The organism is Syntrophomonas wolfei subsp. methylbutyratica (assembly GCF_001570625.1).
GTDB classification, from domain to species: Bacteria; Bacillota; Syntrophomonadia; order Syntrophomonadales; family Syntrophomonadaceae; genus Syntrophomonas; species Syntrophomonas methylbutyratica.
On sequence record NZ_BBQT01000019.1, the window covers coordinates 1 to 57,671 of the forward strand.

At 43.1% G+C, this 57,671-nt stretch carries 57 protein-coding genes and 1 pseudogene; 36 read left to right on the forward strand and 22 right to left on the reverse strand.

The window, feature by feature from the left end:
- The first annotated feature begins 690 nt into the window (after positions 1-690).
- A complete protein-coding gene (locus tag AWB54_RS15970) occupies positions 691-1,353 on the forward strand; it encodes a hypothetical protein (RefSeq protein ID WP_061214844.1) in 663 nt (220 codons plus the stop codon).
- Positions 1,354-1,402: 49 nt separating this feature from the next.
- On the opposite strand, the gene AWB54_RS12025 is transcribed toward AWB54_RS15970, so the two are convergent.
- The 5 genes from AWB54_RS12025 to nuoF all read right to left on the reverse strand — a co-directional run bounded on the left by AWB54_RS12025 (position 1,403) and on the right by nuoF (position 9,539).
- On the reverse strand, positions 1,403-2,641 hold the full coding sequence (locus AWB54_RS12025) for an ABC transporter permease (protein WP_082736198.1): 1,239 nt from the start codon (positions 2,639-2,641) through the stop codon (positions 1,403-1,405).
- A complete protein-coding gene (locus AWB54_RS12030; protein ID WP_061214846.1) occupies positions 2,638-3,345 on the reverse strand; it encodes an ABC transporter ATP-binding protein in 708 nt (235 codons plus the stop codon). The genes AWB54_RS12025 and AWB54_RS12030 overlap by 4 nt, the downstream gene beginning before the upstream one ends.
- Before the next feature lie 123 nt (positions 3,346-3,468).
- On the reverse strand, positions 3,469-5,262 hold the full coding sequence (locus AWB54_RS12035; protein ID WP_061214847.1) for a MutS family DNA mismatch repair protein: 1,794 nt from the start codon (positions 5,260-5,262) through the stop codon (positions 3,469-3,471).
- Between the two features lie 332 nt (positions 5,263-5,594).
- Complete coding sequence (gene fdhF, locus AWB54_RS15440) at positions 5,595-8,300, reverse strand: formate dehydrogenase subunit alpha (RefSeq protein WP_235811182.1); 2,706 nt, start codon at positions 8,298-8,300, stop codon at positions 5,595-5,597.
- A gap of 18 nt (positions 8,301-8,318) precedes the next feature.
- Complete coding sequence (gene nuoF, locus AWB54_RS12050) at positions 8,319-9,539, reverse strand: NADH-quinone oxidoreductase subunit NuoF (RefSeq protein ID WP_061214850.1); 1,221 nt, start codon at positions 9,537-9,539, stop codon at positions 8,319-8,321.
- Positions 9,540-10,169: 630 nt separating this feature from the next.
- Between nuoF and AWB54_RS12060 the strand changes: the two genes are divergently transcribed.
- Complete coding sequence (locus tag AWB54_RS12060; protein ID WP_061214852.1) at positions 10,170-11,327, forward strand: glycoside hydrolase family 130 protein; 1,158 nt, start codon at positions 10,170-10,172, stop codon at positions 11,325-11,327.
- Positions 11,328-11,616: 289 nt separating this feature from the next.
- Here AWB54_RS12060 and AWB54_RS12065 read toward each other — a convergent pair whose 3' ends face one another.
- The 8 genes from AWB54_RS12065 to AWB54_RS12100 form a co-directional block, all read right to left on the reverse strand.
- Positions 11,617-12,603 (reverse strand): type II TA system antitoxin MqsA family protein, encoded by a 987-nt coding sequence (locus AWB54_RS12065; protein ID WP_061214853.1) that lies wholly within the window; start codon positions 12,601-12,603, stop codon positions 11,617-11,619.
- Between the two features lie 170 nt (positions 12,604-12,773).
- Positions 12,774-12,974 carry a hypothetical protein gene (locus tag AWB54_RS12070; RefSeq protein ID WP_061214854.1) on the reverse strand — a complete coding sequence of 67 codons (201 nt, stop codon included), beginning with the start codon at positions 12,972-12,974 and terminating at the stop codon, positions 12,774-12,776.
- Positions 12,975-13,207: 233 nt separating this feature from the next.
- Positions 13,208-13,390, reverse strand: coding sequence for a hypothetical protein (locus AWB54_RS12075; RefSeq protein ID WP_153014724.1), 183 nt, complete (start codon positions 13,388-13,390; stop codon positions 13,208-13,210).
- Between the two features lies 1 nt (position 13,391).
- Positions 13,392-13,676 carry a hypothetical protein gene (locus AWB54_RS12080; protein ID WP_061214856.1) on the reverse strand — a complete coding sequence of 95 codons (285 nt, stop codon included), beginning with the start codon at positions 13,674-13,676 and terminating at the stop codon, positions 13,392-13,394.
- A gap of 65 nt (positions 13,677-13,741) precedes the next feature.
- Positions 13,742-14,488, reverse strand: coding sequence for an amino acid ABC transporter ATP-binding protein (locus tag AWB54_RS12085; RefSeq protein ID WP_201785627.1), 747 nt, complete (start codon positions 14,486-14,488; stop codon positions 13,742-13,744).
- Positions 14,476-15,138, reverse strand: a complete 663-nt coding sequence (locus AWB54_RS12090; protein ID WP_061214857.1) for an amino acid ABC transporter permease — start codon at positions 15,136-15,138, stop codon at positions 14,476-14,478. The genes AWB54_RS12085 and AWB54_RS12090 overlap by 13 nt, the downstream gene beginning before the upstream one ends.
- Before the next feature lie 4 nt (positions 15,139-15,142).
- Positions 15,143-15,973: an ABC transporter substrate-binding protein gene (locus AWB54_RS12095; RefSeq protein WP_235811178.1), complete on the reverse strand. Its 831-nt coding sequence runs from the start codon at positions 15,971-15,973 to the stop codon at positions 15,143-15,145.
- Positions 15,974-16,537 (reverse strand): CD3072 family TudS-related putative desulfidase, encoded by a 564-nt coding sequence (locus AWB54_RS12100; RefSeq protein WP_061214858.1) that lies wholly within the window; start codon positions 16,535-16,537, stop codon positions 15,974-15,976. It abuts the gene before it with no gap.
- Between the two features lie 504 nt (positions 16,538-17,041).
- Between AWB54_RS12100 and AWB54_RS12105 the strand changes: the two genes are divergently transcribed.
- Complete coding sequence (locus tag AWB54_RS12105) at positions 17,042-17,263, forward strand: acyl-CoA dehydratase activase-related protein (protein WP_082736200.1); 222 nt, start codon at positions 17,042-17,044, stop codon at positions 17,261-17,263.
- Between the two features lie 9 nt (positions 17,264-17,272).
- Positions 17,273-17,479: a hypothetical protein gene (locus tag AWB54_RS12110; RefSeq protein ID WP_061214860.1), complete on the forward strand. Its 207-nt coding sequence runs from the start codon at positions 17,273-17,275 to the stop codon at positions 17,477-17,479.
- A 361-nt stretch (positions 17,480-17,840) separates the two neighbouring features.
- Here AWB54_RS12110 and AWB54_RS12115 read toward each other — a convergent pair whose 3' ends face one another.
- The 5 genes from AWB54_RS12115 to AWB54_RS12135 all read right to left on the reverse strand — a co-directional run bounded on the left by AWB54_RS12115 (position 17,841) and on the right by AWB54_RS12135 (position 22,376).
- Positions 17,841-19,085, reverse strand: a complete 1,245-nt coding sequence (locus AWB54_RS12115) for an ABC transporter permease subunit (RefSeq protein WP_061214861.1) — start codon at positions 19,083-19,085, stop codon at positions 17,841-17,843.
- Between the two features lie 3 nt (positions 19,086-19,088).
- Positions 19,089-19,976 carry an ABC transporter ATP-binding protein gene (locus AWB54_RS12120; protein ID WP_061214862.1) on the reverse strand — a complete coding sequence of 296 codons (888 nt, stop codon included), beginning with the start codon at positions 19,974-19,976 and terminating at the stop codon, positions 19,089-19,091.
- A gap of 136 nt (positions 19,977-20,112) precedes the next feature.
- A complete protein-coding gene (locus AWB54_RS12125; protein ID WP_368664473.1) occupies positions 20,113-21,285 on the reverse strand; it encodes a sensor histidine kinase in 1,173 nt (390 codons plus the stop codon).
- 49 nt (positions 21,286-21,334) lie between these two features.
- Positions 21,335-22,030, reverse strand: a complete 696-nt coding sequence (gene vanR, locus AWB54_RS12130) for a VanR-ABDEGLN family response regulator transcription factor (protein WP_061214863.1) — start codon at positions 22,028-22,030, stop codon at positions 21,335-21,337.
- A gap of 73 nt (positions 22,031-22,103) precedes the next feature.
- Positions 22,104-22,376 carry a hypothetical protein gene (locus AWB54_RS12135; RefSeq protein ID WP_153014725.1) on the reverse strand — a complete coding sequence of 91 codons (273 nt, stop codon included), beginning with the start codon at positions 22,374-22,376 and terminating at the stop codon, positions 22,104-22,106.
- 95 nt (positions 22,377-22,471) lie between these two features.
- Here AWB54_RS12135 and AWB54_RS12140 point away from each other — a divergent pair, with 95 nt between their 5' ends.
- The 8 genes and pseudogenes from AWB54_RS12140 (at position 22,472) to AWB54_RS12170 (ending at position 26,815) form a co-directional block, all read left to right on the forward strand.
- Positions 22,472-22,948 carry an RNA polymerase sigma factor gene (locus AWB54_RS12140; RefSeq protein ID WP_061214901.1) on the forward strand — a complete coding sequence of 159 codons (477 nt, stop codon included), beginning with the start codon at positions 22,472-22,474 and terminating at the stop codon, positions 22,946-22,948.
- Positions 22,945-23,277: a zf-HC2 domain-containing protein gene (locus tag AWB54_RS12145; RefSeq protein ID WP_061214865.1), complete on the forward strand. Its 333-nt coding sequence runs from the start codon at positions 22,945-22,947 to the stop codon at positions 23,275-23,277. Before AWB54_RS12140 ends, AWB54_RS12145 begins: the two co-directional genes overlap by 4 nt.
- Positions 23,278-23,744: 467 nt before the next feature.
- A complete protein-coding gene (locus AWB54_RS12150) occupies positions 23,745-23,945 on the forward strand; it encodes a helix-turn-helix transcriptional regulator (protein WP_061214866.1) in 201 nt (66 codons plus the stop codon).
- 2 nt (positions 23,946-23,947) lie between these two features.
- Positions 23,948-24,391 (forward strand): hypothetical protein, encoded by a 444-nt coding sequence (locus AWB54_RS12155; RefSeq protein ID WP_061214867.1) that lies wholly within the window; start codon positions 23,948-23,950, stop codon positions 24,389-24,391.
- A 130-nt stretch (positions 24,392-24,521) separates the two neighbouring features.
- A pseudogene (locus AWB54_RS16395) lies at positions 24,522-24,629 on the forward strand (GNAT family N-acetyltransferase); the annotation flags it as partial.
- Positions 24,630-24,652: 23 nt separating this feature from the next.
- On the forward strand, positions 24,653-25,186 hold the full coding sequence (locus tag AWB54_RS12160) for a GNAT family N-acetyltransferase (protein WP_061214868.1): 534 nt from the start codon (positions 24,653-24,655) through the stop codon (positions 25,184-25,186).
- 160 nt (positions 25,187-25,346) lie between these two features.
- Positions 25,347-26,312: a hypothetical protein gene (locus AWB54_RS12165; protein ID WP_061214869.1), complete on the forward strand. Its 966-nt coding sequence runs from the start codon at positions 25,347-25,349 to the stop codon at positions 26,310-26,312.
- Positions 26,313-26,446: 134 nt separating this feature from the next.
- Complete coding sequence (locus AWB54_RS12170; RefSeq protein ID WP_153014726.1) at positions 26,447-26,815, forward strand: hypothetical protein; 369 nt, start codon at positions 26,447-26,449, stop codon at positions 26,813-26,815.
- 724 nt (positions 26,816-27,539) lie between these two features.
- Here AWB54_RS12170 and AWB54_RS12175 read toward each other — a convergent pair.
- Complete coding sequence (locus AWB54_RS12175; RefSeq protein WP_061214871.1) at positions 27,540-28,901, reverse strand: acetyl-CoA hydrolase/transferase family protein; 1,362 nt, start codon at positions 28,899-28,901, stop codon at positions 27,540-27,542.
- A gap of 230 nt (positions 28,902-29,131) precedes the next feature.
- Here AWB54_RS12175 and AWB54_RS12180 point away from each other — a divergent pair, with 230 nt between their 5' ends.
- The 6 genes from AWB54_RS12180 (at position 29,132) to AWB54_RS12205 (ending at position 38,019) form a co-directional block, all read left to right on the forward strand.
- Positions 29,132-31,255, forward strand: coding sequence for a sigma 54-interacting transcriptional regulator (locus tag AWB54_RS12180; RefSeq protein ID WP_082736201.1), 2,124 nt, complete (start codon positions 29,132-29,134; stop codon positions 31,253-31,255).
- Between the two features lie 540 nt (positions 31,256-31,795).
- Positions 31,796-32,638, forward strand: coding sequence for a 3-hydroxyacyl-CoA dehydrogenase family protein (locus AWB54_RS12185; protein ID WP_061214903.1), 843 nt, complete (start codon positions 31,796-31,798; stop codon positions 32,636-32,638).
- 45 nt (positions 32,639-32,683) lie between these two features.
- Positions 32,684-33,466 carry an enoyl-CoA hydratase-related protein gene (locus AWB54_RS12190; protein WP_061214872.1) on the forward strand — a complete coding sequence of 261 codons (783 nt, stop codon included), beginning with the start codon at positions 32,684-32,686 and terminating at the stop codon, positions 33,464-33,466.
- 72 nt (positions 33,467-33,538) lie between these two features.
- Complete coding sequence (locus AWB54_RS12195) at positions 33,539-34,762, forward strand: thiolase family protein (RefSeq protein ID WP_061214873.1); 1,224 nt, start codon at positions 33,539-33,541, stop codon at positions 34,760-34,762.
- A gap of 158 nt (positions 34,763-34,920) precedes the next feature.
- Positions 34,921-36,759 (forward strand): acyl-CoA dehydrogenase, encoded by a 1,839-nt coding sequence (locus AWB54_RS12200; protein WP_061214874.1) that lies wholly within the window; start codon positions 34,921-34,923, stop codon positions 36,757-36,759.
- 102 nt (positions 36,760-36,861) lie between these two features.
- Positions 36,862-38,019, forward strand: coding sequence for a methyl-accepting chemotaxis protein (locus AWB54_RS12205; RefSeq protein WP_235811179.1), 1,158 nt, complete (start codon positions 36,862-36,864; stop codon positions 38,017-38,019).
- Positions 38,020-38,221: 202 nt separating this feature from the next.
- On the opposite strand, the gene AWB54_RS12210 is transcribed toward AWB54_RS12205, so the two are convergent.
- On the reverse strand, positions 38,222-39,175 hold the full coding sequence (locus tag AWB54_RS12210) for a helix-turn-helix transcriptional regulator (protein ID WP_061214875.1): 954 nt from the start codon (positions 39,173-39,175) through the stop codon (positions 38,222-38,224).
- Between the two features lie 235 nt (positions 39,176-39,410).
- On the opposite strand from AWB54_RS12210, the gene AWB54_RS12215 reads away from it, so the two are divergent.
- Entirely contained in the window at positions 39,411-40,064 is a 654-nt protein-coding gene (locus AWB54_RS12215; protein WP_061214876.1) for a RibD family protein, read from the forward strand.
- 905 nt (positions 40,065-40,969) lie between these two features.
- Here the strand turns inward: AWB54_RS12215 and AWB54_RS16550 are convergent.
- Complete coding sequence (locus tag AWB54_RS16550; protein WP_268873650.1) at positions 40,970-41,092, reverse strand: hypothetical protein; 123 nt, start codon at positions 41,090-41,092, stop codon at positions 40,970-40,972.
- A 218-nt stretch (positions 41,093-41,310) separates the two neighbouring features.
- Between AWB54_RS16550 and AWB54_RS12220 the strand changes: the two genes are divergently transcribed.
- The 17 genes from AWB54_RS12220 (at position 41,311) to AWB54_RS12290 (ending at position 56,714) form a co-directional block, all read left to right on the forward strand.
- Positions 41,311-41,601, forward strand: a complete 291-nt coding sequence (locus AWB54_RS12220; RefSeq protein ID WP_061214877.1) for a type II toxin-antitoxin system Phd/YefM family antitoxin — start codon at positions 41,311-41,313, stop codon at positions 41,599-41,601.
- Positions 41,579-41,896, forward strand: a complete 318-nt coding sequence (locus AWB54_RS12225) for a type II toxin-antitoxin system RelE/ParE family toxin (protein WP_061214878.1) — start codon at positions 41,579-41,581, stop codon at positions 41,894-41,896. The genes AWB54_RS12220 and AWB54_RS12225 overlap by 23 nt, the downstream gene beginning before the upstream one ends.
- Before the next feature lie 65 nt (positions 41,897-41,961).
- Positions 41,962-42,090 carry a hypothetical protein gene (locus tag AWB54_RS16555; protein WP_268873651.1) on the forward strand — a complete coding sequence of 43 codons (129 nt, stop codon included), beginning with the start codon at positions 41,962-41,964 and terminating at the stop codon, positions 42,088-42,090.
- A gap of 11 nt (positions 42,091-42,101) precedes the next feature.
- Entirely contained in the window at positions 42,102-42,659 is a 558-nt protein-coding gene (locus AWB54_RS16400) for a hypothetical protein (protein WP_235811180.1), read from the forward strand.
- The gene (locus AWB54_RS16560; protein WP_268873652.1) at positions 42,595-43,173 is read left to right on the forward strand and encodes an efflux RND transporter permease subunit; all 579 of its coding nucleotides are present in this window, start codon (positions 42,595-42,597) and stop codon (positions 43,171-43,173) included. The genes AWB54_RS16400 and AWB54_RS16560 overlap by 65 nt, the downstream gene beginning before the upstream one ends.
- Positions 43,170-43,604: an efflux RND transporter permease subunit gene (locus AWB54_RS16565; protein ID WP_061214880.1), complete on the forward strand. Its 435-nt coding sequence runs from the start codon at positions 43,170-43,172 to the stop codon at positions 43,602-43,604. The genes AWB54_RS16560 and AWB54_RS16565 overlap by 4 nt, the downstream gene beginning before the upstream one ends.
- Before the next feature lie 640 nt (positions 43,605-44,244).
- Positions 44,245-44,706: an RNA polymerase sigma factor gene (locus AWB54_RS12240; RefSeq protein WP_061214881.1), complete on the forward strand. Its 462-nt coding sequence runs from the start codon at positions 44,245-44,247 to the stop codon at positions 44,704-44,706.
- Positions 44,681-44,923, forward strand: coding sequence for a helix-turn-helix domain-containing protein (locus AWB54_RS12245; RefSeq protein WP_061214882.1), 243 nt, complete (start codon positions 44,681-44,683; stop codon positions 44,921-44,923). Before AWB54_RS12240 ends, AWB54_RS12245 begins: the two co-directional genes overlap by 26 nt.
- Before the next feature lie 522 nt (positions 44,924-45,445).
- Positions 45,446-45,652 (forward strand): hypothetical protein, encoded by a 207-nt coding sequence (locus tag AWB54_RS12250; protein ID WP_153014729.1) that lies wholly within the window; start codon positions 45,446-45,448, stop codon positions 45,650-45,652.
- Between the two features lie 820 nt (positions 45,653-46,472).
- Positions 46,473-47,927, forward strand: coding sequence for an ATP-binding protein (locus AWB54_RS12255; protein ID WP_061214884.1), 1,455 nt, complete (start codon positions 46,473-46,475; stop codon positions 47,925-47,927).
- A 15-nt stretch (positions 47,928-47,942) separates the two neighbouring features.
- Positions 47,943-50,801, forward strand: a complete 2,859-nt coding sequence (locus AWB54_RS12260) for a Z1 domain-containing protein (RefSeq protein ID WP_061214885.1) — start codon at positions 47,943-47,945, stop codon at positions 50,799-50,801.
- Positions 50,798-51,841: a PD-(D/E)XK motif protein gene (locus AWB54_RS12265; protein WP_061214886.1), complete on the forward strand. Its 1,044-nt coding sequence runs from the start codon at positions 50,798-50,800 to the stop codon at positions 51,839-51,841. Before AWB54_RS12260 ends, AWB54_RS12265 begins: the two co-directional genes overlap by 4 nt.
- Complete coding sequence (locus AWB54_RS12270) at positions 51,838-53,607, forward strand: AIPR family protein (RefSeq protein WP_061214887.1); 1,770 nt, start codon at positions 51,838-51,840, stop codon at positions 53,605-53,607. Before AWB54_RS12265 ends, AWB54_RS12270 begins: the two co-directional genes overlap by 4 nt.
- Positions 53,594-55,291, forward strand: a complete 1,698-nt coding sequence (locus AWB54_RS12275; RefSeq protein WP_061214888.1) for a DNA cytosine methyltransferase — start codon at positions 53,594-53,596, stop codon at positions 55,289-55,291. Before AWB54_RS12270 ends, AWB54_RS12275 begins: the two co-directional genes overlap by 14 nt.
- Positions 55,254-55,712 carry a very short patch repair endonuclease gene (locus AWB54_RS12280; protein ID WP_235811181.1) on the forward strand — a complete coding sequence of 153 codons (459 nt, stop codon included), beginning with the start codon at positions 55,254-55,256 and terminating at the stop codon, positions 55,710-55,712. The genes AWB54_RS12275 and AWB54_RS12280 overlap by 38 nt, the downstream gene beginning before the upstream one ends.
- 124 nt (positions 55,713-55,836) lie before the next feature.
- Positions 55,837-56,316, forward strand: coding sequence for a DUF5677 domain-containing protein (locus AWB54_RS12285; RefSeq protein WP_061214889.1), 480 nt, complete (start codon positions 55,837-55,839; stop codon positions 56,314-56,316).
- A gap of 41 nt (positions 56,317-56,357) precedes the next feature.
- Entirely contained in the window at positions 56,358-56,714 is a 357-nt protein-coding gene (locus AWB54_RS12290) for a hypothetical protein (RefSeq protein WP_061214890.1), read from the forward strand.
- Positions 56,715-56,730: 16 nt separating this feature from the next.
- Here AWB54_RS12290 and AWB54_RS12295 read toward each other — a convergent pair whose 3' ends face one another.
- Positions 56,731-57,516, reverse strand: coding sequence for a hypothetical protein (locus AWB54_RS12295; RefSeq protein ID WP_061214891.1), 786 nt, complete (start codon positions 57,514-57,516; stop codon positions 56,731-56,733).
- Positions 57,517-57,671: the final 155 nt, after the last annotated feature.

The window sequence follows — 57,671 nt, forward strand, 5'->3', positions numbered from 1 at the left end:
GGATAAGTACAGCTTAGGCAACAATTTAATTTTCAAAGAGCTTTTTTCACGCTCAATCATTTGCTTGAGTCTAGTATTTCTTTGGCTTTTTTAACCTTCAATGTTATATAGTTTTCAGGATAGACATAACCCCGCCTGTTCTACTCAGTAAACTTATAATTCCATAATTAATGGCTGATGTTACTGCAAAGCATCTATTTTCTAACTGTAGAAGGGAATTTACCTATAGGGCACAGCATCCCTGACGGGCTGGAAAACACCGATACATTAAAATATGGAAGTCTTGTTAAGCATTACAGGCTTGAATTTGGACATTGGCTATGCCTATCCAGCAATTTAATCTAACTTATATGGAAATTATATCATATTCCTCATATTTCCACATACCAGCTAGCATTTTTTGAAGTAGAATATCGGAATGTTCAAAAACACGGGCTCTATCGAAGAGAGAGGGGAAAATTGGGGATCTAAGAGGGGGCTCTTGTCATCCTTGTTCTCGCCACTCGAATATGGCAACATTAGGTAGGCTAAAAAAACCAGTTGATAAATAGTTGATAAAAGTACTGTATCCTTTAAGGGTACAGGAGGTATTATGTGAAATGAAAAATTGAATTTTAATTGTCGATGATGAGAGTGACATCGTTAATTTATTGAAAGATCATTTTGAATATAGCGGCTATGAAGTGCTTATTGCTGAATGCGGAGAAGAAGCGATTAAAAAATCTGAGCAGCAGCGGATATGTGGAATATCTTTTTGTTCCAGCTCCGGAGGCCGAATTAAGGTCCGCCACAATGCATTACCTCCAAGAAAATATCGCCAATGGCAACATCCCTGCGGAGGACGCCAAAGACTTTCAGTGGACGATAAAATTACTGGGAAATAACAGCTTTGACAATGTTCATACTGCAGTGCAGGAAGATAAACATGTCACCCTCTGGCTTCGGGCCTGCGAAAGTCAGTTCGGACAGAAGATCGGCAGCATAGAGCAAATCAATCACAACTTGCGCGCCGCGTTAGGAACAACGGGATACAGCCAGCTTCTATATGAAAAATACGTTACCTATATGCAAATAAGCGCGACCTTTTTGATATTCCCCATCTTCCTGCTTTTATTCACCAGGGATTCACGGTGCAATATGACTGAAATGTTATATGCACAGCCCATTTCATCAACAGAATATATTTTGTGCCGGTATTTGGGCGCGCTGATCCCCGTGTTACTGTTTTGCTATGGTTTCAGTATTCTGTTAAATATAATAAGCATGGCCAGGTTTATCCAAGCCGGGTGGGATATTGAGTACACATTCTTTTTCAAATCGAAAGCCGTTCAACAAGGAATGACCTACGGCTAGCATTTACACCCATAAGGAAATCTAAATAGCGGTTGCAATATAGGAATTGTCACCAATACCCAGTAATATGAACTAAGAATCGCGAAAGAGCATAAGCGAAGATAGCCAGAAGCACTATTCCCCCGACTACTTCTATCCAACCTGTATTGCCTGCCAGTCCTGCCAGTAGAGGTAAAATAGAGATTGTTGGCAGTATACTATTATAGAGCATTAGTTCTCCTTTCTTATAACTGCCCGCTGGAAATGTACCGAGAAAAGCCTTAAGCTTTTCTTCATTTTCATAGATTATTCTCCTGAGTAAAAATCCCAACATTAAAATAATAGCTATCAGGAAACCTAATCTTACCCCATCAGGTAAGGGAAACAGCACCACCAAAGCTCCCATCGCAAAAAACTGTAAGTAGAGTATTTGTAAACTTCCATTACGCATAAGATATTTGACATAAAAATATATGTGCGTATAAGCCGTTTTAAACGGTATTCCCAATCGCCTCGGTGACCAAAAGGAATACCCGTTTCTTTTGCGCGCGGGTTGTCCCGCGTACCCAAGCAAGCTTCCCATTAAAGTACTATCATAGAATGCCTCTGAATTGACCACCTCTTCCCAATCCTTAACCGGGAATAAGTATTTCAGTACAACCACCAGGACTAACATCAATAATAGAATCTTGATCATTATAATTAAGTATAATCCCTGAGCTGTATAGATATAGGGCCTCACGAGCATCTGCCATGCGGCAATATAGGCGATTAAAAACAGTGGATCAAAAAACCATTTAATATACTTGGGGAATCTTTGCTGGATAAAAAACTTTGTTCCCAGAACCAACATTCTTAATAAGAGCGCCCACAGCCCGATGTAAAACCACAGGTTCCAGGATACACCTGCCAGGTGCAGGTATATGGGATAGAATGCGAACACAACTACTACTACCCGTATACTGTTAAGGATAAAACTGCTTATAACTCCCCAACCGGCCAGGAGATTAAATTTTTTGGGATGGTAAAAAAGGTGAGCTAAATCTGCCTGAACAAGATAAGTGCGGAGATTTCCTTTAATGGTTACCCAGGCCAGTAGAACTAACAAAAGCAGTTCATACTCCGGCATAAACCAGTAGGGTAGAGCAATAAGACACTCCCGGTATGTGCAAAATACAAGTACGGATAAAGGAATGATAATATACAAGGCAACCCAGAAGTCAACGATTAATTTCAAGGCATCACGTACTCGTCTTAAACGGGCCGACATACGTTTTTGCCATAAAAAAAGACTTAGATTTCGTCTCATCCGTTTTTACCTCTGGTTAATTGGAGAAAAATCGCAAACAAGTCTTCCTCTGCACAGCGGGCTATATTTTGCAATTCCAATAGCGTACCGGCAATAATTATCTCACCCTTATCAAGAATAATAAACCGGTCACAGATGCGCTGGGCCGTTTCTAAAACATGGGTACTGAGGAGCATCGAAGCACCACGTTGCTTTTCCTGCTCTAGCAATTCCAGGAGCTCTTTTATAGACAGGGCATCCAGACCATTAAAAGGTTCATCAATCAAGTATAATGGTGGCCGGGCCAGTATGGCACAGATAATCATAATCTTCTGCCGCATGCCTTTGGAAAAACCTCCGGGGAAATGGTGTTTAACCTGCTCCATTTGAAATTGTTTTAAGAGTTTATCAGCCTTTCTTACAAACTCTCTTCGGTCTAACCCTCTGGACATAGCTACGAGCTCCATGTGCTCCCACATCGTCAGTTCTTCATATAAAGCGGGCGCTTCCGGTATGTACGCATATTGCTCGGGCAACACAACCTGGCCTTGCGTCCCGATTACTAACCCCTGCAGGGCTTTTATCAGCGTTGATTTGCCGGCGCCATTGGCGCCGATTAATCCCAGCAGTTCCCCTTCACCGACTGTAAAGCTAATATCCTTAATGACGGCTGTCGTCTTCGTATAACCTGCTGTTAGGTTTTCCACATTTAGAATTGGTCGCATATACGACCCCCTTTTCCAAAACTGCCCCTACAAAGATCATAGTCTCTTTTTCCCAAAAGCGCCAATATAAAGGGTTATTGTAAGAAAAAATGTTACCGTCCGGCTTTAAAAATGTAAACAGGTTCATTTTGGAACATGAATCCCCACCATATTCATCAAATATCGGGCATTGGAAGTGGTACAGCGGCCGGAACGAAGCTTATAATCGAATTCGATTCTCCCTTGTACATATTGTTCTTCAAAATGGTAATTCCTAAAGTTTAATTCCGGGTCTTTTTCCAGGCCGCAAAGCTCGAAATCATGGGTAGAAATCAAACCGATAACGTTCTTCTTGCTCAATTCTCTTAAAACAACCTGGGCACCGGCAATACGGTCCAAGGAGTTTGTCCCTCGAAATACCTCATCAATTAAATAAAGCATCGATTGCCCTTTATCTGCCTGCTTTAATATCATATTTATTCTGGTCAATTCGGCGTAAAAGGTAGAAATACCATTAATCAAATCGTCTCTTATCACCATAGATGTATATACGTCCATAATAGAACACCTGAATTTCCGGGCGCAAACGGCTGCCCCTGCATAGGTCAGAACCAGGTTCATGCCAATAGCCCTCAGGAAGGTGCTTTTCCCGGACATGTTGGAACCGGTAATAATACAAGAATACTTATCAATATCTATATCATTTCGAACGCATTTTTCCGACTGGATTAAGGGATGACCGAAGTCTTGCGCGTGAATCTTCATACTATGAGCCTGGAGTTCGGGGAAACCCCATTCCGGGTGTATATGGGATATGACGGAAAGGCTGGTTAAAGCCTCAAAGGCTCCAATTGTTTCAAACCAGGTTCTAATTTTCTTAGCGTTTTGAATTTTCCAGCGCTCTAAATAAACCGCACAATGGAAATCCCAAAATAAAAAGAGATTAAAAATAAAATAGAAAATAAGATTATAGCGAAAGTTAATGGCATCTGATATTCGTTCCAGACGTTTCATACAAATAGAAGCGGGCTCTGCCTGGTTATATAACTCAGATTTCAGAGTAGATAAGTAATCATCTTTAAATTGTTCAGATTCAATTAATAAAAACATGTTTCTAAAGGCAGCTAAACTTTTTTGAAATGAATATACCTTGCTTAAATCTGATGAAATTTTTTGATATCCGGCAAAATATAATAGCAACTGCAGGGCAAGAAGTACTATGGGAACCTCAAGGGGTAGGCCCCAAGCTGAAATAGACATTACCAAGGCCAGAATGGTAACCAGGGGGAAAAAACGTATGATGTGTATAGCTTTGGGGAGCGATCCGGATTCTTCAGCATAGCTGATTAATCCCCCGGTATCCCGTGATGCTTCATTTATCAGCAAGCCATGACACTCTAGATTTTGGCAGAATTCAAGTTTTGAAGCCAGTTCCCTGACTGCGTTCTGGCGCATTTTTATGCTATCCAGGTTTTTTGATGGATTGGCCAGGAGTGTTTTTAAATGGTATCTACCTAAAACCGTTTTAGCCAAAGATATCCATTGAAACAACGATTTAGGCCCGAAAATATCCAGATCATAGGTGTAGGGGTGATTAGCATCAACGAATTCCAGGCCACCATCATCAAATGAAACCCAGGTCCCGTTAATTCTGCTCAAATATCTGCGCTGTATTTCCAGCATGGCGCGAACCGTATGCAAGTCCTGCTCCACTTTAGAGTGTTTATAGACAAGGGCAAGAAATATTACCAGGAAGAAAAGTAAAACAGATACGGCTTGTGTCGAGGTTCCCAAGAACGAGCAAAGTATAGTAAATACTGCTCCGGCCAGAAATATAAAAAAACGCAGATTGCTTATCCTATCAAAGCTCTTTGTATAGCGTTTTTCAAGATTTTGATAGCTATTGTAACGAGTAAGAAATAATTTTTCAGCAGACATCGAAGCCTCCTACAAGCCAACAAGGGGACGTTCTTTTTGCTTCCCTATAAATCACAGGATTGGACTTAAAATTCAATGAGCGGAAAAGCAATCTATTTCTGACCGTGGCAGCAATATTATGGAGCCTGCTTGCCGACCTAAAGCCGGGCCGGTCGGTTGACCGGTCCGGCACAGGCTTCAGTTATAATTCCCGCTGGATTGGGTTATGGTTGTATCACAGCTGTAGTTGATCAGCCACCAGGCTCGGGGTATTCCAACGAAGGTGGCCCGGCGATAGCTGTCTTTCTAATCCTACCGGTAGTGGGCACGCCGTTGATTACGAAATAAGTTAACTAGATGATCTTTTCCATCCGGACCGCACAGACTTTGTACTCCGGAATTCCGGCTATGGGATCGAGTGCTTCTCCTTGGGTCAGTACGTTGGCTGCGGCTTCGCCATAGTGGAAGAAGGTAAATACCAGCTTCTCATTCAGGATATCGGTGACTTGAGCTTTTAGCTCAATACTGCCGCGACGAGTAGTGAGCCGCACCTTTTCACCATTCAGGATACCCAGTTTAGCCGCAGTTTTCTGATTAACCTGAACCTGGTTTTCAGGTCGATGAGTATCGAGTGCAATCGCCCTTCTGGTCATGCTGCGGGTATGATAATGGTACAACTGGCGTCCCGTGCTGAGAATTAACGGATACTCTTCATCGGGCAGTTCAAAAGCTTCCTTGAACTCCACGGCATGGAACAGACCCAAACCACGACTGAATTTCTCGGTATGCAGGATGGGTGTGCCGGGATGTTCCTCCGTGGGACAAGGCCAGTGAAGACCCGTCTGCTCAATACGATCATATGTGATACCGGCATAAGAAGGCGTCAGACTACGGATTTCCGCGAAGATTTCTTCTGGGGAAGCGTAGCTATTGGGGTAACCCAAACGAGTGGTCATATCACTAAGGATCTGCCAGTCCTGGCGGGCATCACCGCGGGAATTAACCGCCTTGCGTACCCGTTGCACTCTTCTTTCGGTATTGGTAAAAGTACCTTCTTTTTCGGCCCAGCTAACTCCGGGGAATACTACGTCAGCCATCTGGGCCGTCTCGGTCAGGAAAATATCCTGTACTATCAGAATATCCAATTTCTTTAGTGCTGCTTCTACGTGATGGGAATCAGGGTCACTTATCATGGGATTTTCGCCCAGACAGTACAGCGCTTTTACATCACCATGGTAGGCTGCGTTAATGGCTTCGGTGAGCATCAGTCCTTTAGCGGTTGGAAGTTTTACCCCCCAGGCCTTTTCGAACTTTTCCCGGTTGGCCTCGACAGCAACTGCCTGGTAGGCTGGATAGGTTACTGGCAGAGCCCCCATGTCACAGGCTCCCTGCACGTTGTTTTGACCACGCAAGGGATTGACCCCGGTGCCTGGTCTGCCCAGATTACCGGTTAATAAAGCCAGGTTGCAGCAGCTTTTAACATTATCGGTTCCGGTAGTATGCTGGGTAATGCCCATAGCATAGCAAAGCGACCCGGCTTCAGCTGCGGCATACATACGGGCGGCTTTGACAATATCTTCAGCGGGAACCGCAGTTATGGCAGATACTATTTCCGGCGTGTATTTTTCCACCACTTGTTTCATATCTTCATAAGCTTCAGTCCGTTTTTCAATAAAGTCTTTATCCTGGAGTCCTTCGTTGATGATAACATTCATTATCCCGTTGAGCAGGGCAACGTCGGTACCCGGTCGAAACTGCAGAAAAACATCGGCCATCTCCGCCAGCTCAATGCGTCGGGGGTCGGCTACGATGAGTTTGGCTCCATTTTCCCGGACGTTCTTCTTGATCTTATAACCTATAACCGGATGATTTTCGGTGGTGTTAGTTCCAATAAGGAAGATAACGGTCGCATCTTTTTCTAATTCTTCAATGGTATTAGTCATTGCGCCGCTTCCAAATGCTGCCCCCAGACCGGCGACAGTAACGGAGTGTCAGAGTCGGGCACAATGGTCGACATTATTGGTGCCAATCGCAACACGCGCCATTTTCTGGGCCAGATAGTTCTCTTCATTGGTAACCCGGGCCGAGCTGAATAGCGCTATGGAATCAGGTCCGTGCTGCGCCTTGACGGCGTTCAGTCTATTGGCGGCATAGTCCAGGGCTTCGTCCCAGGATGCCTCGCGCAATTGCCCATTTTCCCTGATTAAAGGTGTGGTCAAGCGATCCTTGTAATGGATAAAATCCCAGCCAAAGCGTCCTTTTACACACAAAGCCCCTTTATTGACCGGACTTAATTGGGCATCCCGGTTGGAAGTTACCCCAACCACTGTATCGTCTTTGACATTGAGTTCCAACATACAACCAGTACCGCAATAGGTACAGGTGGTTAACACCTTTTCATATTCGAAAGGTCTGCCTTTACCCATGGATACTTTACTGGTCAAAGCCCCGACCGGGCAGACCATTATGCATTGTCCGCAAAATACGCAGCTTGAATCGGCCAGTTTGCCATCAAATATGGTAGATATTTTGGCATGATGTCCGCGATCCTTGACGTTTATGGCCTGGGCTCCGGTGATTCCTTCGCAGGCTCTTACACAGCGGGTACACATGATACACTTGTCATAGTCCCGTTCGATAAAGGGATTGGGATCTTCCCTGGTGAAATGGGCTGCTTCACCCGCGAAACGGGATTCTTTCACGTCATAACGATAGCAGTACTCCTGCAGCTTGCAGGCCCCAACCTTTTCGCAAACCATGCAATTCAATTTATGGCGGGCCAGCAGTAATTCCAGGATAATCTTACGGGCTTCGACGACATTGGCGCTCTCAGTGTCCACGATCATGTTGTTTTCACAGGGTGTTACACAGGATGCTTGCAGATTACGCCGGCCCTGGACTTCAACCACACACATCCGGCAGGAACCAGCCAGTTTTAAGTCAGGATCATAACAAAAAGTAGGTATATCAGCGCCGGCTTGCTGACAGGCATCCAATAACATCGTACCGCGGGGGACTTCGATTTCTTTATCATTAATCGTTAGTTTTAACATGCTTATCCCTCCTTCCCTTAAAAATTAATTTAGCTTGCAGCTATATTCATAAGCAAAGTGCTGCAGGGTTGAATCAATGGGAATCGGTGCGGCTTGGCCCAGACCGCACAGGGCTGCGTTTTTCATTACCCGAGACAGGATCATCAGATTATCGATATCTTTCTGGCCGGCTTTACCGGCATTTATTTTTTCCATTATTTCACGGCAGCGCCAGGTACCTTCTCTACAGGGATTGCACTTGCCACAGGATTCATGTTCAAAGAATTTGGAGATTCTGGTCACGATATCGACGATATCTCTGGTTTCATCCATGACAAAGACCGCTCCTGAACCCAGGGACGCCCCAATTGCCGACATGGAATCAAAATCAATAGGGGTATCCAGGTTTTGTTCGGGGATAAAAGCACCGGAAGTCCCACCAACCTGGACCGCTTTTAATTTTTTGCCGCCTTTGACGCCACCACCCAGCTTATAAATAACATCCCGCAGATTATAATCGGTGGGTACTTCAAAGTAGGTGGCATTTACAACATCTCCGGTCAGGGTTAATACCTTGGTGCCCGGATATTTTGCCGCCCCGATGCCGGCAAACCATTCGGCTCCGTTGGTCAGTATGTAGGGCAGGCAAGCAAAGGTCTCGACGTTGTTTACTACCGTAGGGTGCGCCCATAAACCGGCTACTCCGGGGAAGGGCGGTTTGAATCTGGGTTCGCCGCGATGTCCTTCAATGGATTCAATCAGAGCAGTTTCTTCGCCGCAGACATAAGCGCCGGCACCCATTCTTACTTCGATATTGAAATCACCTAGCGCGCCTGAGGCTTTGGCGCTCTGGATTCCTTCTTTTAGCGTTTCAACCACAAAGGGATACTCTCCGCGACAGTAAATATAGCCGTGGTTGGATGCGATGGCAGCACCGCAGATGGCCATTCCTTCCAAAAGCGCCTGAGCATTTTTTTCACAGATGATTCGGTCTTTGTAAGTTCCTGGTTCGCCTTCGTCAAAATTGCACACCACATATCGGTCTTCATCCAATATGGGTACAAAGCTCCATTTCATGCCGGCATTAAAACCTGCGCCTCCTCGGCCCCTAAGACCGGATTTCTTAACTTCTTCGATAAGCGCTTTGCGATCCATGGAACGAGCTTTTTCCAGACCTTTATAGCCACCCACTTTTATGTAATCCTCAGCTATTTTCGGGTCTATCTGATCAGCATATTTCAGTAAAACTCTTTGTTCCTCAGCCATTTCTACACCTCCTTCATCTTTATTTTCAGGTTTCTAAAATCTGCCCCAGCTTTCAAAGGCTGGTCGCCTTGATTCCTAAGTTTTAGACTTGGGAAGCACGGGTGAAGCACGTTCCCGTGCTTTAGGGTAATCTCCTTTTTCTTTTCGGAATTATTATTAGGTTCAGCCATAATAACGTCTATCTCGACCGGTTGCTTCTTGCTGCTTTTCAGATTCAATTCTCCAGATAAATCACTGTCTAAGTCCGGATTGTTTGGACAGCTTGGGTGCTGAAATCATCTGGCTTTCTCTAATCTTTTTCAAACGGCTGCCAAAGTTCATGAATGTAGGCACCACCTTAGTAAGATTATGCCATTACTTAAGACAATAATCTAGCAATACATTAAAGGGGAAGCACGAGGAGATGATATTCATTAATTACATCTGTCGCAAGGGGGCAAGTGAAAAACGCCTCCCTGTTATAGTTATGGTATTCTGGTAACAATCGGCGAATAATCATATCTTTCTGAAGAGGTTATACTGGCACTAACCGGTGGTAGGACCAAGATCATCATGCAGGAAATTGAAAGGTACTAAGCAAAGCAGCCGGGAGGCTACCAGAAGTCATCTAAATTAAAAAGGAGAGTCTAAATGAGTTGCACCAAAGCATATGTTGAGTGGAATGGATTCGAGGGAACGGTAACAATTAATGAACCAGTTGTACGTTACCCTGGTAATCCAATATTAACATGTCATGACGTCAATGAAATCTGGGGCAATGATGGTCGTTTATATACATACACTGTTCATAATGCAGGAATGGCAGAAGTGACTGGTGCAAATGGCAAAACTCAAACAATAATGCTCTTTCGTTCCCACATTGCTGATGGTCGTAGTGTAATAGGAAAAGCAGTCAGTGACAATGGCTTAAACGCTTGGAAGGTCGACCCCAGACCATTTTTATTACCGGCGACAGAGAGTGACCTATTTGCTAAGGGTATCGATATTGCATCTATTATCGAATCTGAAGCCGGCGGTGTGGAAGATATTCGGGTTAGTCCCGTTGGGAGCGGCTTATATGTATTGACTTACAGTGCCTATCACAGACAGATTACTGATAGAGTCAAGGTTATGATAGCTGTAACCAAGGACTTTAAGACCGTTGTTCGCTATGGTCCAATATCCGAACAAGATATGCGCAATGTTGTTATATTTCCTGAACCTGATAAAAATAAAAAATGGATAGCTTTGCTGCGTCCCAACGACAAAAACAGGGAAGTTGCCGGCTCCGGCCATATCGGCGGCTCATTTGAAGAAATATGTGCAGGTTTCGCAGCAGGTCCTACCGGACCATGGGAAGTCGGTAATGTAATTATGCGAAGCGGTCACGGGCCGAGTGCATTCCAGGCAAAGATTGGTCCAGGCGCCCCGCCTATCAGGACTCGATATGGGTGGCTAAATATCTTTCATGGTGTGCGTTCAACCATGGCGGGAAATCCTTATACCCTGGGGGTGGCATTCCATGACCTGGAAGACCCAACAAACCCAAGTAAACTTCGTATTAGTGCCAAACCATTATTAATGCCCAGTGCAAGTGATTGTTTAGTTAGGGAGACTGATTATGTTCATGTACCTAATGTAGTGTTCAGCTGCGGTGCATTACCTGGCCAGGACGATACGCTAGCTATATATTATGGCGGCAATGATACAGTTATGAATGCCGGCCTGGCAAATATAGATATTCTAAACGAGATGTGTAATGTTTTCCGCCTGGACCCATTGACAGGGAAACATCTATATTCTCTATAAAAGCTGACAGCTTGGATACTCCATCCCCTGGTCATTCTTCGTAGTGGAATCGATGCTTTTTGAGCGGACGTCTAGGCTTGCAAGATAAGGAGAAGCCATTACCCCCTTAAATATTTATTTTAATTTCAGCACAACAAAAAACTCATTCAGTGTCAAAAAGATCTGCGCTTATTCTGGAATGTATCCAGATAATCGGTAACGCCTCCACAAGGATATCATGGGTCGTCAAATGCTTTAAGTTATATAAGGGTCTAACCCTTCTAACTGCCATGGTTCACCACAAATATGATTAAGGTAACATCTGTAACGAGAAGGCATGTTCATACGAGATTATTCTATTTTTGGGCGTAAGTTTATAAGCATCTTCATTATGTGATAAATCAGATAGTTGTCTTGCCGTTTTACCCTTGAGTACTCTTGCTACTTTTTGAATAGTAGCAAGTTCAATAGAAGTAAAGTAATCTATTTGGCAAGATCTGTTTGCTTTTACTATTTCAGCTTCCATATCGTTATAATATATTGGTTCTAATTCAATCGCTTCTTCGTTAACTGCAAATTGCAAAAACAACAACCAGTTATCCAAAGCTGGACCATTTGGTAATGCTGCATATACTGCTCCGCTTATAGATACTCCATATGCCTTAAAGTGTGAAAAATCGGACAACCATAAGTGTTTCATTAATGCGGTTTTTGATAGTCCGCTCTGCGTAAAATAGACAGTCATATTAAGTAGTTTATTTATATCCAATGATTTAAACCCGTTTTGAATACACGGTGACCATTCCGGTAATGTAACTTCATAAGATTTTGTATGTTTCAAAACATCAGTATCAATTTGAAGATTCTTTTTTTCATTTTCCGTTAGTAAGTAGTTCTTATCTCTTATTAGGTTTTCAAACTCCATGGGATCGCAAAGCCGCTTTAAACATTCATTGTGTGCAGGGGTAGGTAAGTTACCTTTCTCATAACGATAGATTGTAGCCGGACTCCATTCTAAAAGTTTAGCCAAGGTTCGCTGACTAATGTTATACTTCTGTCTTAGACTCTTTATGTCCTCACTGGATAACACTTTAAATTGTTTGCGGTACACCTCATATGCTTTACTTAAGTTGGCGTTATCCAACTCAGCGTCAAAGATATCTTCCCCACACATTGCACAGGCCAACACCATAGCGTCAATGGTTACGTCCAGGCCACGTACTGAATAAGTTTCTGTTTTTTGTATAGGTTTTACTGGGACTGTTTTTTGACAAACTGGGCAGTAAGCTTTTTGCATAATTAAAAACCTCCTATTTCCACGGAAATTCCATAGAGAAATTTGCCTTGTGGAATGAAATACAAACCACTTCCTGCTCTATCATGGTTCGCACTTTAATCTTTATGTAATACTGTACCCCCTCAATATCATCCCCAAAAACCCATAGATCTTCGTCAAAATTATCGCTGTCAGTTTCTGGACCGTTTACATAATTTAACAAAGACAGTTGCATTAAATATTCTTAAAAAAAAATACTCTATTGTCCATCCAAGTTCGGTTAATGCTCCTATATTTACTTTCCGAGGAACAAAATCATATTGTTCTTTTACCAGCAATTGCTTTACTTTCATTAAATAAAGCACTACCTTTTCTTGTGTAGTAATTGCCATATATATTCTCCTCATATTATATCAATAACAGAATAGCACATAAGATACATGTAATCAATTGATTACATGTGTTTGTTGCTTAATTGTAATTCATATTTCAGTACTCTGGCTTGCCGATACCATTACGTCCGCTGCGGTAAAGTCAACGACATCAGATGTTGAAGAACTGTAGAAACCTTTTTTGGTCAATTCTGCCTGGTCAAAAAAGGCTTTATACGGGCCAATCCCGATTTTCAAGCCGGTGGTGCGGTAAATCGTCCCGGTTGCCGTATGGCGGTCTGGTAGTCAATATCCTGTATTTCATCGCAGAACAGATAGAATATTTCTCCGTAGCTGCGTGAATCCTGATTGTTACGTCGTTCCCATTCAAGCAGAATATATCTTGTAAAAACAATGGTGGCATGGGCAATAAGCATATCATAGTTTCTGGCTGGTATGGTCAAAGATGCGGGCTAAAAGCTCTGCCTTCTTGGTCCGGGATCTGGAAAGAATCGAATCACCCAGAATAAACACCCTTACTCTCTTATCTGAGGTAAGACGATCAAATGCATCTGTTACCTGCAGTGAGAGTTGCAGGAGAAATATACGCCATGCATATTTGGGATTGTTCAAAAACCGATAATAGCTGTCCTTGCTGGGTAAATCCTGACCGCGTTTACTATTGAGTAATCTATTCATCTTCTTGCCTAAGAAAGCCAGCAAAAAGATGAACTCAAAGATCTGTTGAACCTTTACGCCACTTGCTTTGCGCGGGTCGTTGCCGCTATTTAAATATTCTCCCGAAGTCTCATTAAGAAATCTTGCAAGTGAGGATGGTTACACTCGTTTAAAATGTAATCCGGATTACCCGAGCATGCTATTTTGCCGTTATCAATGAATAGAATCAGATGCGCCAGGTTCTTAATAAAGCCAATCTGATGGGTAACAATCATCATGGCCATACCATCTTCAGCTAACAGTTTAATAATATCAAAGACTTCGTAGGCAAGTTCCGGATCAAGTGCCGAGGTTGGCTCATCGAATAAAATTATCTCCGGTTCCATGGCCAGAACTCTGGCTATAGCGACTCTTTGCTTTTCTCCCCCGGACAAATTACCAGGGTACTGCGCCATTTTATCTTTTAATCTAACCTTTTCCAATAGCGATTCGCCAAGTTCTTCGGCGCTCTTTTTGCTCAATTTTCTAACCACCCGGCATGGACCGGTAATATTTTGCAATACCGTATAATGCGGAAACAGATTAAAGTTTTGAAATACCATTCCTATTTTCTTACGAACATTTACCGCCTCTCTACTGCTGTTCAGGCGCTGACCTTTAATTAGTATTTCTCCCCGCTGGGTTGCTTCCAGACCGTTGATACATCTAATCAAAGTACTTTTTCCAGAACCGCTGGCGCCAATTATACCCAGAATTTCTCCGGCAGAAACGTTCAAAGATACACCCCTTAGCACTGATAAATCACCAAATGATTTATAGATATCTTTTATTTCTATCAAATGGCTTAGAGTATCCATCTTCTTTCCTTTCTTTCTATTTGTTTAGCCAGCAGAACGATTGAAAAGGTTAATACAAAATAAAATAAACCCAAAGTCAAATAAATTTCAAATGGCCTGGCCGTACGGGAATAAATCAGATTGCCTGTTCTGGTGAGTTCGGTAATAGATATTACTGAAACCAGTGAAGTTTCTTTAAGCATAGATGAAAAACCATTCATCAGTGGCGGTATTGCCACCCTGATAGCTTGAGGCAATATGATATGCCATATTGCCTCAAGCTTATTGTAACCCAATGAATATGCAGCTTCTTCCTGTCCCTTGGAAACCGATAAAATAGAAGCCCGTACTGACTCAGACATGTAGGCTCCGCCATTTAAAGCCAGGCCGATTACCGCCGCTGAAAACGCATCCATTATTATACCCACGGAAGGTAGGCCATAATAGATGAAAAACAGCTGGATTAGCAGCGGCGTTCCGCGAAATATTTCCACATATACGGCAAGCAGCACTTTGAACAGACCGGGAATTTTATAGCTTCTTAAAACCCCTACTGTAAAAGCAATAATTAATGCAAATACAAAGGCCAGAACCGTAATTTTTACGGTTATTAGGGTGGCCTGCCAAAATAGCGGTAAATTCCTTATTACGGTATCAAAGTTGAGCTCCATGATTCTAGATCTGTAATTTCAGCCATTTATCATGAATCTGATCATACTCTCCGCTGGCCTTGATCGCCTTCAATGCTTCGTTTAATTTAGCAGTCAAAGCATCCGCGCCTTTTTTGTTAACCATTACGATTTCGCTGGTTTCCCCAACTGGAGTATCGATGATCTTAAGATCTGATTTATCCTTTATTTGTGTGGCGGCATAAGCATAACCCACTATTACAGCATCAACCCGGTCGTTGGTCAGATCGATAAAAGCTTCGGGATTATAGTTGTACCGTTTAATCTCTTTAAGTCCGCTCAGACTGTCGGCCGCTATTTCACAACTGCTTGCGGACTGTACTCCGACTACCTTGTCTTTTAAATCGTCAACCGTTTTTATAGAATCGTTACCTTGCTTTACTACAATTATGTCATTAAGTTCATAATAAACATCACTTACATTTATATTGGCACTGGCCGCTTCCTGTTTGGACATGCAGGTAATCAGCACATCGTAATCACCTTTTTCAACCCCGGCCAATAATGCTTCCCATTGAGCATCTATAAATTTCACTTTAACACCCAGATTTTTTCCCAGCGCATTGGCCAGGTCTACGTCAAAGCCTTCAGGTTGATTGGTTTTTTCATTAATAGATTCAAACGGCGGATATTGGGCACACATGCCAACGACTAATTCGCCATTTTTCTCAACTGTAGTCCAGGAGTTATCGCTTACTTCCGGCTGGCTTTTATCTGCTGACTTATCAGTAGTCTTGTCAGCACATCCCCCTGCCATAAACAATATTACCGCCAATAGACCAACCAGTACTGCAGATGCCTGTTTGAATTTAAACACCTAACCCTCTCCTCTCAATACTTTTTTGATATCTGCAATTGAAGCAGCCGGATCGGCTTCCTCAATAGCCAGCATAGGTATGTATATTTTATTAGCTTCGAGCAATTTTCGAATCTGTTCTATGAATATACCCGGTGATTCAATAGTATTTACTTGCTGCATCATTTCTTCCGTAGTCCGGCGATCATTTATTTCACCGCCCCAGGATGCTGCCGAGCAAGTTTTACTGACCCCGCATGAAGGACTTCCATTTACCCCGATAAGCGCTGCCAACCGGTAGCCGTTCTTATGGTAGTCGATGATTTGCTCCAATAGCGGAGTAAATATTTCGTTACAGTATTTCCTATAGAACGGTATGTCCAGTTGCTCCTTAACTTTTCCCCAGCGCCTGATTCCTTCGCAGCCCAACTCGGGGCAGGGAAGCTGAATGATGCCAAAATTCTCTTCGATCAAAAACTTGATTAATTCTTCATGAGCACCTTTATAATTAGCCAATCCATAAACCTTGGCATTGACATTTAACAGGCAATGACTTAGTAAAACCAGCTTTTTATCTCTAAGCAATAATCATAACCTCCTGATTATAACGAGGCGAAAAATGTTTCCTGTCCCGTTGCAGCGGTGTGTTGCTTGCTTCCGATACTTAAATCCTGTATTCTCCATAAATATCCCAAATTCCCCATAGCAATATATTATCATAATTACACAGACTATAATAAATAAAATTATGTTATATTAAAATCGCAAATATCGTATTTTTAGCGTTACGCAGGCGTTATGCAGGGACGTTCTTTATGTAACATTTAGTTTACCGCGAAGTGTTACGGGAAGAACGTCCCCAGCCCCTCGGGGCTATATCCTGTCAACCAATAAACGACCCCCCAATTACGTGCTGCTTTGCAGTCATTGCAGTGAATTGAACGAGGTGGAGATAGGTCTATTCAGCCCAGTTTTGAATCCGCAGTTGGGGAATTCGGCTAAATTCTTTAGTATTGTTGCTAACTAAAATAAGCTTCTCGGATAAGGCATGAGCTGCAATCAATAGACAGCAGCAAAAAAACGGTGGGTATGCCGAGGGCCTTGTTCACCTACGGGATGTTTTCCATGTTCAACGCCATTTTTAAAGAACTGGGCTTCAATGTAATCTTGTCCGAACCCAGCAGTGAAGAAACCGTCCGCCTGGGCCAGCAGTATGCTTTGGATGAAACCTGCTATCCGGTTAAGTTGATTACCGGCCATATGGCCGAACTGGTGGTAAAAAAGGTGGATTACATCTTCTTCCCCTATTAGCTTTATGAATTGCCGAAGATTGAGCGAGACAGTATTGCCTTTTTAATTCCGCAAAATGAAGGAACGGAAACAGACGGGCAGTATAACCGCTTGCTGAGGACGAAACTGGATGAAGAAGGCTTCGGGAATGTTGATGTGCTAGCGCCTTTTATGGAGGATGTGCTGTACAAGAATGAAGAAGATGTAAGGCTGATCTGTTTAGGAAAGGTTGCTTGACGGGGGCCGACAGGGGGACGTTCTTTTTGTTGGCTAAAACTAGGCATTGAAGACAATATCTACACTCATCCAGGTAACTCGGGTAATCTGTCTTAGCGATACGCCGTCGATTTTCTTGATTTCTCAAAATCTCGTTTCGTTTTGCCTTATCCATGCCTTGAAGCCTTCCGATTGGTTCACCGCTCATCAATTTGTCAATCTCTGTTTTGCCTTCGCTATCGGTCTTACAGTCCTTGACCTCATCTTCCAGGCATTATCTTCATTTTCTCGCTTCATGAATTCTCGAAATGCCTATATTGATATCTCTCGGTCTTGATTAATAACTCCCAAGGCAAAACTTGGTTCGCTTAATTTTTTTCTGTCAAGCGACCTGATGTTTGCAATAAGTTCGTATGGCAAGGAGAAGGAACACGGGAATTTCAATTACAGCGGCTGCCAGTATGACGCAAGGCGTCCAAAAGCTCATTTGTCCAATATGCAGGTAATTAAAACCGGTCAGTTGATAAAGCAAGCTGTTTTGCATACCGATTCCTGCCGACGGTAAAATAAAACTGAGCCAATTAGCGCCGGTTGAATACGTAAATATCGGAAGCAAGCACATTACAATGGCAATCAGGATAACAGAAATCGAATCCTTGCATTTGGCCGATAGAAATAATGTGAAACTGATAGTTGCCAGCAAGGAAATAAGTCCTCCGATTGCCAAAACAGCTTGCAGTTGCCCTAAATTAATGGCAGGCAGGCTGATAACGGAAAACAACATCTGCATAGACGTTTTCATGCATTCCGGCCCAAATGCAAGGTTTGAGATCAGCAAGTGCATTGAAATACATATGACGAACGTTGCGGCCAAAATGGTTAGTGCAGCCAATATTTTTACAATTGCCAATCGGGAGCGCCCATGCTTGGTGCAGCGCAAAATACTGTCTGAACCGGTCTGATATTCATTGGAAAACGTAGGTGTGGCAGCCGCTGTGCAAAGAATCACAAGTAGAAAAATATAAAGCACGATGTAATCAAAAGCGTCCCTCGAATATCCCGCATAAAGCTGAAAGGGTGTTTTTACCTCTGTATATTTTTGCAGGGCTTGTTCCTGTGCAGTTGGGTGTTCTTTTTGCTCCATCTGCATAATATATTTCAGGTGCTGTACCGTTTGTTCATAAAAGCTGTCTAATTTGTCCGGCGATATATTCATTAAACTTGTCGCCTGACCGGTTTTGGGGTCAGAAAATGTTTCCGGCAGCCTTCCTAAAAGCGACCCGACCGGAAATACCTTTTCCATATAAAGGCCTACCGGGAAGTCTCCGCTATAAATGCTGTCCTCTCCATATGGTGAAACGGCACTTTGATAGGTATTTAAAGCCTTTTTGAGCCTTTCCGGGGTTACTTCTCCGTTATTGATAGAGCGAAGCGACTTTTTATAAGTAATCGCTTCCAGACCATTTAGCTCCGCTACTTTGTTACCATCTTCACCATATTGGTTGATGTCCTCAAATGTGACGGGAAGCCAGGCCATTACCGCAGACATCAACAGCGCAATGAGCAATAAAATAATAGAACGGCGTGATTTAAGCACGCGCTTTATTTCCAGCCAATAAATACGCATAAATTATTTTCCCTCCTCACTAATTTCCTCTTGCGGGAATAACCATAAATATAAATCCTCCAAACGAGGCGGCGCCATTACAGAATCACTGGTTTTCGCCTCATCTGCCAGATAGCGGATAGATACCTGATTGTTACCCTCACTGCGCTGGTTGATAATGCGAAGCTGCATTTCATACATAGGCATCTTGTCGGCAGGCACCAAGCAAGTCCAAACTTTCCCCGTGACTTGCTTTACCAATTCGTCTGTTGTGCCGACATCAAGTATTTTTCCGGCTTTCATAATGGCATTTTGGGTAGCAATATACTCAATGTCGGATACGATATGGGTTGAAATGAGAACGATGCGGCCATGGGAAAATTCCGAAATGAAATTGCGGAAACGCACCCGCTCGCCGGGGTCAAGACCGGCAGTCGGTTCATCCATAATCAGAATTTTCGGGTTATTGAGCATTGCTTGTGCAATCCCGACCCGGCGCTTCATTCCTCCGGATAACTTGATGATTTTTTTGTTCTTTACGTCGGAAAGGGTGAGTGTATGCAGCAGGCCGTCAATCTTTTTTCTCGTTTCTCTTACCGGAACATCCTTAAGCGCGGCAACATATTCCAAATAATCCTTCACCGTAAAATCTTGAAAAAATCCAAAGTCCTGCGGTAAGAAACCAAATATATTTCTGTATTCTTCTCCCATTGTGTGAATGTCCTTACCGTCATAAAGGATTTTTCCGCTGCTTGATTTCAAAATGTCTGCGATCATCCGCATGAGCGTAGTCTTGCCGGCTCCGTTGGCTCCAAGCAGACCCCATACGCCCGGCGTAAGATTCAGACAGACATCATCAACAGCGGTTTTATCCTTAAACTGTTTACTAAGGTGTATGGTTGTCAGTTCCATGTCAGTTCTCCTTATTCTTTTATTACAAAGACAAATGTCCTGGTTCAGTATTTATTGTACTGAACCAGGACATTGCAAACTTTAAGATGAACAGGATAAGTTCCTAAGAAAATCCTAATATCCGATTGATATTTTCCTAAGACAAAGTTGGCAGCGACACGGTAAACGTAACCTTATCATTTTCACTCTGAACAGAGATTTCTCCGCCGTGTAAATGAACGATTTCTTCCGCGATGGACAAGCCAAGTCCCGTCCCCGTCCCGCCTGTGTCTGATTTACGAGTTTCATCTAAACGATTGAATTTCTCAAAAATAGAAGGTAGCTGGTCAGGTGGGATTGTCTGCCCGTGGTTCTCAAATGTAATAACGAGGTTTTCGTTGTCCGTCTTTGCGGAAATAATGATTTCCGTATGGGGATAACTGTATTGAACAGCGTTTTTCAGAATGTTGTTAAACACTCTGGCCAGCTTTTCGGAGTCTGCATAAACCGTCAAATTTTCATCTGCGTGAAGTGTGGCGGAATTTCCTTTGACAGATAGGACAGGATAAAATTCATCAACCAACTGCACGAGCATATAGTATAAATCCACAGTCTCTTTGGTCAGCTTGATTTGCTGCGTGTTGTACCGTGTAATCTCAAAAAATTCGTTGATGAGCTTTTCCAGCCGCTGTGCATTTTTCAGCGCGGTGCCTATATATTTTGCCTTTTGCGGGGTCGGCATGTCGGGCGCTTCTTCAAGCAAACTTAGATAGCCGATTACGGAGGTCAGCGGCGTCCGAATATCGTGCGCCAGATACATGACCAATTCGTTCTTTTTGCTTTCGGCCTCTCTGACCGCCTGTTGGCTTAACAGAACAGCCATTTTGATTTGGTTCATCTGCTTTTCCATGTTTTTGAGCGGTTCAGATAATTCGATGGTGCTGTCATTTTGCTGATACACAGTCTTGCTGGCATCTATGACTTCCTGCAAATATCCCCATGGCTTTTTCCAATAATGATAGAAGATACAGCAAAAGCCGATAACAAGATATAGGAAAAAGATAACGTCAATTCTGAGGTAAAGCCATGGAAAAAACGCATTTGAAAATCGACTAAAGCCATAGTCAAATACTATTGTTAGGGCATAACCAATCAATGTATAAAGTATCAAAGTAATGTAAAGCTTTATACGTAACTTCTTTTCTATGGTATCATTCTTCAGACTTATACCCATTCCTTTCTTGAGGCACAAAACGTCATGAAAGATTTCTTTCAAACTTATAACCATTCCTTCCTTGAGGCACAAAACGTCATGAAAGATTTCTTTCAAACTTCACCTCCCAGGAAGCATGGTGACGTTCCTTTTGCTTCCCTGATAGTTAAATTTTGTACCCCACTCCCCATATCGTCTTGATATACTTCGGTTCGTCTGAGGTATCGCCTATTTTTTCACGCAAATGCCGGATATGAACTGTTATTGTGTTATTGCTTTTGCTATAATATTGATCTTTCCATATCTCATGGAACAATTCTTCTGCACTAACTACTGTACCTTTACGTTCCAATAGAATTCGGAGGATAGAAAACTCCGTAGGCGTTAAACTAATTGCCTTCTCATTCAGTAGACATTCATGTGTTTTCGTATTGAGTTCCAGACCGGAATAAGAAAGAATCGAACCTGTATTTGTTTCTTCTTTGGTGGAATTGTACTTTTTGTACCGGCGCAGCTGTGCTTTTACTCTGGCAAGCAATTCAAGCGGACGAAACGGCTTCGTAATATAGTCGTCAGCGCCTAAAGTTAAGCCAGTAATTTTGTCGATTTCCTCGTCTTTAGCCGTCAGCATAATAACCGGAAAAGTATATTGTGCACGGATTTTCTGACAAAGGGAAAAGCCGTTTACCTCCGGCATCATAATATCCAGAATAGCAAGGTCAAGATCTTTTGTTTCGATACAGGCTAATGCATCTTTTGCAGAGTAAAATTTATAAACAACATAGTTTTCATTTTGCAAATACACTTCGATCAAGTCTGCAATATCGTGTTCGTCATCGACGACAAGAATTTTATCATTCATGGAATAACGCTCCTTTCCAGCATTGCTCCGTATTTTATCATTATATCAAAGCAATCCGCCCTAATTATGATTTTTAGCATGAGAATTTACTAATATTTTCATAAGCCTCACGGTATTCCTTGTAGTCAGCCTTTTCTCTGCCGTCAGACGTTGCCGTTCCTGTTTTAACGCGTCCATTTTCGGGAGCTTCGCCCCGGAAAGAATATGCTTGAAAGTAGCCTGCGCCCTCAATGATAGCCTGTATATTCTCCTGCTCGCAGCCTTTGCCGAGTGTAGAAGAACGGCTGCCCATAATCAAAACGGTCAGCGAGGGATTGCGCAATGGGGTTATATGGCTGTTATCCAAAGATACAAGTAAACTGGAAGATACAAGACGAAAAGAAAATAAAAACTTTGAAACGTTTTTATGCGAGACTAGTCTTATGGGCAGGAGGTGAGAAAGTGACGGAGTTCGGAGAAATATATACAGAGTACTTTTCTGATGTATATAAATATGTGCTAATCCTATGTAGGAACGAGGCTATTGCGGAAGAGGTTACGCAGGAAACTTTTTTTAAAGCCCTGCGGCATATAGATCAGTTCAATGGAAGCTGCAAATTATACGTATGGCTTTGTCAGATTGCTAAAAATACTTATTTCTCACTTTCCAAAAAACAAAAGCGGATGACTCTGGATATAGATGCAGATTTCCCAGATACAGCATCAGACTTGGAAAAAGACTACTTTGACAAAGAAACGGCAAGGCGATTACACATTCTGCTTCATAATCTGAATGAGCCATACAAAGAGGTCTTTACCTTACGGGTATTCGGAGAACTGTCATTTTCTCAAATCGGTGAGTTATTCGGTAAAACCGATAGTTGGGCAAGACTAATTTTTTACAGGGCCAAAAAACAATTACGGGAGGCAATGAAATGAAAGTATCTTGTGAGATCATTAAAGATTTGCTGCCATTGTATCACGATGGCGTTTGCAGTAATGACAGCAAAACGATGGTTGAGGAACATCTTGCTTATTGTGACAGCTGCAAAGCTGCGCTGCTGGAAATGGACGATACGTTATGCATTAACAAAGCGGAACAGAATTTGCAAGAGGCCGAGGTGGTAAAAAAGCTGTCAAAGAGGTGGAAAAAAGGAATGTTAAAATCGTTGCTGGAAGGCATGTTATTCACTATTTTGGCTATTGCCCTTATTGCTCTTGTTCTCTATTTCTTTATAGGTTTTAGAATTATCCCCAAACCCTATTGACTGGAGGAATATAATTTGAGTGTGACTCACCAAAATAAATGACAAAACCGGGTTAGTGAAATCTTAACCGGGATATCGTGGGAAATGACGATATAACCGGGGTTATCGTGGGATGACCAAAGAAATCGTTTGACAGAATAAATGATAAGGAAACAACTGCAATAAATTATTAAGAGAGTACGGATAAAAACCATGGAAGCCCCGAAACAACGGGCCATAAAATGTTTTTACCGTGCTCTCTTGTTATTTTAATCGACAAGCAGAAACAAGATTTAGGTCTAATGCCGCAGCTTTAAGAGCGATTGTTTTTGGTGTCGATGGCCGGAGTCACACCGGCGGAAGTTATCCAACGGAGAATTGGTCTACCGATATGCGGAACAAAGCTTTTGTAAAGGAAACTTGACAAAACTCAGTTGCTCTATTAGGATATATGTAAAGTAAACTTGTCGAACAGGAGGATGCCTTATTTGAAAAATAATGTTGAAAGGATACGAAAAGAAAAAGGGCTAAGTCAAGAGGAATTTGCTAAAAAGCTACGGGTATCTCGACAAACTATAAGCTCCATAGAAACGGGAAAATACAATCCCTCATTAGAGTTGGCATTTGCCATAGCCGATTTTTTTGATAAAAAGATTGAAGAAGTTTTCCTTTATGAAAGGAGTAAATAGCGATGAAGAAAAGTTATTTATCGTGTGGTTTAAGTTTTATTGGAATCGGTCTTGTCATATTAGTTGCCGCAATTATTTTTGAGACGAGGCTGCAAAGTTTATTGTACAGCTTTGCTGGTGCGTTTATTGGCCCCGGAGCAGTAATGGCAGGAAAATATTTTTACTGGACAACGCCGAAAAATGCAGAGAGATATAGAGAAAAACTTGATAATGAATCTATTGAAATACATGATGAAAGAAATGAGGTTCTACGAAATAAGGCAGGCAGATATGCTTACCTTTTGAGTCTTCTTATTATTTCTATATCGATGGTTGTTTTTTCAATTCTGGGAACATTGGAAATTATAGAAAACACACGTATAATTATAATCTACTTAGGAGGATTGTTCCTTTTTCAAATTGTATCACTATTTGTGTTCCATCGGTATTTGCAAAAAAAATGTTAAAACTATTTTAGAATTGTTATCAACTGTCTGATATAAATTAAAACACGAAAACAGCGGGAATTAAAAACTGTTGTTTAGGCGGTTATTGCGAATAGAAAGAAGATAAAAAGATTATGAGAGAGTAGAAGAAATCACAAGGAAAGCTTTTTGGAATTTATATATTCCAGGGTGCATTGAACACTATTTAGTTCATGTTATGCGATCCCACAAAGACTTTCTGCCGGAGTTGGATCTGGTGAAACGAATGTTCGAGGTGATTCTATGGTTATAAAGCGAGCAACGATTCAAGATACGAAAACGATAAGCCATATTCATGCTTCCAGTTGGAAAAGCGCTTATAGGGGCATGATTCCCCAACAGTATTTGGATGAATTACCAGATGATTTTTGGGTAAATGCTTTTCAAGGTTGGATTGAGGCTGACACTGTAACCGTGCTGCTTATTTATGACCAAGAATCAGCCGTTGGCTGTATTGCCTACGGAAAGTCAAGAGATAAGAAATTGTCTGAATGGGGAGAAATTATTTCGATTTATCTTTTGCCGGAGTATCTTGGAAAAGCATATGGGCATAAACTCTTGAAAGCCTCCTTGGATGATCTCAAAATTGCCGGATATAACAACGTTTATTTATGGGTTTTAGAAAATAACGAAACAGCCAAAAAATTTTATGAGCGAAACGGCTTCACGTTCAATAGTGAGAAATATTCCTTTGAGATAATGAAGGAGCCTTTTGAAGATATGCGTTATGTTTTTAGTTTCAATAGCACTCAAGAAACATGCTTGGAAATCAAATAAAGTTACATCGTTTATAAAATAGGAGTAAATCTGATTAGAAGGTTCAAAATTGATGATTTAGACATAGTTATGAAAATATGGCTTGAAAGCAACATAAAGACTCATGATTTTATTGCGCGGAGATGAGACGGGAAAATAAATTGCTAGAGAGGGATTACATATGTTTGTGGTTCATAAAAAGATTAGTATTACTGCAATTTGTTTTGTCATGTTAAGTATATTAATCACCGGATGTCATCAACAAGAAAAAAATGTACTTCCAGCATGTAAGGAACCTGTCCGAGAAGAAGTTGACCCCAATTCCCAGCCGAAAGAGAGCATAACCGGCACAAATGAGGTAAAACAAAACGGTGATACCAGTGAAGAACAGAAACAAAAGACAGCGGAAGTTTCGTATGCTTTTTATCCGAGCGGTCCAGACTTTATAAAAAGCGTTATTAATGAGCGAGGCAACGTAGAAATTACCGATGACATGCGTGAGAAATTCAACTTGTTTGCCAGGGATTACCGTTGGTGCTATATGCCGGATATGAATTATTATGAGTCTTTTTTTGAGGCCAACGAATACACCCAATCCTTGGGATATAATAATTTTGGCTTTGCGGTCTTTTATGTGCTGAACTATATGAAGTGTCCCGAAAAAATAAGTGACAATGATATGCAAAACGCCATTCAAAGCCTATTTGTTGCGAAGCAGGGTTATAAAGATATGCCGCATCAGGCTTACCGGAAATTAGCTGACTATGAGGACGGCTATTATTCCCCGTGGCCGGAAGGGGGATTGGATCATAATAGAATGTTTTATTTGCTAACAAAATTGGAAATTGTACAGCATGGGGCCGATGGTGTCTATATTACTGTCTGCGCCAAAAATTACTATTTTAATGATTCAGGCTATGAGCCAGGCGAGAATGAAAAATGGCTGATCGAAAAATCAAACAAAATGGGGATGCCCGATATGCAAGCCGCCGCAAAACTTGTAAAAAATGGAGAGATGAAAGAACTCAAAGGAGATAGTAATTTTGAAACAACAATTTATATTAAATTCAATGGACAAAAAGCAGACAGTTATAACCCACGATTTGTTTTTAATAATACTTGCGGTAATGATCCTAATGAAATATGATATGTTCCAATGTTTAGGAGCAAGCGGGGAAACGTCCCCGCTTACTTCTGGAACTTAGGCGGACGATAGCGTCAGATAATTTGCTTGTTTATACCACTCAAGACCCTCAAGAAGGGTATATTCCAGATGGCAACTTGAAGATTTCATCTTTAAAAACCGGCGTGGCCGACACAACAACCTTATGGCCTCAGAACAGTGAAATAATTGAGAGTTTGGCCTGGTCACCGGATGGGCAAAGTCTAGCCATTTCTCTGCCAAGAAATGAAAAACATCCTCTGCGAATTGACCAGATTACATTAAAAGGAGAACACAGCAATTTACTGACCCTGGGTGAAGCTGGTATTAAGGAAAACGAGAGCTATAATCACGAGGTCATCAAGGAAGCCCTGGACTATGCCGTTGAGCTTGCGCTGATCCGGGACAATCCGGCCGACCAAAAACCCGATCACTTGGCGAGGTGCGGATACTGTTTACCGACTTCCTACTGGAATGGCTGGAGATGACCAAGCACAATGTGGAAATGACCACCAAAGAAGTTCTGTGGGGGTGCTGGACGGCACCGGCAGCAAATACGTGAATCTCAAGCTGGAGTTTCCGGCAGCAAAAAAGAAAAAGCCCCGGAAATAGAGCCTTGCCAGAAAGGGCATTAGAATTAATAGCATGGGGACTGGAAAACAAATAATATGGGATTAGATTATATTTGTAAGCCCCTTCGGGGACTTTTTTGTTTGGAGGTGATGAGAGCGTTTATTTTGCAATTGACTGTCAAATTAACTGTCAAACAGTAAAAGATAATCATCAGAAAAAACTAAAGGGGCTTTAAAGCCCCTATTTTCCTATGGTGCCAGAGGTGGGACTCGAACCCGCACGCTGTAAGGCACACGATTTTGAGTCCCTTCACATTACCGGAAGCATCGGGAATACAACATACTCTACCGGAATCCTCAGACCCTCAGAAACCTTGTATAATGCGGGTTTGCGGCACTTAAAGCCCGGAAACCCACGTCACTCCAAGGCTCTCTCAAAAGAGCGATTTTGAATGGTAACAGTCATCCTGCCATTGACAAATATTTTCAGGAGTTGATGACTGTGAAAAACCAAGAATATTACGAGCAGCTTTTTGGCCGTATCCTGATGTCGTTACACTGGATGAATTCAGATATTAAAGTTGATTGTAGTATTCGTTTTTAATATTTGAGAGCCCACGAGCGTGGCTCTAATTCTAATCTAGGATATCTTATTGCTCCTTCTCCAAATATTAAATTTATTTGCTTCCTCAATCAGATTATCTCTAAAATCAGGGTGAGCCAGGTTTATAATGCCTTCAGAACGTTCCCAAGTACTTTTGCCTTTTAGATTGAACTTGCCGTATTCGGTAACAATGGTGTAAGCAATAGAGCGGGGGACAGTAACAATGGTTCCGGGGGAAAGTCCTGGCACTATCCTGGATTCCAGAGATCCATCTTTTTTCATTATTGAAGAACTAAGAGCCACATAACCACGGCCGTTTTTAGAATCAAATGATCCCAGTATAAAATCTAACTGCCCTCCGGTTCCGGAGATATGGCGGCCCATTGACGCTTCAGAGGCAACCTGGCCAAATAAATCTATTTCGATAGCATTATTAATGCAGCACATGTTATCCATTCGGGCAATTAGATAAGGGTCATTGGTATAATCAACCGGGAAAATAGCGCAAGCCGGGTTATGATCCAGGAAATCATAAAGCTTTTTGCTCCCCATGGCAAAAGTGTAAACGATCTTACCGGGATCTATGTTTTTACGCTTGCCAGTGAGTTTACCAGCTTCATACATATCGACAAATGAATCGCACAGCATCTCCGTGTGTACTCCCAGGTCTTTGAGATCAGACTTGGATATCATTTCTCCCACCAGATTCGGCATACCCCCGATTCCCAACTGGAGGCAATCACCATCCCGCATGTCGGCAAGGATTAGTTCAGCTATTTTCTTATCGGCATCGGTACCACTTACCACAGGAAGATTAAGCGGGGGAGGATTATCAGGGCTTTCTACAATATAGTCTATATCGGAAATATGAATAGATTCGCCATAACCACCTAAGCAGACCGGCAAAGAAGTATTAACTTCTGCCACCTTGATTTTTGCGCTTCTGTTAATACATGGAGCTAATGAATTGGAAGTGCTGATATTAAAGAAGCCATTCTTGTCCATGGCCGTAACCGCTTGAAAGGATACGTCTACCGGAGTATATCCCCGGTCATATATAGTCGGGCCTTCATGATAGGTGATGGGAATATAGTTGCACAGGTCCTTTTCTTGAAGCATCCGAGAGACTCCGGAAAAGTGCCAATCGTTCATTACAAAGGATTCCCTTTCTGGATCCGCTTTGCATACTTCGGGAAGCCAACTCATGGTAACCAAGCGAAACTTAACATCTTCCAACTCATCTTTACGTTTGGCCAGGGCTGCGTCACAGGCTTTGGGCTGGCAAACAAACTCGCCATATTGGACCCAATCGCCTGATTTAACTAATTTTGCCGCCTGATCGGGTGTGATTAGCTTTTTTTTATATTCCTCATAATAGGTACTTGAATTAAAATTCATATATTAAGCTCCTTTCAATTTTGACTATATAAAGATTTGATGGCAGAATTTAAATCAGGAAATATTCACCTCCTTAAAAAACATCCCATGCAATCATCTGGACTCGTCTTATGCAATATGCATACCAGAAAATTTTTAGGGTGGATGAATTCATTGATGGAAGGAAAAATAAACAAAAAAGTCTTATATTTAAGAGAATGAGTTAGAGAATATTTGGGGGTTGACATGTTATGGAAATAATTATTGATGGTCATAAAATTGAGGTCATTTCAGGGGAAACCATTTTAAAAGCAGCGCAAAGATCCGGCATTAATATTCCCAATCTTTGTTCAGCTAAGGGCATGTGTTCCGATAAAGGATTTTGCCGCCTATGTATTGTAGAGCTCAAAACATCCATGGGTATTAAGCTGGTTGAGTCCTGTACTTTTCAGGTTTGGGAAGAAATACAAGTAAGGACATATTCGCCGCTAATTGAAAGTATACGCCGCAGCATGATAAATTTGCTGATTGGTCGGGGCGATATTTCTCCGGGAGAGCTTGCCGAAATGATTAATGTCACCCAAACCGAGAATAACCGGATGAGTATCCCCAATTATTTTATACCTGACCTCCAAGACAACATATTATCTCCCACCATATTTCAAAAGGGGTTAGAGGAAAATCCTCAACTGGCTTATATTATTGTTAATAGGGAAGGCTATATTCGAGAAATTAATCAGACTTACCTTGATATTATGGGAATTGAAATGGAGGATGCCTTGGGTAAACATATACTTCAGGTTGTTCCCAATTCCGAACTTCCAGAAATACTTGCGACAGGACGTACTGATCAAGCAGCCTGTTGGACCATCAACTGTCATGACGCAATTGTGAATCGCGTGCCAATCATTAGGGATGGAAAAACAGTCGGGGCTTTGGGGTATAGCTTATTTTTAGACATGTCCGCGGCACGAATCTTCATAAAAAAAATGCAGGAGCGAGAAAAAGAATTCAACGACTTCCTAGAAGGGTTATTGGAAAATCCTTTTTTGGCCTATATAATTGTCGACCGGGACGGATATATTACGGCTATTAATCAAATTACTCTTGATATTCTAAAACTGGGGAAAAAAGATGCCATGGGCAAATATATTTTGGAAGTCATGCCCAATTCAAAGCTCCCTGAAATATTGAAAACCGGGAGGATTGACAGAGCGGAGTTCTTCCCTATTATGGGACGGGACACTATTGTAAATCGCATGCCTATAACTAAAGAGGGAGAAATCATTGGAGCGGTTGCCTACAGTCTTTTCCTCGATATGTCGGGAGCCAAAATACTTTCCAAACGGCTGCACTATATGGAGAAACAGCTGAAACATTATAAAGATGAAATAAGCGATATATATAGTGCCAGATGGACTATTGACGATTTGGTAGGCAATAGTCCATCCCTGTTGTGGATTAGGAATGTGGTGGGGCGCATGTCCTTTACCACTTCTACAGTGCTTATTACCGGGGAAAGCGGTACAGGTAAGGAAATTATTGCCCAGGCGGTACACAATTCCAGCCAATTTAGGCACGGTCCATTTATTCGTATTAACTGTGCGGCTTTACCCGAAAATCTTCTTGAGTCTGAACTATTCGGATATGAGGAGGGCGCCTTCACCGGAGCCAAGAAGGGCGGAAAACCAGGAAAATTCGAACTTGCAAGTGAAGGAACTATATTTTGGGATGAGATCGGGGATATGCCCCTTACGATGCAGACTAAATTACTAAGCGTTTTGCAGGAAAAAGTAGTTGAGCGGGTGGGAGGCACAAAACCGATTATTATTAATGTACGGGTTATTGCTGCCACCAACTGCGATCTGGAAAAGATGATTTCAGAAGGCCAGTTCCGAGAGGATCTCTATTATCGGCTAAATGTTGTCAGGCTGGACGTGCCGTCTTTGCGTAACCGGATCGAGGATCTCCCGTTGCTGGTGGACAGTCTGATTAACCGCATCAATCAGAAGCTGGGAACCAACATAACCGGTATCTCCACCCAAGCTATGGAATATTTAGAAAGTTACGAATGGCCCGGAAATGTAAGAGAATTAGAAAATATTTTAGAGAGAGCAGTCAACCTTGCTTTTATGAATCAGGACTCATTATTGAACATTACTCATTTCTCTTCACTTTTTAAGACTTCATTTACAGAACAGGCACAAATGGAACTTAAAGAATCGACTCTTCCTGATACGTTAGAAAAAATAGAAAAAGAAATGATTGAACTGGCTTTAGCTAAAACCGGCGGGAACAAGAATAGAGCAGCCAAAATGTTAGGCATTCATATTTCAGCACTGTATCGGAGATTGGAAAAATACGGAAACAAATAATTATTTTTTCAAAAGCTCTTTCGAAAGAGTTATTGTCACAAATTAACACCGAAACCCTTTGTTTTTGCAAAAACCATTCGTTTTTGCAAAACTTCTTTAGCATACCCTGCATCTTCATATGTTCTATCCATTTTCTAATCGAAAAAATATTTAGCATCCTTCGTTTTTGGACCTGAATGTTCTCATAATAACAATTTCCTTTGCCTCCATTTCAATTTTAATAAATATTCTTAGCTGCCTCTCCTACCCTTGGGTTTGCCAATTCGACCTTCTTCAGTAAATGTACAGTGTTTCGACGTTTGCCTGCTATCCCTTTGTTAATTATCAGACATCCTGCGGTTTTTTTCGAAGGTTGTTATTTTCTGATGGATATATGCTAATACCTGAAAATTAGGGATAACTACCATGTTGGTACGAAACTTGCAAAATAAAAAAGCAAAATCAGAATTCCTTTAAGATGTCAAAAGGGGGGCGATAAATAGAAAATTAAATAATATTTTGCAAGTTTAATAATAAGTTGGGGGGTAGAAATTAATGAGTATTAACAAAATCGGAGTACTTGGAGCAGGAACCATGGGAACTGGCATTGTTTGGGCTTTTGCCGCAGCAGGCAAAGAAGTCATTGTTTACGATATCTACCAAGAAGCCGTAGATCGTTGCATAGCCGGCGTAAAGAAAGGTATTGGCAAAGCTGAAGAAAAAGGTCAGGTTCCGGTAGGAACAGCTGAAGCCCTTAAGATTACAGGCACAACTAATCTGAATGATATTGCTGATGTTGAATTTGTTCTCGAAACGGTTCTGGAAAAAATGCCGATTAAAAAGGATGTCTATGGAAAACTTTCAAGCATTATTAAAGACGAAGTGGTTGTCGCTACAAATACTTCAGCTCTATCCATTACTGAAATCGCTACAGCTTATAAAAGACCAGATAAAGTGGTCGGGATGCATTTCTTTAATCCCGCCCAGGTTATGAAGCTCATCGAGGTTATAGCAGCTGCTCAAACCTCTCAGGAAACGGTTGATATGGTAATTGAATTGTCAAAAGCAATCGGCAAGAAGCCCATACAGGTTAAAGAAGGTCCTGGATTTGTGGTCAACAGAATCCTGGTTCCGGGCATCAATGAAGCAGCTTTTATATTTTATGAAGGCTTAGCCAGTGCTGCTGACATTGATACAGCAATGAAGCTGGGTGCGGGCTGGCCTATGGGTCCTCTGCAGCTGGCTGATCTGGTAGGTATTGATATAGCGCTGGAAGTCTGTAACACCCTTTATGAAGAAACCGGTGATTCCAAGTATCGTCCTGCGCCTCCGTTGAAACAATACGAACGCGCTGGCTGGCTGGGCATGAAGACCAAGAAGGGATTCTTTGACTATAACAAATAGAAACTGGTTTAAGTTTGCCATATGGCGGAAGTGGGGTCATTAAATATGGAATACGAAAATGTAATCCTTGAAAAGCAAGACAATATAGGCATTCTATATATCAACCGGCCCAAGGCTATGAACGCATTAAACACGGCAACTGTTCGTGAGATAAGCAAAGCAATAGATGAAGTAAAAGAAAATGATGAAATTAAAGTTCTGATTGTTACCGGAGCCGGTGATAAGTCATTTGTGGCCGGAGCTGATATTTTGGGCTTTATAGGCATGCCTCCAGCCGACGCCCGCTTTTTAAGCGATGAAGGTGAACAAGCTTTCCGTAAATTTGATGTTTTGGAGAAGCCTGTCATCGCAGCGGTAAACGGGTTTGCCCTGGGCGGTGGTTGTGAATTGGCTATGGCCTGTGACATCCGCCTTGCTTCTGAGAATGCCGTATTTGGGCTGCCAGAAGTTAGTCTGGGAGTCATCCCCGGTTATGGCGGCACCCAGAGGCTGGCACGGCTGGTCGGGGAAGGCCGGGCCAAGGAACTTGCTTTCACAGCTGGAACCATCAATGCGGATGAAGCTTATCGCATTGGGTTGGTTAATCATGTCTATCCTGCTGCGGAGCTTATGGATCAAGCCCGCAAGCTGGCCAAGAAAATAATGAACAATGCCCCTAAGTCAGTAGCTTATACCAAACTGGCTATCGGGCAGGGGCTGCAGGGTGATTTGGACAGCGGCCTGAGGATTGAATCTAATTTCTTCGGTTTATGCATGGCTACTGAAGACCAGAAGGAAGGCTGCCAGGCCTTTGCCGAGAAACGGAAGCCTCAGTTTAAAGGAAAATAAGGCTTAAAAGTTATAGTGCTGAACAAATTTTATGAACCGCAGTAACTCGCGGTAAATTAGGAGGTTTTATAGATGGAAGTCAACGAAGTCGTAATGGTTAGCGGGTGCAGAACCCCGATTGGCAGATTCCTAGGCAGTTTGAGCAGTGTCAGGGCCAACGATCTGTCCATGATAACCGGTGCCGAAGCTATTAAAAGAGCGGGCATTGAGCCCACTCAAGTTGATGAACTGGTTCTGGGCATGTGCATGCACCATGGCAACGGCTCCCTGCCTCCGCGTCAGGTGGCCATGGGCATTGGCATGAGTCATAAAAGCGGAGCATCCCAGGTAACCCAGAACTGTGCGGCCAGTATGAGGGCTACCGAAATTGCCGCCATGAGCCTGGCTCTGGGCAAGAGCGAGATTGCTCTGGTAGTAGGAACCGAGAGCATGAGCAACATTCCCTACATCTCCCAAAATACCAGATCGGGAGCCAGACTGGGTGATGCCAAGCTGCAGGACGCCCTGCTGTCTGATGGACTTATCGACAAACTGGCCGGCAGCCACATGGGCGGCACCGCCGATAATGTTGCCAAGAAGTGGAATATTACCAGGGAAGAATGCGACCAACTGGCATTGATCAGTCACACCCGGGCTGCAAAAGCAGTTGGTGACGGCATTTTTGACCGGGAATATGTTCCGGTCGAAATCAAGTCCAAAAAGGGCTCCAAGTTCTTTGGCAAGGACGAGCATTTTATTCCCGGGGCCAACCTGGAAGCCATGGGCAAACTGCCGCCGGCTTTCAATAAAGACGGTGTGACCACCGCCGCCAACGCTTCCGGCATCAATGACGGTTCCGCCGCCATCGTGCTGATGACCGCGAAAAAAGCTAAAGAATTGGGAGTTAAGCCTTTAGCCAAACTGCTCAGCATCTGCACCTATGGCGTAGATCCCTACTATATGGGTATCGGCCCGGCCTATGCTATTCCCAAAGCCCTTAAGCAGGCGGGATTGAAATACGACAATGTTGATTACTGGGAAATCAATGAAGCTTTCGCCGCCCAGTTCATCGGCGTAGGCAAGATTATGAAAGAAGAATTTGGCATTGAGATGAATTCCGGCACTCTGGAGACACAGGGCAACATCAACCACAACGGTTCCGGTATCGCTCTGGGCCATCCGGTAGGCTGCACCGGCGCGCGTCTTCAAGTCAGCCTTATTCATGAAATGGAAAGAATCGGAGCCACCATCGGCGGCGCTTCCACCTGCGTAGGCGGCGGACCAGCTATGGCTTGCATCTGGACCCGGGATATTTAATTTGTTAATAACCCCCTTATATTTTTTCTTTATGTTTTGCGCCTGGGAGTCTCTCCCAGGTGGCACCCTTTTTAAAAACAGTTGTTAAGCAATAACGGGGAGCCCCCATTCCTTATTCCAGGACTGGGGATGCTTTCTTATATGAACGGAGGTTCAATATGTCTGCTAATTTTGCCTATCAGAATACGAGGGATTTTGAATTTATTTTGCAGGAATGGTTGCCTACTGAACAAGTATTTTCCTATCCACAATTTGCCGACTATTACTCTAAAGATGATGTTAAATCAGTTCTCGGTCCCATTCTAAAAATGTGCAAGGAAGTCGTAGAACTAACCAATGAGGACGGAGATTCACATCCGGTTAAGCTCGAAAACGGGAAAGTCACTTTACCTCCCACCTTCGGACCGCTCTTTCATCAATTACAGAGCGAAGGATGGGGAACCAGCAACATTGATGAGTCGGAAGATGCTATGGTACTGCCGCACCTTCTTCAATCCATGGTGTGGGAAATGCTGCAAGCAGCCAATCCGACTTTTGCACCTTATATTATTCTCACCAGCGGTGCGGCCGGCCTGATTCAAAGCTTTGCTTCTAAAGAAGTAAAAGAAATGTTCCTGCCTAAAATGATGGACGGAACCTGGACCGGCAGTATGTGCCTGACAGAAGCCACCGCCGGGTCCGATGTGGGCGATATACTTTCTAAAGCCTATCCCACTGACGATCCACGAATTTTCAAGATTAAAGGCAGCAAGATATTTATCACCGGCGGCGACAATGATTTTACCGATAATATTATCCACCTTTACCTGGCTCGAGTCGAAGGCGCCAGACCTGGAACCGCAGGAATCTCACTATTTGTGGTGCCCAAGCTTTGGATTAACGAAGACGGCAGCGTGGTAGATAATGATGTAATTACCACCGGAGTAGAACACAAGCTGGGACAACATGGTTCTTGCACTGCAGCTTTGGCTATGGGTGAAAATAATAATTGCCGCGGCTGGCTTTTAGGTAAAAACCCGCTCGAAAACGATGGAATTGGAGAAGGAATGGTCCAGATGTTCCAGATGATGAACATGGCCCGTATGGAAACCGGGCACTGTGCACTTTCCTGCATAGCCAACGCCTATTACAATGCCCGTGATTACGCCAAGGAAAGAATACAAGGAAGGTTGATGACTGATCCTAAAGCAGGTCGTGCAACCATTATTAATCACGAAGACATCAAACGCACACTTCTAATGGGTAAGGCCCATGTGGAAGCTATGAGGGCTATGTTATATAAAACATATTTTGCCTTTGATGTTCGTCATCATGATACAGATCCGGAAAAAGTAGCCAGAGCCAACGAGCTGATAGAAATAACTACACCTTTATGTAAGGCTTATCCATCCGATGAAGCCTGGTGGCTTATCGGGGAAGCGATTCAGGCTTATGGCGGCTATGGCTATTGCGAAGAATATCCAGTAGCCCAGATTGCCCGTGATGTAAAAATCTACTCCATCTGGGAAGGAACCAACGTCATTCAATCCATGGACCTGGTTGGTCGCAAATGGAGTATGAAGAAAGGCGCAGTCTTTGCCGCTTTCATTCAGGAGATGAGAGACTTTGCATCGGCTAACCAAGATAACAGCGAATTTAAGAATGAGTTCATCAGCCTGAACGCAGCCCTTGAAGCCTATGCCAAAATTCAAAAAACCATGTTCACCTATATGGGTGAAAAGCGAATCAGCATGATGCCTCTACACGCTCGCCGTATATTGACCGCGACATCTCAACTCTACTGCGGTCGTCTAATACTCGATCAAGCCCTCCTGGCCAACGCCAAAGCCAATGAACTAGGGCCGGAGCACTTTGACTACAACTACTATACTGGCAAAGTGGCAGCCGCCCGGTACTACTTGATGAACGTGGTTCCCAACGTGTGCATCGCCGCTGATATCATTGCGTACGGTGATACTTCTTCGCTAGATGTTCCCGTGAATGCTTTTGAATATTAATACCGTGAATGATACGAGTCGACAAGGACAAATATATTTTCACCCTCTGCCCGCATTCAGCATGCGGGCAGAGGATTGTATATCAAAAAGGGAATTCGAGGGATGGAAGATATGATAAGCACTCAAATTGCGGAAGCGATTAAAAAAATTGCTCCTATATTAGTCAATAATATTCCTGGAGGAGGCATTATTGCCATAGCTGATGAGGAGGAAATAGTGTACAAAGCAGCCTCAACTGCCTTTAATATACCAAGTTTAAATGAGGGCATGCCGCTTAGAAAAGGAAGCGGGCCGGTAAAGGCCATGAAGGAGAGAAGACAAATTGATGAGGCAGTTCCCCGTTCAGTTTATGGCACCAGGATCCATATAACCAGTCTGCCGATTATCGATGACGATGTGGTACATGGTGTCCTGGGATTTATCTTCCCGCGTTTACATCCGTTGGGTAGAGCATTTTATGATTTTGCCCCTATTATCACAGAGATGTTTCATGAAGGAGCCTTTGTTTATATAACCGATTTAGATAAAGTTGCGGGATTGCAAGGATCTGCCAAATTTGATTTACCTCAATGGAAGATTGGAGATGTATTGAGTGACAACACCATAGCACGGATAGCCATAAAAGAAAAGCGAATGTTATCGAAGGACCTTGATGCCAGTACATACGGCGTACCGGTTAGGATAACCTCCTATCCTTGTTTTGATGAGGACGACCCTGCAAAAGTGGTTGCAACATTTGGTATGATCTTGCCAAAGAAAACCGCAAATGACCTACAAGAAATGTCCTGTAGATTAAGTGAAAGTTTAAATGAAATATCAGCAGTAATTCAGGAGATGGCAGCATCCGCCTCAGAAGTATCGTGTAATGAAGAGCATCTAAATACGAATGTTGTTGAAATTATTGAAGCTTCAGAAAAAATTACCGAGGTTTTGGATTTTATCAAACAGATAGCTGACCAAACAAAAATGTTAGGGTTGAATGCCGCTATCGAGGCAGCTCGGGCAGGGGAATCAGGCCATGGTTTTGGCGTAGTCGCAGAAGAAATTCGAAAGTTATCGGACGTATCAAAGTCAACTGCAATAAAAATCAACGGGTTTATTAATGAAATAAAGCAGAAAGTTGAAATAGCAAGACGTAATAGTGAATTAACACTGCGTGCAAGCCAGGAACAAGCAGCAGCCAGTGAAGAAATGAGTGCAAGTATTCAAGAAATAACGGGAATGTCCGAACAACTAGGAAGGATTGCGGAAACTTTATAGATATCTGTATTAACTATTTTACACTTGGAAAGAAATTAAACGCTTATAGAATAGCCTTTGCAGGCTATCAAAGAGTACTTTATATTGATACCAACCGGTGTGGGGCTGAACATGGCTAAAAAAGACGCGTTGGAAATGAGGGATATTCTTAAGGCGATGAGGAAAAGCAAAGGCTAAGCAATTAATACAGGTTATTTGAAATTTACTCCGTTCCCAGATATTGCCCTGCTATTTCCGCGGCATATTGCCGCATGACTTCTTGCAATTCAACGGGAGAAAGTATTTCTACCTCCCGGCCATAATGAAGCAGCCACCTCCCCAGTACCGGCAAAGAATCCGTCAGCAGCATGATTTCCATTCTGCCGCCCAGATCCTTTTCTCCGACCAAACCCCATATGCACTTATTCTTAATGATTTCGTAATTGCTATCCTTTTTTAAACGTACTGTCACATTGCATAGGTTTTTTGCTCCAAGCATTTTTTTGATAACCGTTTCCAGGGGAGGATGCGTCTTGGAAAAGCTTTGATCTGTTAGGTACAGGTTTTGAATGCGGTCGATGCGAAAATCCCGATAAGCATGGCGCAAATGGCAATAGGCAATTAAATGCCAGTGATTTTCATAAAACCCCAGCGAAACAGGTTCGATTTTTCTTACGGTGGTCTGGTTTGCAGGGGGAGAATAATAGTGAATCTCCATAATATTCTTTAGATAAAGCGCCGTTTGAATATCCTTTATAAAACTATTTTCCACAGGCATATTTTCACCGGACGTATCGAATGCGCCTATCTTTTCTTCTATTTCCGCCACAAACGCCTTATCTTCATTTCCCAGAACCGTTCTTATTTTATAGAGCGCCGAATCAAAATTACTTTTCGTTTTGGCGTCTGCGAACGCGCCCGCCAATTTCCCGGCCAACAGCAAAGCTCCGGCTTCTTCGGAAGTAAACCTCACCGGAGGCAGATGGTATCCTTCCACAAGATAATAGCCTACACCCGCTTCAGAGCCTAGCGGTATGCCGGCGGCTTCAAGCGCCCTGATATCCCGATACACGGTCCGGATGCAAATACCGAATCGCTGGGCCAACTCTTGGGCCGTAACGATTTTTTTGGATTGAAGATGAATGAGCATCGCCGCTAGTCTGTCTACTCTATTCATGATGGGCCTCCTGGTGGCACATTAATATACCAAATATAACGAGGCGAATAGCAAAACAGACAACATGGTCTAAGCTCCGCCTCGTTGCAGCGGTGTGTTAAAACTGCTTGGCAGTTTCTTCCGATGCTAAAAGAAATTATAGCATAAAAGAAAGACGAGATTCTAACCTGCTGACATAAGGCTGTCACTTTGCCCAGGTATACTAATACCAAAAACACGCCAGGGAGGTAATTTCATGCGACCAAAAATTGTTATGCACGCGCAAATAAGCTTGGATGGCTGCGTGCGCGGTTTTATTGACACGGGCGTCTATTACGCCGTTGCCAACCGCTTCAATGCGGACATGGTGCTGTTTGGCAGCGAAACAGTTTATACTGCGGCTGAACATTATCCGCCCGAGACAGAAAAAGCGTTTAAGAAACCGACAGACAGGCCGGATGACCAAAGGCTGAGGTGGGTGGTGCCGGACAGCCGCGGAAGATTGCGGAACCTGCATGTTTTCAGGGATTCGGAGTATTGTAAAGACATTATTGTTCTGGTATCCGCATCCACGCCCCCATCCTATCTGGAGTATCTGCGCGAGCGCAATTACGATTTTATTGCTGCCGGGGACGATCACGTGGATTACGCTCAAGCGCTCGAAGTCTTATATAAGCGATATAACTGCAGGATTACCAGAACAGACAGCGGCGGAGTCCTGACCAACGCGCTCATAGAACAGGGACTGGTTGATGAAATCAGCCTGGTTGTGTCCCCTTGTTTGGTGGGAACAGGCGAACCGCACTTGTTCAGAAGTCTGTCGCTGCCAAACAGAATGCCGCTGGAGCTGATAAGCTGTGAGACGGTGGATGAAAAGCACATCTTCCTAATCTATAAGGTCCTGAAGTAAAATATCTTTCCAGTAAGCCACCAGTCAACATTATGATGATACGCTATTTCCATAAAAAGATAAGGAGAAATAGCATGCGTTTTCTTCGGGCAGTTTTCAGGGTACTGCCCAGTCTGTCTAAATGAGTCCTCAGACAGCCCTCTGCACAGATGCTTCTTTTCGCATTTATCATAAGGAAAAATAAGCCGAGTAGCCGGTGCCAGTATCGGCAGAAAAACCGGACTTTTAGCAGCAGAAGCCAGTCTGCAAAACCTTTTGAATGAGCATTTCCATATAGCCAGCAGTATGAGCAACTGGAACAGCTGATGCTGGAACTGCTGCAGCAGGTGCCGAATGCAGAGAAACTAGAAATTTAAGGAGTGGGACTGATCACGGATTTTCACTAATGCTGAATTTGTATTTGCAAATGAAAGTAATCCATGAAAAAGTCAAGAAAAGCGCACACCCAAAACATCGGTATAATATGGTAAATAGCTCCGTCAGCAACACTTCAAGAGCAAAAAAGAACGCGGGGGCAAGGGCGGCGTAAGCCGCTTCGTATACTTTTTTTCTTAATAGATATTGTGTAAATGGAACTTCCCAGTATATTCTGGCCAGGTATAGAATCACCTGTTCACGGCAAACTATCACTAGATCTTGCTTGTCAGGGGGATAGGGCAATGCTGGAGAGCAACCCGAGCACCTGACGAGATTCGACTGGGGGTGAATGGGGATGCCAACCCGGTCTCCCCGTTCAGTTTAATAAAAATTCACCCTCCAGGAGAATAAAAGCGATAAACTCCGGGGCGAAGCCCCGTAAACTAAATGGTCTCCAAGCTAAATCTATCCTCAAAGTGGATAGTCAGCGACATACATTGTTTCCATTCCTTGATGGGCATAGTCCGCTCCCAGGAGCGGATTATCTGCTATATTTTCCTATATTTATCACAGCCCAGATGTTCATCCATCTCGGTTTCCAAATTACTCGAACCGATAAGGATGGAACCACATTGGGTTCCCGAGGTCAGCCGCGCGGCTGAAGAGCGCATTATGCTGCCTTCTGAATCCGCTGCTGGAAAAACCTCCGTTTGACAAGCGGCGTGTTAATGATAATCTAAAACTACCCCATATTAATAATTGAAAAGTACCCCAGGATAAAATAGACTTTCCTATGTATCTAGCAGTGTTATAACGAAATTGCCGGTTGATTCTATAGCATGATAGAACTATAATATGGTTAGAATTTTACTACAAGGAGTTGATCCCCATGCAGATTAAACCGTCCGCAAGCATCCGGCAGAACTACAATGAGATAGCGGATTTGTGCAGGTCTACAGGTGAGCCGGTGTATCTTACCAAAAACGGTGAGGGCGATCTCGTGGTGATGGATATAAAGGCGTTTACCCGCCGTGAAAAAATGCTGAAACTGCGGGAAGAACTGCTGGCAGTCGAGGAAGACCGTCTGACCGGACGCGCCGGAACAACGCCGGATGAATTGGACAGCTATCTAGACAGCATCATTGACGAGGTGGAACATGGAAAAGAAGCCTCAGTATAAGGTGATTGTTTCCGACCGCGCCCGTCAGATGCTGGCGGGCCATGTCCGTTTCCTGGCACAGAAAAATCCCACCGCCGCCCGCAAAACCAAAAACGATCTGATGGATGCCATCCGTTCCCTGCACCAAATGCCGGAGCGTTTCCCTTTTCTGGAGGCCGAGTTTATTCCGCCAAACAAATACCACAAGATGTTCGTTGAGAAATGGTATCTCATTCTGTATCAAATCAAGGATCAGACGGTGTATGTTGACTACATCGTGGATTGCAGGCAGAACTACGGGTGGTTGGTGCGGTAGATTTGTTTCGACGTAAATGGCTTTAAAAAAATTACTGAGCTTTTATAGTATTGGGAGGAAATAGTGTGGCGAAATTGGAAGTATTTGTTGGTGGATTACCCGCAGGAATCATTTTTGAAGGCGATATGAATGATTTGAAAAAAATTGTGGAAAATTCTATAGATGATGGCACTTTTAAAAGGAAGCAGAAATAGGATTCATTGCGTTGGCGTGTTATTTTGAAGCATATTTTAAAAATCAGTTTGCATCCATAATAAATCTATGTCCAAGCACAGTTAACAATTTGATGAATACACGACCTGAACTTGCTATTGGGTTAAAGGATTTATTTTTATTAGACTTTGATATTTCAGGCAAAATTGGATTCTTAATAGCGGAGCAATTTGATTTCGGAACAGCAAAAATAATTAACAATCTGTTTAGAGACCTACTATTAATTACTCCATTTTCAAAAGAGGATATAGAACAATATAATGAATTGCTAAGTCAACGTAATTTACTTGTGCATCATGGGGGCGTTTTTACTATGAAATATACCAAACAGAAATTTTCTAAAGAAAGTATAGGAAAAGATGCATTTTTCAACTCTTTCTACCGTTACATTGATGGCGTTGACAGACCCCGGGAGCGGGCCGGTGGGGATAAGACTGTACGGGGAAGACTTGAACCGCTTGAACGTGGTATCCAGCCAGTTGGAAATGGCTTTAAAGAATATCCAGGGGACCACCAACATAAAAAGCGACGCCAGTGCCAGCAGCTATGAATATGTGGTGAAAGCTGATACGGAAAAAGCATCCCTGCTGGGGATATCCAATGCTGATATCCAAAGTGAGATACAGACGGCTTTGTTGGGCAGCAAGGCTTCCGTATACAGAAAGGCGGGCCAGGAATATGACATTGAAATAAAAAGCGGTATCGACAATGTGCATGAACTGGAAAACTTGGCCATAAAATCAAGCCTTACAGGTAAAAAAGCGCTTTTGAAGCAGATAGCCGATATTAAACTAAAACCGCAGATTGATAGCGTGAATCGATATAAAAAAGAAAGAAGTGTACTGGTTTCCTGTGATGTCAAGCCCGGTTACAGCGCGGTGGATGTTGAGAACACGATGGAAAATGAGAAATTAAAGGATGTGGACCTGGAAGGTATCAAGCTTGTTTTTGAGGGAGAAAGGGAAGAAATAGGTAAAAATTTTACCAATATGGGTATTATGGGAATATTTATCCTGTTTTTTCTATCCTGCTGGTTGAATTTAAATCATTTATTGACCCCGTGATTATTCTGTTTACCGTTCCCCTGGCATTAATCGGTTCCATGCTGGGCTTACTGATATTTGGGAAGCCGCTGTCTTTTACGGCTTTGTTGGGAGTAGTCAGTTTAATGGGGATCGTGGTGAAAAATGCCATAATACTGCTTGATTATATAAACCAGGCCAGGGAGCAGAGCTGTGCGACGGAGGACGCCTGTCTAAAGGCGGTAGGCATGCGATTCAGACCGATCATTCTAACTACCGCAACCGCCCTGCTGGGACTTTCTCCTCTGGCTGTTTCCGGCAGTGAATTGTTCAGTCCAATGGCAGTGGCTTTAATGAGTGGTCTTTTGGTTTCGACATTGCTCGCCATGATCGTGATACCGGTTATCTATGCGTCGTTAAATAATCTAAGAATAATCAGGGCAGATGACAAGGGGAAATATCAGGCTATGTAAAAACGCCCCAAAATACCTGCAGACTCCCAATATCAGTCCTAACGTAAATGTAATGGCGAGTACGTAAAAGACGATGTTTGAAATTCAGTGAAAAGAATTGAATAAAGAAACTGAATTTTACAATGGGTAGGAGTGATTTTTCTCTTGTGGCACCACACGGGCTTACATCTTAAAAGCTACAAAAAACCGTTGTTTCGGCGGTAATAATCATACGTATAATAATTCTCAATGCCAAACGGTGGTTTTGAAATAAAAAATCAAGGCCGCCGTTTCCCTTTTTTTAAAATAGCATAGCGGAGGGTGTGTTAAGTTTACCCTTTTTTAAGGACACGGCGGTGTTAGGAGGATGCCGCCGTGCTAAATTTGTATCGACATTATCTGACGCCATTTGACTGCTCAAAAAAAAACTATTGGCAGATTGCCCTTTTTCGACCAACAAGGTATATACACACATTACATAATAAGAAGTCTAAGCCTTTCGGCCCGATTGGATATTTTTCAGTCGGGCTTTTTTGCGTCTTTTTGTCAAGCGTCATCTGAAAAACGCAACAAACGGCCATTGCCGGTTGGGATAAAGAGTGAAAGGGAAATAGGGACAAGTTTAACTCCCTCTATTCGGAACAGGAAGGAGGTGAACTCTATGGAGCGATCTTCTTCCAATAACAAGGGTAACAAGGGAAAAACTGTCCAGCATCAGTTTGACAGCTTTTGCAGGAAAGTCCTGAAAGGTGAAGCAAGCAATTACCGCAAGGCACTTGCCCGGCGCTTACAGTACGAAGTGACCTTTTCTGAACTGTCGGAGAAGGAGTTGAACCAGCTTTATACTATGGATGAATATGCGATTGATTATTACTTGTTCCAAGTAATGGGCTACGATGTCGAGGTCAAGGATGCGTTGATAGGTGAAGCGTTGGAAGCTCTGCCCGAGAAAAAGCGCAGCATTATCCTGCTGTCTTATTTTCTGGATATGTCGGATGCGGAAATCGGGGAACTGATGAACCTTGTGCGCACCACAATCTACCGACATAGGACAAGCTCACTGCAACAAATCAAAAAGTATATGGAGGGAAAAGCCGATGATGAAAACAAGTCCGAACCATAAAAATCTGCTGCCTTTTCCCACTATTGTGGCGGCGTCGGCAGGCAACATAGACGCAATCAATGCCGTACTGAAACACTACGAAGGATATATAGCCGTGCTGTCCATCAGGAGAGGTTATGACCAGAACGGTATCCCCCTCCGGTATGTGGATGAAGAATTGCGCCGCAGATTAGAAATCAAGCTCATTAAAAAAACTCTTGCTTTCAAGGTAGCCTAAGCTTTGCCCGTGCGGGAGTGTGTACCCTTTCCATTTTCCCGATACGGGCTTTTCGTGTTGTTGCCGGTTTATAAAAGCCTATTGTTGCCAATGAGCTTTTACAGGCTGACAAACGCCTTGCGCTCTTTGACAAAGAAAGCGCGGCAAAACACCGCGCCGCATAGGGCAAATCGGATACTTTCGGTCCATGCCGAGCCGGACGGCGGGTGCGCCACGACTTACCCAAGGGAACGAGCGATCACCACCCAGGCCGCAAAATGAGCGTGGCAGCTTGTGAGGCGAAGACGCATAGGCCGGTACAATGATACTTCCGTCCAGCCGCCGTCCATCCGATAAGCCCGTATAACGATGGAACCGTCAACAGAAACGCAGGTCAGGGGTGTGCCCGTTTTGGGCGAGCGTGTACGCGTATCCAATCATGGGCGCGCCCCGTTGCCTGCAGCTCTATTTTTGAAAGAAAGGGGCTGATACCTTGCTGAAAAGCAATGAAGCATATAAGCTGACTTTCGGGATTACCCGGATGTGGTCAACGTGGTGCAAATGTGTGAAATGCTGGGAGGGGCGGCAAACAGGAAGGTGCCGCCAGAAAATAAAAAAGCCCTTAAATCCGCTTGTATCGCGGCTTTAAGAGCGATTATTTCTGGTGCCGATGGCCGGAGTCGAACCGGCATGGAAGTTATCCGCCGCATTTTGAGTCCCTCTACTTCACCGGAAGCATTGGGAATATAACGTACTCTACCGGAATCCTCAGACCTCCAAAAACCTTGTGTAATGCGGGTTTGCGGCACTTAAAACCCGGAAACCCACGTCACTCCAAGGCTCTCTCAAAAGAGCGGTTTTGACATCAATTTTGGACGTTGGAGGGATATTGGAGGGATATGCAGGAGGATATCCGGACCGCCTGCCGTCAGAACATCTAACGTGTAGTAATCAAAAATCAATATTGTAACAGTCATCCTAGCATTGACAAATATTTTCAGGAGCTGATGACTGTGAAAAATCAAGAATATTACGAGCAGCTTTTTGAGCCGTATCCGATGTCGTTACACTGGACGAATTCAGAGACATGTTGGGCGGCATCGGAGAAACCACGGCACGAAAGGTTTTGCATGGAAATCATATAAAGTACTTTTTCATCCGCAGTGCCTACAGGATTCCAAAAGTATGGGTTATCGAGTATGTGTTAAGCGATCATTATGCCCAATACCGACAAGAGCTTAAAGTACAGGTTTAGTAGTGAATAAAAATGAACGGACAAGAGGACATAGGTTTAGCGCTTATGTTCTCTTTTTTATATAAATCAAGCCATGTGGGGTGCGTGGTTTAAAGAATATTTCCAGCAACTCAATGGCAGTTAAAACAGTAATATAACATAAATAGTTGTGGAAATGCAATAAATGGGATGGTATAGTATTTATGAGTATAAATAAATTTTACCAAAAAAGTTCTCATTGTTGGTTGGCGCCATTTGCTAAGTTTTCAGTCTTGCAACGCAAAAGCGTATGGAAATTAACTACAGTCTTTGAAATAAAAAGCCGCGAGGGATAATATGAATCCGAAACTTGCAATTCCTGATGCTGCGCCACTTGTATTGTCGCTGCGCTCAGTAGGCTATACGCTAGAGACGGCGCTTGCTGACATTATTGACAACAGTATCACGGCTAAAGCAACAGAAATAAATATTGATGTCAAATGGAATAAAGAATTAAATTACATAAGCGTGCGCGACAACGGATATGGAATGAACGAAGCTCAATTGCACCAGGCAATGAAAATTGGCTCAAAAAATCCGGTTGATCCAAGAAACCATGATGATTTAGGCCGTTTTGGCATAGGAATGAAAACGGCCGCTTTTTCATTATGCAAGCGTCTGACTGTTGGAAGCAAGCTCTTGGGATCAAATGCAATGTGCATGAGAGTATGGGACATCGACAAGATTGCTGAAACAAACAGATGGGAATTGTTTGATGGGAGTTCAACACCTGATTGGAAGGACGCCTTAAGCAGGTTTGGCAATTGCGAGCAGGGAACGATTGTAGTTTTGGAAAAATTGGACAGGCTCATTACGGAAAACTACAGTGATCAAGCAATTGGGCGTTTTTGGCAGCGGATTGCCGATATGGAAAAGCATTTGTCCATGGTCTTCCACAGGTTTTTGTCAGGAGTTCAAGCAATAGCCATTTTTATAAATGGGAAAAAAATTGAGCCATGGGATCCATTCATGCGGAACTGGCTTGCAACCCAGGAGTTCAGAGAAGAATTTTTAGAATGCAATGGAGAAAGTATTCGTGCGCATGCATTTATTTTGCCGCATCATTCAAAATTGTCGGTTAAAGAATACGATGAAGCCGGAGGTCCCGGTGGATGGCTTGAACAGCAGGGCTTTTATGTTTATAGGAATAAACGCTTGATTGTCCCTGGCACATGGTTTAAAATGCTGCGGAAGAATGAGCCGGGCCAGCTTGCCAGAATCCAATTGGATTTGACTGGCGATATGGATTTTGAATGGAAAATTGACGTGAAAAAATCATCGGCTGCTCCTCCCTCCACCTTGCGGGAAGGAATAAGGAGGATTGCAAGAACAGCTCAAGAGGCCTCGCGCAAGGTCTATTACTATAGAGGAGCTGCTATTAATCAGCAGAGCAAGGCGGAAGACAATGATGCAATATGGGAGCAGGCATCAATTCGAGGAAGAACATTTTTCCGAATAAATCGCAGCCATGCCCTGCTGAAGGATGCGAAAGCCCAATTAAACGCTGATGCAGAAAAGAAGCTCAATACATTTTTAAGCCTTGTTGAAGGCTTTGCACCCATGAACGCATCTCTGACAGGACCTGTTTCTGGCGAGGCGAACCAAGAAAATGAGTTGATAGACAGTGCTGCAAGCTTTTGCAGCGACTTGATCAATGCAGGCTACAGCAAATGCGAGGCTCTGAGAAAGGTGCTGCAAATCAGCATCTACGAGGGAATGGCTGAAGCTATTGAAAACAAGCTGCAGCTTTGATAAGGGGGAAACTTTATGGAAAGAGATGCAATAGCCAGGATAGCGGTTGAGTATTGCTGGTCTATGAAGGAAAAAGAGAACGCTTTTGAAGAGGCGGTTGCCAAAACTGTTGAATTTGTTAAAAATAGTTTGCCAGGCGGATTAGAAATTGATATGGAATGGCTTAAAGAGCATCTCAAATTATCCATTACGCAGGAAGTTTCGGACTATTTGATGCTCCAAGGAGAAGATCAAAAGACGAAAGACAAATGGTGGTCAGAGCAAAAAAATGATAATATGCTCGGCCATTGGAGCCGCTGGGCAAGATACCTCGGGAAAGTTAAAAATTGGAGCCCTGCAATTATTGACAGCATTGACAAGACCACTGATAAAATTCTTGATGCGGTAGATGACCCGAAAAGAAATACGCTGCTTTGCGACAGGCGCGGTCTTGTGCTTGGATATGTTCAATCCGGAAAAACTGCTCATTATACGGGCTTAATCAATAAAGCATTGGATGCTGGATTCCAGTTGATAATTGTTCTGGCAGGCATGCATGACAGCCTGCGCATTCAGACGCAGACAAGATTGGATGAGGAAGTTCTTGGTTTTGAAACGAGCATTGACGTTCTTCTGAAAAATGGCATGGTAGGCAAACTGATTGGCGTTGGCGAGCTGAGCTATCCATCTGAACTGAAACTCCGTACTTATACAACCCGAGATCCAAAAGGCGATTTCAATAAGGCGCGTGCGAATAAAATAGAGGATTTGGAAGGAAGGCCATCCGTTTTTATTGTTAAAAAGAATGCCACTGTTCTCAAGAATCTATATCAATTTTTTAGAACCGGGAATTTGACCAAAGCCCATTTGCTGAAGCAAGGAAAAGCAATAATCGCAAATATCCCGATGCTTATGATAGATGACGAGGCCGACCAGGCATCCGTGAATACAAAAGCAATAAGCGATGAGAATGGCAATATTCTGCCTGATTACGAGCCATCGCGGGTAAATGCGGAAATCAGAAGGATTTACACCTTGTTTTCCAACAAAGCGTATGTGGGATATACAGCTACTCCATACGCAAATATTTTTATTCATGATGAAGCAGGAACAGAGGAATATGGCAGCGAGCTGTTTCCGAAAGATTTCATTCTCTGTCTGCCCAAGCCTTCCAACTATATCGGACCGGCAGAATTCTTCGGGCTTAACCGCGATGATGGAGAGAGGATGCGCTTGATTAGAGAGGTTCAGTACGATCCGCTGTTTGTGCCTGCAAAAGCCAAAAAGGGCCACGTGCCGGAAAAATTGCCTGACACGCTTGTTGAAGCGATTGGAGCTTTTCTTATCGCATCATCAATACGTTTTTTCCGCGGTCAAAAGAATGACCACATGTCTATGCTGATTCATGCTGCGCGCTATACAGATATTCATTTTGAAATCAAGGATCTGGTAGCTGGAAAAATAAATGATATAAAAAACCGCTTGAGATATGAGGACCCGAAAGAACCTTCTTCTTTTGCAGCCAGGCTCGAATTGCTGTGGGAGGAGGATTTTGCTGAAACTTCATTGCATATGCGCCAAAGCTTTTTTGATTTGGCTGGTGAATGCGAAATGCCTGAGTGGCCAGCCGTGTTTGAAGGCATAGGTCATGTCCTGCAAAAGCTCGAAGTGCTTGCGGTTAATGGCATCAGCGATGACGAACTGAAATATAATGATTATCCTGAAGGGAGAATCGTAATAGCTGTTGGAGGAGACAAGCTCTCCCGGGGACTGACGCTGGAGGGGCTATCCACAAGCTATTTCCTTCGAGCATCGTCTTTTTATGATACTTTGATGCAAATGGGAAGATGGTTTGGATACAGGCCTGGATATCTTGATGTCTGCAGGCTTTATACAACGCCGACTCTGGCTGAGTGGTTCGGGCATATTGCTGTGGCAACAGAAGAGTTGCGCAGCGAGCTGTTCGACATGGACCAGCGGGGGGCTTTGCCCAAAGAGTACGGACTGAAAGTTCGAACGCATTCCGAGCTGTACATTGCCGCCAAAAACAAAATGCAGGCAGCCTATGAAATGCAGGATGATTACAGCAATATTGTGAGCGAGACTACCAAGTTCGAGCTTGATGACGAGGATTTTTTCCGCGACAATCAGAGCGCAGTGGACCACTTCATCAGGCAGCTTGGCGCGCCCGACGAGGATTATCTTCTCAAAAAGCGCCCGCGCAAATATGCTCAAGCCGCGAGCATGCCCAAGCACTATTTCTGGGAGCATGTTGACGGCTTCAGCATTTGCAGCTTTTTATCCGAATATAAAACTGCCCGCAACGCTCCGCGGGCAAACAGCTCCCGCCTGAGGGAGTATATCAGCAAACAGATGGCTAAAGGCGGTTTGACTGACTGGACGGTTTGCTTGATTAATGCTGGGGACAGCGGGCAGCAGACAGGAAAGGCGTTTGAAATTGGAGGTCTCCCGATAGAACGAGGGGTTAAAAGAGCCAAAGGCGAGAAAAGGGGTGCCAAAGCGTTTGGCCGCCTGCTTTCGCAGGATCACGAATATATTGATTTTGATGATGCCCAGATCGATAGGGTTGCTGAGCTGAGAACCAAGGCATCCAGCGCAAAAGGAAAGCGCTCCAAGATAATAAAAGACAGCCTTGGGGCTGATTGGGAAGCTGCTGCATATATTCGGCGCGAATTGAGAGGCAGTCAGCCCCACCATGGGCTTATGCTGATATACCCCATTGAAAAAGCAGACAGCGTATTCTCCAGCCTGCCGGAAGAGATTGTGCCCATTGGCATTGGCTTGGTGTTTCCGCCAAGCCATGAATCGACTCCTGTTTCATATATGGGCAACAATGTCTTCCGCGCTTTGGAAGAGGAGGACGCGCTGGAATGAGTAAAAATGTGATGCAGGCTCATGAAATTTTTTCTGCGCTGGATCAGGAATACCGCTCAAAGAATTGGACGGGGAAAGATCCCCTTTTATCGCGCCAAATGAAGCTGAGCCAGGAAATTTTGGCTGTTTTCGCTGTCAGGAAAATAGATGGGAGACATGTTCTATATTTTCAGTGCAATCCCGAAGATGCCTCAAAAGGGCACAAATATCCAGCCTGGAAAGGAATTTCTATTGAGTTTTCCGGCTTTGACAATTCAGGAATGGACGGATGCTTTGTGCGCATTGAGCAGCGCGAGGGAAGCGCCGACGAGGTGTATTTGGCGGTTTGCGATGATTTGTGCTCCTGCCTGGAAGGTGCTAATAGAGCAAATCTGCGCGAAAAGCTTTCTTCAGCGCTGGAGCGCTGGAGACGTTTTTTCTCTCTGCGCGACAGCATCAAGTTGACAAGAGAAGAGCAACTGGGCTTGTTCGGCGAGTTATGGTTGCTGCGCGGCATGCTTTTGAATGGTGTGGGCCTGCAGGCTATTGCCTGCTGGAAAGGGCCGTACCATGAGGTGTTTGACTATTCTCTGAACAATATGAGCATTGAAGTCAAAACTACGGCGGCCAAAATGCCGTACAAAGCCTATATCAGCAATGAAATGCAGCTTAATGACCGGCTTGCCGGAGGCACTCTTGCCTTGTGCTTTATAGCGGTCCAGCCTAATGATTCTTCCGGAGAAACTCTGGGGGATATTGTGAAAGGCATTGAAAACTGTGTCGGAAGCGACGAAGCTGCATCCAGCTTATTTAGGGACAAAATATTCGGGTGCGGATTGGGGAGTCCTTACATAGACAGCTATGCTGCAAGATATATTGTCAAGGAGCATGCTTTCTTCACTGTAAAGGAAGGGTTTCCCCGCATTTTGAGCGAGGACTTGCCAAATGGACTGGGAGATATATCTTATTCCCTGGAGATAAGCGCCTGCGCCAACTACAAAATCAGCGATCAACAATTCTGGCAGACTGCAAAACTGCACGCAAAGGAGGCAACTGCATGATATTGGAGGACTTTCATGCAATGATTTGCGAAGATGCCAGAGCTGAGCATGAGGCTGGCCGCTACCGCACAGCAGAGGAAGCCATGGAGGGAATTTTGTGCGGCTATCTGGAAGAAGAGCAGGTGATAAGCGATATCCAGCTGAGTCCCTATCAGAAAACCAGCTCCAGCAGGCAGGCGATGATGGTAAGCGCGCATGCATTTGATGAGAGAAATGCGACGCTCAGTTTGATTGCGGTTAAATGGGAACGCAGCAATAAGCTCACAAAGATGAGCAGAAACGATGCAAACCGCATGTTCAAAATGGCGCGCCGTTTTTATAGAAAAGCTAAAACAGGCATGTACAAGGAAATGGAGGAAACGGATACTGCCTATACTTTGGCGCAGATGATTTATGAGAGGCAGTCCTTTATCTCTATTGTCCGCATCATTTTAGTCTCGAACGCCATTATTGGCATAGAGCCCCCGGCAGACGCAGAGGAAGAAGATACTGTATTCTCATATGATGTATGGGATATTGACAGGATTTTCAGGCTTGTCGGACAAGCCGAGAGTGCAGGAGACAACAATATTGGCCTGAGGGATCAGTACGATTGCTGCCTAACCATGATGAAAATGCAGGCAGATCATCAGAAATACGACTGTTATGTCGGCATGCTTCCTGGAACTGTATTGGCGAGGCTCTACGATGAGCTTGGACAGCGATTGATTGAACGGAATGTGCGCTCTTTTCTGCAGGCCAAAAATGCTGTCAATAAAGGCATTCGGGATACAGTGCGCGATGAGCCGGAGATGTTCATGGCATACAACAATGGCATTTCAACGGTGGCGGAATGGATAGAATCTGATGATCTGGGCAATGGCATTGTCTCAGTGCACAGCCTCCACGGCTGGCAAATTGTCAATGGAGGGCAAACCACCGCATCTCTTGCCAACGCATATAAGGCGAAGCTGGATTTAAGCCAAGTGTTTGTTCCTATAAAGCTGACAATTCTTAAATCAGGAAAAAACCAGGACCGGATTATTGCTTATATATCCAAGTATGCGAACAGCCAAAACAAAATTACAATGTCGGATTTTAGCGCCAATACTCCCTGGCATGTTGAAATGGAAAAATTTTCGCGAAGAATATGGGTTCCGTCCCGGCAACGCATGCGCTGGTTTTATGAGCGCGCCCGCGGGCAATATCTCGTTGAGTTCAACAGGCAAAGCACTGCAGCTCGCAAAAGGAATTTCAGGCAAGAGAATCCCAAGAACCGTGTTGTTACAAAAACACTTGCAGCCAAGTGCATGATGTGCGCTATGCAGCAGCCGCATGTTGTCAGCAAAGGCTCTGAAACCAATTTTGTAAAATTCATGGAATTGGTCGAGGCTGGCAAAGTGCCATTCCCGGATGAGCGATATTATAAGCATATGATCGCAAATGTCATCCTTTTCAATAAATGCGACAGGATTGTAAAGCATTTGCAATTGGGAGACTACAAGGCAAATGTTGTGGCATATTCCATTGCTCTAGCTTATCGCCTCTTTGGAGGCAAGATTGATCTGGACAAAATATGGACCAAGCAGGACATAGATGAACAGCTTGAGTCTATGCTGGAAAAGCTGGCTCAAAAGGTATGGGATCATATAACTCATCCATCAGTTGAAGGAACCAATGTAACTCAATGGTGCAAGCGTGAAGAGTGCTGGAACCTCCTGCTCAGGCGTCAAGGAATTGAAGTTGCTCCGGCTGAAAAGGAGGATGATGAAGATGAAGAAGCTTAAAACAGTCGATTTGTTTGCAGGCGCGGGCGGGCTTAGCCTTGGATTTATGAGAACTGGCCGCTTTAATATTGTAGCTGCTGTAGAATGCGACAAGTATGCAGCCAAGACGTATGCTGAAAACCATAAGGGAGTTGAAGTGCTGCAAGAAGACGCATCAGAAATCTCGTTTAAAGAAAAAATAGAAGCGAAATACGGCAAAATAGATATTGTCATAGGCGGTCCCCCATGCCAAGGATTTTCAAATGCCAACAGGCAGAAAACCAGCCTTATCAGCGGAAATAACCAGTTGGTGCAGCATTATGTCCGAGCTATTGAGGAACTGAACCCTATTGTTTTTGTACTTGAAAATGTAAAGACACTGGAATCCAGCAAGCATTTTTTCTTTGTTGACAGCAGCAATATTGAAGAGGTGCGCGAATTAGGCATCCCAACAAAAAAAGAAAGAATTGCTATATGCGAGGGAGAAAAACCTGCAGCATTAATTGCTGATGTGCTTCCGCATATAGCCGATTTGGGTTTGTACAGAATAAAAAAGGAAAGGTACAGTCTGCTTCTCGCACTGTTTAAATTTTCACGCACCAGCGAGCGGGCTGCAAGATATGTCAAGGAACAAGAAAAAAAAATCAAGAAGCTGCTGGCAGATTGGGACCAGTTGCATGAAGCCTTTTGGAATGAAGATTGGGAACGCTTTTTTCGCGGCAGCAAAGAAATTTTATCAAAATTTGCATCCGGGGAGCAGGATTATTCCGTATATTTTGAAAGGCTGAAAACGCTTGCAGAAGTTGAAAAGGCAATAGAGCGACTGAATGAATTGCGGGAGAATCATATCGATTTTGAAATTCAGGTATCTGACAGCCGCATAGCGGCAATTGCTGATACTTTCAGTGTCAAGGATTACTTGGAGTATAAATTCAAAGCACTGGGATATGCCAGAGGCAAAGAATTTCTGAATGCGGCTGATTTTGGTGTGCCTCAAACAAGAGAACGCTTCATCATGATAGGTATAAAAGAAAAGACAATTGAGGGGGAAAAAATCAAGCTGCCGTCTCCCCTTCTTGAAAAGAAAGATTACAATACTGTTAGGGATGCTATTGAGGATTTGGAGAAGCTGGAAGCATCAATTCAAACAGATGCTCCAGAAATATATTCTATTTTCAAAGGAGGGGCAAAACTTGCCGCTCTGCTTTGCGACAGAGATTCAATAAGCAATCATGTGATTACCGATACAGGGGATACTGCCAAGGAAAGGTTTAAAGCCCTTGGCCAAGGAGAAAATTTTCATAATCTTGATGTGTCATTAAAGACAACATACTCTCTTCCAGAGCGGACGCAAAACACAATCTATCTGCGACTGCAGTATGATGAGCCTTCTGGAACTGTGATGAATGTTCGCAAGTCCATGTGGATTCATCCGAATTTGAATAGGGCGCTGAGTATTAGGGAAGCCGCAAGGCTGCAATCTTTCCCAAACAGCTTTGTTTTCTATGGAACAAAAAATTCACAATATCAGCAGGTAGGCAATGCAGTGCCGCCATTATTGGGGCAGGCTATTGCAGAGTGCTTGCTGGAGCAGTTAGGGATGTATTCCGAGAGTTCTTTATCTTATGATCTCGGAGTCGAAGGCGTAGAAAAAAAAGGATTGCAATTTGAAGATAGAGGCGATGGCATTGCCGGATATGTTTGATCCAGAGAAGCGGAGCGAAATCATGTCCCATATTCGCTCTAAAAATACCAAGGGGGAAATAATTGTACGCAAATATTTGCACCGGCTTGGTTTTAGATTTCGTCTGCATGACCCAAACCTTCCCGGCAAGCCGGATGTTGTCCTTCCTAAATATAAATGCGTAGTGTTTGTCCATGGATGCTTTTGGCATGCTCATCAAGGATGCAAATATTATCGTGATCCCAAGACAAATCCAGAATACTGGCTCCCCAAAATCCAACGAAACATAGACAGAGACAAGCAAGCAGTTCAGGAACTCTCATCTATGGGGTGGCATGTAGAAATAGTTTGGGAATGCGAGTTGAAAAAGAATGCTTCTGATCGCATGGATCATCTGGTTAATTCGATAAAGGAGCATGAACCAAAATCAGGCCGCAAATAGCTCTGATTGCGAAAAGCTGAATCTTTTATAGAGTTGGAATTTGCAAGGACAGTATTTAAAATAAATCAGCTTTAATAAGTTAATAAGTAGCGCTTTACTGAAATATTAAAAGTAGGAGAGTTTTTTGGATAAGCTTAAGACATATGAATCAATAATGAATAAGTTTGCAATAGATGCTGGTGATAGACTAAAAGAACTAGTATTTGCAATTGCACCATTATATTCAAAAGCTTCCCCGTTGCCAGACAAAATACAGTATTCGCTGGTCCAGCTATATGCAAGCTTGATAGAAACTGCAGAGAGCTTCATAATGTTAATTTCATTTGGACGCATATGGGATGCAAAATTTCTTAGCAGAATGGCTGCAGAAGGAGCATTAAAATTTCTTTACATTTTCAAAGGAACAAATGAAGAAATACTGTCTAAGTTGGATGAATATTTAAATATTATTCCTTCTATAAACAGGCTTAAGCTTCATAATGCGGCCAGAAATCTGGTTGAAAAAGCTGGAGTTGAGCCATTAAAGCATCAAGCGTTGCATGATGCTTTAGTATCTGAAGAAGAAATAAAAAGATTTAAGGCAGGCATTCTGATAAGGAATTAAATAGGATTTACAGCAGATGGCAAAATAATGGCCTTCTAAAATTGCTTGAGGATGAGCTTGACCCCAATTTATATATAAGCCTGGTATATGACTATAAACTAAGCAGTCAAATAGCGCATTTAGATGCTGATATTTTGGAGCAAAAGAAAGATATTGCTAATGATATGAATGAAGGTAAATATGGAAAAGCAATTTCATTAGGTGCAAGCACGTTGGCAAATGCTCTTATTCTTTTGTTGATTTGCACTTTGAAATTTATGCATTTGCAGGGCATAGATCCTGAAAATTTTGATAGGCAATTGACAGAGTATCATAAGATGATATTAAAGTTGCACGAGATTGAGGGCATGGCATGGGAAAAAGAAGTAGAAGAGATATATCGAAACCTCATACTTTAAATAAATCAAGATTTTATTAGGGATTTTCTTCAAAGGTTATTACAGCATACAAAAATTCGAAAATTACTATTTTAACTATTATAGTGCTGCCAAAGACATAGCATGTATATCTATAGGCTTTATCTTGAACATCAATCCAATCAAGCAGGCATAGAGAAAATTCCATGCCTTCATCAGTTTTTGCCTTAATTATATAAATTTTATCGTAAATTCTAGATCCTATTTCCGGCAGCAATTCATCATTCAGATTAAAACAGGAGTCAATCTCTTCAATTTCATCGGCACATAAATTGGGGAGAAATTTATAAAAAATGGAATTGCATTTCCCAGACCAACTATAGGATTTGTAGCCAATACTTAGTTCATATACCGCATGGCCTAGTGCCAGCTTTTCAAGTACGTTGCTTATTCTATAATCTGTAAGAGCATAGGGATTAACTGATAATGTTTGATTCTGGAGATTTTTTATCAAGCTGTCCACTTCGGCTGCGATGTTTTGATATTTTTCTATTCGCGAAATAGTTTCATTGCAAAATTCATAATCTTGATAATAGCATTTTTTTAGCTTTTCGATACATAAATAAACAAAAATCTCGTCGAGGGAATATCCACTGTTGCATTTGCTGCATGAAGGAACAATGCTTAGGTTTTCAGGGTAAGGTTTGCGTATAAACACCTTTGATGGCACGTGCTCTCTGGAATCTGCTTTTTCTCCGCAATAAATGCATTCAGAATAACTATCGCGATCATACTTGATTCGATGCAGAATTCTATTGTCAACATAAGGATTCCGTTGTTTCATAACAGACCACCTGTTCAAATAGCTCAACTAATTAAATTAGAGAGTATGTATATTGCATTGGGATTGCATTTTAAGATTATGCAATGATTAAGAGAACGTCAATATATGGATATGGTGTTCTCTTTTCATTATATAACATATAACAAATAAAAAAG

Coding starts and splice junctions, on each gene's coding strand:
- AWB54_RS12025 (WP_082736198.1), bottom strand. CDS start 2,641: ATGAGACGAAATCTAAGTCTTTTTTTATGGCAAAAACGTATGTCGGCC.
- AWB54_RS12030 (WP_061214846.1), bottom strand. CDS start 3,345: ATGCGACCAATTCTAAATGTGGAAAACCTAACAGCAGGTTATACGAAG.
- AWB54_RS12035 (WP_061214847.1), bottom strand. CDS start 5,262: ATGTCTGCTGAAAAATTATTTCTTACTCGTTACAATAGCTATCAAAAT.
- nuoF (WP_061214850.1), bottom strand. CDS start 9,539: ATGGCTGAGGAACAAAGAGTTTTACTGAAATATGCTGATCAGATAGAC.
- AWB54_RS12060 (WP_061214852.1), top strand. CDS start 10,170: ATGAGTTGCACCAAAGCATATGTTGAGTGGAATGGATTCGAGGGAACG.
- AWB54_RS12065 (WP_061214853.1), bottom strand. CDS start 12,603: ATGCAAAAAGCTTACTGCCCAGTTTGTCAAAAAACAGTCCCAGTAAAA.
- AWB54_RS12070 (WP_061214854.1), bottom strand. CDS start 12,974: ATGGCAATTACTACACAAGAAAAGGTAGTGCTTTATTTAATGAAAGTA.
- AWB54_RS12075 (WP_153014724.1), bottom strand. CDS start 13,390: ATGCTTATTGCCCATGCCACCATTGTTTTTACAAGATATATTCTGCTT.
- AWB54_RS12085 (WP_201785627.1), bottom strand. CDS start 14,488: ATGGATACTCTAAGCCATTTGATAGAAATAAAAGATATCTATAAATCA.
- AWB54_RS12090 (WP_061214857.1), bottom strand. CDS start 15,138: ATGGAGCTCAACTTTGATACCGTAATAAGGAATTTACCGCTATTTTGG.
- AWB54_RS12105 (WP_082736200.1), top strand. CDS start 17,042: ATGCCGAGGGCCTTGTTCACCTACGGGATGTTTTCCATGTTCAACGCC.
- AWB54_RS12115 (WP_061214861.1), bottom strand. CDS start 19,085: ATGCGTATTTATTGGCTGGAAATAAAGCGCGTGCTTAAATCACGCCGT.
- AWB54_RS12120 (WP_061214862.1), bottom strand. CDS start 19,976: ATGGAACTGACAACCATACACCTTAGTAAACAGTTTAAGGATAAAACC.
- vanR (WP_061214863.1), bottom strand. CDS start 22,030: ATGAATGATAAAATTCTTGTCGTCGATGACGAACACGATATTGCAGAC.
- AWB54_RS12145 (WP_061214865.1), top strand. CDS start 22,945: ATGAAAGTATCTTGTGAGATCATTAAAGATTTGCTGCCATTGTATCAC.
- AWB54_RS12155 (WP_061214867.1), top strand. CDS start 23,948: ATGAAGAAAAGTTATTTATCGTGTGGTTTAAGTTTTATTGGAATCGGT.
- AWB54_RS12160 (WP_061214868.1), top strand. CDS start 24,653: ATGGTTATAAAGCGAGCAACGATTCAAGATACGAAAACGATAAGCCAT.
- AWB54_RS12165 (WP_061214869.1), top strand. CDS start 25,347: ATGTTTGTGGTTCATAAAAAGATTAGTATTACTGCAATTTGTTTTGTC.
- AWB54_RS12175 (WP_061214871.1), bottom strand. CDS start 28,901: ATGAATTTTAATTCAAGTACCTATTATGAGGAATATAAAAAAAAGCTA.
- AWB54_RS12180 (WP_082736201.1), top strand. CDS start 29,132: ATGGAAATAATTATTGATGGTCATAAAATTGAGGTCATTTCAGGGGAA.
- AWB54_RS12190 (WP_061214872.1), top strand. CDS start 32,684: ATGGAATACGAAAATGTAATCCTTGAAAAGCAAGACAATATAGGCATT.
- AWB54_RS12195 (WP_061214873.1), top strand. CDS start 33,539: ATGGAAGTCAACGAAGTCGTAATGGTTAGCGGGTGCAGAACCCCGATT.
- AWB54_RS12200 (WP_061214874.1), top strand. CDS start 34,921: ATGTCTGCTAATTTTGCCTATCAGAATACGAGGGATTTTGAATTTATT.
- AWB54_RS12205 (WP_235811179.1), top strand. CDS start 36,862: ATGGAAGATATGATAAGCACTCAAATTGCGGAAGCGATTAAAAAAATT.
- AWB54_RS12210 (WP_061214875.1), bottom strand. CDS start 39,175: ATGAATAGAGTAGACAGACTAGCGGCGATGCTCATTCATCTTCAATCC.
- AWB54_RS12215 (WP_061214876.1), top strand. CDS start 39,411: ATGCGACCAAAAATTGTTATGCACGCGCAAATAAGCTTGGATGGCTGC.
- AWB54_RS16550 (WP_268873650.1), bottom strand. CDS start 41,092: ATGCGCTCTTCAGCCGCGCGGCTGACCTCGGGAACCCAATGTGGTTCC.
- AWB54_RS12220 (WP_061214877.1), top strand. CDS start 41,311: ATGCAGATTAAACCGTCCGCAAGCATCCGGCAGAACTACAATGAGATA.
- AWB54_RS12225 (WP_061214878.1), top strand. CDS start 41,579: ATGGAAAAGAAGCCTCAGTATAAGGTGATTGTTTCCGACCGCGCCCGT.
- AWB54_RS16560 (WP_268873652.1), top strand. CDS start 42,595: ATGGCTTTAAAGAATATCCAGGGGACCACCAACATAAAAAGCGACGCC.
- AWB54_RS12240 (WP_061214881.1), top strand. CDS start 44,245: ATGGAGCGATCTTCTTCCAATAACAAGGGTAACAAGGGAAAAACTGTC.
- AWB54_RS12245 (WP_061214882.1), top strand. CDS start 44,681: ATGATGAAAACAAGTCCGAACCATAAAAATCTGCTGCCTTTTCCCACT.
- AWB54_RS12255 (WP_061214884.1), top strand. CDS start 46,473: ATGAATCCGAAACTTGCAATTCCTGATGCTGCGCCACTTGTATTGTCG.
- AWB54_RS12260 (WP_061214885.1), top strand. CDS start 47,943: ATGGAAAGAGATGCAATAGCCAGGATAGCGGTTGAGTATTGCTGGTCT.
- AWB54_RS12265 (WP_061214886.1), top strand. CDS start 50,798: ATGAGTAAAAATGTGATGCAGGCTCATGAAATTTTTTCTGCGCTGGAT.
- AWB54_RS12270 (WP_061214887.1), top strand. CDS start 51,838: ATGATATTGGAGGACTTTCATGCAATGATTTGCGAAGATGCCAGAGCT.
- AWB54_RS12275 (WP_061214888.1), top strand. CDS start 53,594: ATGAAGAAGCTTAAAACAGTCGATTTGTTTGCAGGCGCGGGCGGGCTT.
- AWB54_RS12295 (WP_061214891.1), bottom strand. CDS start 57,516: ATGAAACAACGGAATCCTTATGTTGACAATAGAATTCTGCATCGAATC.